Consider the following 57,671-nt stretch of genomic DNA (forward strand, 5'->3'; position numbering starts at 1 on the left):
ATCATGCGGCAGATGCAGGGCTGCGCACGCCGCGCAGGCCTGCCGGAAGGACATCAGAAGGAGGAGTCATGCGAAGCGCCACCGCGCCCCGTTCCAAACTGCCCGACGTCGGAACGACGATCTTCACGGTGATCGGCCAGCTGGCTGCCCAGCACGATGCGTTGAACCTGTCGCAGGGCGCGCCGAATTTCGCGCCCGATCCGGCGCTCGTCGAAGGCGTCGCGCGTGCGATGCGCGACGGCCACAACCAGTACGCGCCGATGGCCGGCGTGATGGCGCTGCGCGAGCGGCTCGCCGAGAAGACGGAAGCGCTGTACGGCGCGCGCTACGACCCGGAGACCGAGATCACGGTGATCGCGAGCGCGAGCGAAGGGCTCTATGCGGCGATCAGCGCGCTCGTGCATCCGGGCGACGAAGTGATCTATTTCGAGCCGTCGTTCGACAGCTATGCGCCGATCGTGCGGCTGCAGGGCGCGACGCCGGTCGCGATCAAGCTGTCGCCCGAGCATTTCCGCGTGAACTGGGATGAAGTGGCGGCCGCGATCACGCCGCGCACGCGGATGATCATCGTCAACACGCCGCACAACCCGACCGCGACCGTGTTCTCGGCCGACGATCTCGAGCGGCTCGCGCAGCTCACGCGCGACACGGGCATCGTCGTGCTGTCCGACGAAGTCTACGAGCACGTCGTGTTCGACGGCGCGCAGCACCAGAGCGTCGCGCGCCACCGCGAGCTGGCCGAGCGCAGCGTGATCGTGTCGTCGTTCGGCAAGTCGTTTCACGTGACCGGCTGGCGGGTCGGTCATTGCCTCGCGCCGGCCGAATTGATGGACGAGATCCGCAAGGTGCACCAGTTCATGGTGTTCTCGGCCGATACGCCGATGCAGTTTGCGTTCGCGGAGATCCTCGCGCGGCCGGACAGCTATCTCGGCCTGTCGGCGTTCTACCAGGCCAAGCGCGACCTGCTCGCGCGCGAGCTGGCCGACGCGCGTTTCGAGCTGCTGCCGAGCGAAGGCTCGTTCTTCATGCTCGCGCGCTTCCGGCACTTCTCGGACGAAAGCGACAGCGATTTCGTGCTGCGCGTGATCCGCGACGCGCGGGTCGCGACGATCCCGCTGTCGGCGTTCTATACCGACGGCACCGATGCCGGCGTGATCCGGCTCAGTTTTTCGAAGGACGACGCGACGCTGGTCGAAGGCGCGCGGCGGCTGCGTTCGCTTTAAGAAACCAGCGACGGGCACGTCGCATCGACCAGTCACAGGAGATCACGATGAAGCACACGGCTACCCTGAAACTCGCGTTTGCGCTCGCATGCGCAATCGGCTCCGGCGCGGCGCTCGCCGACGCGCAGACGCTGCGTTTCGGCCTCGAAGCGCAATACCCGCCGTTCGAATCGAAAGCGCCGAACGGCGACCTGCAGGGCTTCGACATCGACGTCGGCAATGCCGTCTGCCAGACGGCGAAGCTGTCGTGCAAATGGGTCGAGACGTCGTTCGACGGGCTGATTCCGGCGCTGAAGGGCCGCAAGTTCGACGCGATCAATTCGGCGATGAACGCGACCGAGCAGCGCCGCCAGGCGATCGACTTCACGACGATCATCTACCGCGTGCCGACCCAGCTGATCGCGCGCACCGGCAGCGGGCTGCTGCCGACGCCCGAATCGCTGAAGGGCAAGCGCGTCGGCGTGCTGCAGGCGTCGATCCAGGAAACCTTCGCGAAGGCGCACTGGGAACCGGCGGGCGTCGCGGTCGTCGCGTACCAGGACCAGAACCAGGCGTATGCGGACCTCGTCGCGGGCCGCCTCGACGCGACGCTCGTGCTCGCGCCGTCGGGCCAGCGCGGCTTCCTGTCGCGCCCGGACGGCAAGGGCTTCTCGTTCGTCGGCCAGCCCGTGCACGACGACAAGATCCTCGGCAGCGGCATCGCATTCGGCCTGCGCAAGGGCGACGACGCGCTGAAGGCGAAGCTCGACGCGGCGATCGACAAGCTGAAGGCGGACGGCACGGTGAAGACGCTCGGCCTGAAGTATTTCGGCGATATCGACATCTCGACCAAGTAAGCGGAACCGCGCGATGCAGAACCGGGATACGGCGGCCGCGGGCGGAGAACCGCGCGACGTGCCGCTGTCGGGCGAGGCGCTCGACGCCGTGCTCGTCGCCGAACTGGGCGACGTGCTCGTCACGCGTTCCGCCGACATCGATCCGCGTTACTTCACCGCGTACAACGAGCCGGCCGGCGTGCGGCCGCGCGCGCTGGTGCGCCCGCGCAGCGTCGACGACGTGTCGCGCACGCTCGCGCTGTGCGCGCGGCTCGGGCAGCCGGTCGTGCCGCAGGGCGGGCTGACCGGGCTCGCGCGCGGCGCGGTCGCGCTCGGCGGCGAGGTCGTGCTGTCGATGGAGCGCTTTGCGGGTATCGAGGCGATCGATGCGGCGGCAGGCACGATGACCGTGCGGGCGGGGACGCCGCTGCAGACGGTGCAGGAAGCCGCGGAAGCGGCGGGCTTCACGTTCGGCGTCGACCTCGGGGCGCGCGGCTCGTGCCAGATCGGCGGCATGCTCGCGACCAATGCGGGCGGCACGCGCGCGATCCGCTACGGGATGATGCGCGAGCAGGTGCTCGGGCTCGAAGCGGTGCTCGCGGACGGCACGGTCGTATCGTCGATGAACCGGATGCTGAAGAACAACGCGGGCTACGACCTGAAGCAGCTGTTCATCGGCAGCGAGGGGACGCTCGGCGTCGTCACGCGCGCGGTGTTGCGGCTGCATCCGCTGCTCGCCGCGCCGGCCACGGCGCTTTGCCGCGTGCGCGATTACGACGCGGCGGTCGCGCTGTGGAACCGCGTGCGCACGTTGCCGGAAGTCGTCAGCTTCGAAGCGATGTGGCCGGCGTTCTACGACTACGTCGCGCGTCATACGCCGGGCGTCACGGCGCCGTTCGTCGGCGACGACGGCTTCGCGGTGCTGATCGAATGCGCGACGAGCGCGCCGGGCGGCGATGCGCACCAGGCGCTGGAAACGGGCCTCGCGGCGGGGTTCGACGCAGGGCTGGTGGACGACGCGGTGCTCGCGACGTCGGAGCGGCAGGCGCGCGATCTTTGGACGCTGCGCGAAGGCCTCGCGATCGATGCATTGCCGCACCTCGTCAACTTCGACGTGAGTTTGCCGACGGGTGAACTCGGCGCGTTCGCCGAACGTTGCGAAGCAGCACTGCGGGCGCGCTGGCCGGACGTCATGTGCCTGTTCTTCGGCCACGTGGGCGACGGCAACGTGCATATCGGCGTGTCGCTGGCCGCGATGGCCGATGCGGACCTCGATACGCTCGATCACCGCGTGTACGCAGTGGTGCGCGACATGGGCGGCTCGGTGTCGGCCGAGCACGGGATCGGCGCGCTCAAGCGTCCTTATCTCGCGCACACGCGCAGCGACGCGGAAATCGGGCTGATGCGGCGCCTGAAGGCCGCGCTGGACCCGCACGGCATCCTCAATCCCGGCAAGGTACTTTGACGGCAGCGACTCCCGTCACGGACGGGAATCGGCCTGCGTGACACGTCAGCCGTCCACCCAGCGCAGCGCGCCGATCTTCAGGTGTTCGACGACGCTGCGTGCCCAATCGAGCTCCGCATTGAGCAGCACCAGCGCATGTTCGTTCTGCAGCAGGAACAGGCGCGGCACCTGGTCGGCCTGCGCGGTGGCGCGCAGCGCTTCCAGCCGTTCGCGTTCGGCGTCGAGCCGCGCGATCCGCAGTTCGAGCTGGCGGCGCGCATCTTCGGCGTCGAGCAGCGGCAGGAAGGCGAGGCCGGCGCCGAACACCGGGAATTCACGCGCGGGCTCCGCGAGCAGCGCGTGCAGCCACGCCTGCCCCGCCGTGTGCCCGGCTTCGGTCAGCGCATACAGCGTGCGTTCCGGAAACGCGCCGTCGCGCTCGGTGTCGTGCACGGCGATCAGCCCGTCGCGCAGCAGCCGGTCGATCGTCTGGTAGAGGCTCGTGCGCTGTCGCACGTTGACGACTTCGTCGTATCCGCGGGCCTTCAGTTGCTGCAGCATCCCGTACGGATGCATTGGCGTTTCGGTGAGCGTCGCGAGGACGGCCAGCGCAAGCGGGGACGGGCGACTCATAGGCATGAATAGTTATTGAATATCTAGTAAGAATATAACTATTCTCAATCAGACTATCTTGTTCCGCAAGGGTTTCAGCCGAGGTGCGAGCGCTTCGCGGCCGGCGCGACGGTTTCCATCGTCGCGAGACCATGCACGATCCCGCAATCCTCGACCGAATGTTCGCCGACGCACTGGCGGCGCAATTCGGAGAGCTGGTCGCGCAGATGCGTGAGTTCCGCGAGGCGCGCATCGACGTGCCCGATGTGGTCGTCGAGCAGCGAATTGATCGAATCGCAGCGGTCGGCCGGCGTGTCGGTGAGCCGCAGCAGCGCGCGGATTTCGTCGTGCGCCATGTCGAGCGCGCGGCAGTTGCGGATGAAGCGCAGCCGTTCGACGTGCACGTCGGTGTAGTTGCGGTAGTTCGAATCGGTGCGCTCCGCATCCGGCATCAGACCCTCTTTCTCGTAGAAACGGATCGTCTCGGGCGTGCAGCGGGCCGCTTTGGCCAGTTCGCCAATCTTCATGCCTTTCTCCCGTGTAAGGGTTGACCTTGTAGTGGCTTCAGGGTGTTAACTCTACACCGTCAAGCCACAAAAGGAGGTTGTCATGACCGACGCCCAGCGTCTCCACGACCCACGACACCGTCATGCCGGCGGCGCCGATACGTGCTGCGCCGACCCGCGCGACACGCAGACGGCGACCGTTGCCGACGCGGTGCCGGCGGCCGGCGAGCGCGCGCACGGCGAGGCTGCATCGCGCAGCCACGATCATTCGCACGGCGACGCGCATCGGCGCGGTGCCGCAGGCTCGCACGATCTTGCCGCGCACGACGAAGCCGGTCATGGCCACGACCACGATCATTCTCACGGCGATGCGCATGTGCACGGCGCCGCGTGCTCGCACGACCACGCGGCGCATGATCACGCGGCGCACGACCATGCCGGTCACGACCACGACCACGACCACGACCACGACCACGACCACGCGGCCGGCGACTGCTGCGCGCCTGCGGCGCTGACGCTCGCGCCGCTGCCGGTCGCGCAGGCGACCGCATCGGGTCACGTGCGCTCGGCGTTCCGGATCATGCAGATGGACTGCCCGACCGAGGAAACGCTGATCCGCAAGAAGCTCGGCGGGATGAACGAAGTGTCGGCGCTCGAATTCAACCTGATGCAGCGGATGCTGACCGTCGACCACGTGCCCGGCGCGCAGCCGGCAATCGAAAGCGCGATCCGCACGCTCGGGATGACGCCCGAAGCCGCGGCGGCCGGCGCGCCGGCGGCGCGCGCCGCCGACGCGCCCGCGAAGCCGTGGTGGCCGCTGGCGCTGGCCGGCGTCGCCGCGATCGCGTCCGAGGGCGCGACGTGGGCCGGGCTGCCGGTGTGGCTGTCGGCGGCGCTCGCGCTCGCCGCGGTGCTCGCATGCGGGCTCACCACGTACAAGAAGGGCTGGATCGCGATCCGCAACGGCAACCTGAACATCAACGCGCTGATGAGCATCGCGGTGACGGGCGCGATGGCGATCGGCCAGTGGCCGGAAGCCGCGATGGTGATGGTGCTGTTCACGATCGCCGAGCTGATCGAGGCAAAGTCGCTCGACCGCGCGCGCAATGCGATCCAGGGCCTGATGCAGCTCGCGCCGGATACCGCGACCGTGCGGCAGGCCGACGGCTCGTGGCGCACGATCGAGGCCGCGCAGGTTGCGCTCGGCGCGGTCGTCCGCGTGAAGCCGGGTGAGCGGATCGGGCTCGATGGTGACGTCGTCGCGGGCCGCTCGACGGTCAACCAGGCGCCGATCACCGGCGAGAGCCTGCCCGTCGAAAAGACGACCGGCGACGCCGTGTACGCGGGCACGATCAACGAATCGGGCTCGTTCGAATACCGCGTGACGGCCGTCGCGGCCAACTCGACGCTCGCGCGGATCATTCACGCGGTCGAGGAGGCACAGGGCGCGAAGGCGCCGACGCAACGCTTCGTCGACCAGTTCGCGCGCGTCTACACGCCGATCGTGTTCGCGGTCGCGTTGCTGGTCGCGGTGGTGCCGCCGATCGCGATGGGCGGCGCGTGGCACGACTGGATCTACCGCGCGCTCGTGCTGCTCGTGATCGCGTGCCCGTGCGCGCTGGTGATCTCGACGCCGGTGACGATCGTGTCGGGTCTCGCGGCTGCCGCGCGGCGCGGGATTCTCGTGAAGGGCGGCGTCTACCTGGAAGAAGGGCGCAAGCTCGCGTGGCTCGCGCTCGACAAGACCGGCACGATCACGCACGGCAAGCCGGTGCAGACCGATTTCGACGTGCATGCGGACGACGCCGATGCGGCGCGCGTGCGGCATCTCGGCGCGAGCCTCGCGGCTCGCTCCGATCACCCGGTGTCGCAGGCGATCGCTGCCGCGGCACGCGACGCCGGCACGACGGCATTCGCCGATGTACAGGACTTCGAAGCGATCGTCGGGCGCGGCGTGCGCGGCACGATCGACGGCACGCGCTACTGGCTCGGCAACCACCGGCTCGTCGAGGAGCTCGAGCGCTGCTCGACGGCGCTCGAAGCGAAGCTCGACGCGCTGGAGCGGCAGGGCAAGAGCGTCGTGGTGCTGGTCGGCGAAGCGCGCGTGCTCGGCATCTTTGCGGTGGCCGACACGATCAAGGACACGAGCCGTGAGGCGATCGCCGATCTGCACGCGCTCGGCATCCGCACGGCGATGCTGACGGGCGACAACCCGCATACCGCGCAGGCGATCGCGCAGCAGGCCGGCATCGACGACGCACGCGGCAACCAGTTGCCGGAAGACAAGCTCGCGGCGGTCGAGGAGCTGTCGGCCGGCGGTGCGGGCGCGGTCGGGATGGTCGGCGACGGGATCAACGATGCACCGGCGCTGGCCCGATCCGACATCGGTTTCGCGATGGGCGCGATGGGCACCGACACGGCGATCGAGACGGCCGACGTCGCGCTGATGGACGACGACCTGCGCAAGATCCCCGCGTTCGTGCGGCTGTCGCGCGCGACGCACCGCGTGCTGGTGCAGAACATCGGCTTCGCGCTCGGCGTGAAGGTCGTGTTCCTCGGCCTCACGGTCGCGGGGCTCGGCACGATGTGGATGGCGGTCTTCGCCGACGCGGGCGCGAGCCTGATCGTCGTGGCCAACGGCTTGCGGCTGCTGTCGTCCTCCGGGGCGTTCGGCGGCACGCGGGCCGCGCGTTGAGGAGCGGGCGATGAGCTTTCTGAAACGGATCCTGGGCGGCCATGGCGGTGGCCATGGCAACGGGCACGGCAGCAGCGGGAACGGCGGGCACGGCGGCGGAGGCGGGCATCACGGCGGGCAGCGCGGAGACGGGCTCGGCGGTCACGATGCGCGCGGCCGCGATCGCCACGGCTGGGGCTGGCAGGCGCCGGCCGATGCGGCCAACGGCGGGCAGGGCGGCAACGTGCCGCTGAGCCAGCTTGCGTGTGCGGGCTGCGGCGCGCTCAATGCCGCCGATGCGCGGTTCTGCGCGCAGTGCGGTGCGGCGCAACGCAGCCGGGCCTGCAGCCGCTGCCACACGGCGCTGGCGGCCGACGCACGCTTCTGTCCCGGGTGCGGGACGCAGGCGACGTAACAAGCATGGCGCTCATTCGCGCCGGCTGCGCATGGGCGCAAGCCGGCGCGTTTCGTTTCAGGGCGGCCGCAGCGGCCCTTCGCTCAGCGCAACGGCAGGTGAATTTCGGTGAGCAGGTCCGCTGGCGCCGTGTCCATCGGCGTATTGAGGTACAGCTCGAACGGCGGCGCGTCGGCGGCCTCGCGGCCCGAGTGACGCAGCCAGTCGCCGTAGAGCCACTGGTAGGCCGTCTTCAGGTCCGCGTACGGCCCCGTATGCAGCAGCACCGCGTATTCGCCGCCTGCGATCGTCGCACGCTCCACCGGCGGCACGGGCTCGACGTCCGGCGCGCCGTCGGCCGGCATGAAGCAGGCCTTCGCGCGCAACTGCGCTTCGGGCGTCGTGTCCGGATCGTCGTAGAAAATGCCGATCATCTTCGCGCCCGGCCCGATCAGCCCGTGCTGCGCGACCCACGCGCCGATCCGCCCGAACGCATCGCCCACCTTCATGTACGCGCCGGTGTGCGCCACCGCGTAGCCGTGCAGTTCCGGCAGGCGCCGGATTTCGACTTCATGCTTGAACATGTCTTCCTCTCCTCGCTGTAGTGGATAAATCGGCCGGTGGGTGCCCGTGCGGCGATGCTCCGCAGGCAGCACGCCGTACGCGTCGCGAAACGCCCGCGCGAACGCGTGCGTCGAACCGTAGCCCGCGCGCCGCGCGATCTCGTCGAGCGGCCGCGCGGTGCAGACCAGATCCTCGGATGCCCGCACGATCCGCATCCGCCGCACCGTCAGCACGATCGACTCGCCGTACAGCGCGCGGTAGACGCGCTGCCAGTGATACGGCGACAGGCATGCGACTTCGGCAAGCCGGTTCAGGTCGAGCGGGCCGTCGAGATGCGCGCTGATATACGCGTGGACGCGCGCCACGCTCGCCGCGTAGCGGACCCACGCGGGCGGGTCGGTTTTCGTTTCGGCTGGGGTCATCGACGTGTCCGGGCTGGAACCGACGTCACGGTAGCACGGGCCGAATGGACAAATCTTGCGGAAATGCCGCGCCGCGAATGAATCCGCCCCTTTTAAAAATTTCACGAAATGGGGTCTTGCCCCTCCGCGATCAACGACTAAAGTTAAAGACGGTGAAATCGGGTGATCGCGTCATTTTTCTCGGGTAAGTTGCTCGAACCGGTCACCCAAGCCGGGCAGCACGCTTTTCGAAGTACGCAGGTAGTTCGTCGATGTCCAATCGCAACACCACGTTTTTCGGGAGAAGAAGAAATGGATGCTTCCAGCTTCATCACGTCGCTGCAGACCACGCTAGGCGGATACCTGCCCAAGATCGCCGGCGCGATCGGCATCCTGGTGATCGGCTGGCTGATCGCCGTGGTGGTGCGGGCCGGCGCGCTGCGCCTGCTCAACGCGCTGAAGGTCGACAAGCGGATCACCGACAGCACCGGCCAGGGCGCGTGCGTCGAGCGCATCATCGCCGGCGGGCTGTTCTGGCTCGTGCTGCTCGTCACCGCGGTGGGCATCTTCAACGTGCTCAACCTGTACGCGGTGTCCAATCCGTTCTCGCTGCTCGTCACGCACATCGTCAACTACCTGCCGAACCTGATCGGCGGCGCGGCGCTGACGCTGATCGCGTGGCTGATCGCGTCGCTGCTGCGCAGCCTCGCGAACCGCGCGCTGAAGGCCAGCAAGATCGACGACAAGCTGTCCGAAGGTGCCGGCATGCAGCCGATGAGCGGCTATCTCGGCGACGTGCTGTTCTGGCTCGTGATCCTGATGTTCCTGCCGGCGATCCTCGCGTCGTTCGCGCTGTCGGGCCTGCTGTCGCCGGTGCAGGGGATGGTCGACAAGCTGCTCGCGATCGTGCCGAACCTGTTCGCGGCCGCGGTGATCGGCTTCGTCGGCTGGATCGTCGCGCGCGTGCTGCGCGGCCTCGTGACGAACCTGCTCGTCGCCGCCGGTGCCGACCGCCTCACACAGCGTCTCGACAGCCCGACGCCCGTGCGCGTGTCGAGCCTGATCGGCACGATCGTCTACGTGTTCGTGTTCGTGCCGACGCTGATCTCCGCGCTCGACGCGCTGAAGATCGAGGCGATCTCGATTCCCGCGACCAACATGCTGAACCAGTTCCTCGGCGCGGTGCCGGACATCGTCGCGGCGATCGTGATCGTGCTCGTCACGTTCTACTTCGCGCGCTTCGTCGCATCGCTCGCGCAGAAGCTGCTCGAAGCGGCCGGTGTCGACGGGCTGCCGGCCGTGCTCGGCGTCGAGCGCGTGTTCTCGGGGATCCTGCAGCCGTCGGTGCTGGTCGCACGGTTGATCGTGTTCTTCGCGATGCTGTTCGCGTCGGTCGAAGCCGCGAACCGGCTCGGCTTCTCGCAGGTGCGTGACGTCGTCACGCTGTTCATCGAATTCGGCGGCCACGTGCTGATGGGCGGCGTGATCCTCGTGATCGGCGTGTGGCTCGCGGGCCTCGCGCGCCGCGTGATCGAGCAGGCCGACCGCGAGCACAGCGTGCTGTTCGCGCGCATCGCGCAATTCGCGATCCTCGGCCTCGTGTTCGCGATGGGGCTGCGGGCGATGGGGATTGCCAACGAAATCGTCCAGCTCGCGTTTGGCCTCGTGCTCGGCGCGATCGCGGTGGCGGTGGCGTTGTCGTTCGGCCTCGGCGGCCGCGAGGCGGCCGGCAAGCTGCTCGACCGCTGGTTCAACCAGCGCGGCGGCGGCCAGTAAGCACGGGCGATCCGGCCTGCGTCGCGCGGCCGGATCGCCGTCGCAACGAGCTCGGCGGGCGTTTCTGCAAGCGAAACGTCAGCCGCGATCTTTGCCGAATTTCGATAACACGTCGTTTAATGACTCTCTAGCATCGATTCTCAGTCGCGCGGGCCGGCAGCCCGGCGCCTTTGAGGAGAGTCCGATGAAAGCAGAGTCGAATGGCCGGCCCGCCGCCGGCGCAAAGTCCGGCCAGCCCGCGCTGCAGCAGACGCTCGGGACCTGGCAACTGTGGGGCATCGCGGTCGGCCTCGTGATTTCCGGCGAATACTTCGGCTGGAGTTACGGCTGGGCGAGCGCAGGCACGCTGGGTTTCGTCATCACCGCGCTGTTCGTCGCGGCGATGTACACGACCTTCATCTTCAGTTTCACCGAGCTGACGACGTCGATCCCGCACGCGGGCGGCCCGTTTGCATATGCGCGCCGCGCGTTCGGCCCGACCGGCGGCTATCTCGCCGGCGCCGCGACGCTCGTCGAGTTCGTGTTCGCGCCGCCCGCGATCGCGCTCGCGATCGGCGCCTACCTGCACGTGCAGTTCCCGGGCCTCGAGCCGAAGCATGCGGCGATGGGCGCGTATCTCGTGTTCATGGCGCTGAACATCGTCGGCGTGCAGATCGCGGCGACCTTCGAGCTCGTCGTCACGCTGTTCGCGATCTTCGAGCTGCTGGTGTTCATGGGCGTCGTGTCGCCGGGCTTCGCGTGGAGCAACTTCATGAAGGGCGGCTGGTCGGGCGCCGATCATTTCAGCATGGGCGCGTTCCACGGGATGTTCGCGGCGATCCCGTTCGCGATCTGGTTCTTCCTCGCGATCGAAGGCGTCGCGATGGCCGCCGAGGAAGCGAAGAACCCGAAGCGCTCGATCCCGATCGCCTACGTGGCCGGGATCCTGACCCTCGTCGCGCTCGCGATCGGCGTGATGGTGTTCGCCGGCGGCGCGGGCGACTGGACCAAGCTCGCGAACATCAACGATCCGCTGCCGCAGGCGATGAAGTACATCGTCGGCGCGAACAGCGGCTGGATGCACATGCTCGTGTGGCTCGGGCTGTTCGGGCTCGTCGCGTCGTTCCACGGGATCATCCTCGGTTATTCGCGCCAGATCTTCGCGCTGGCCCGCGAAGGCTACCTGCCCGAATGGCTCGGCAAGGTGCATCCGCGCTTCAAGACGCCGCATCGCGCGATCCTCGCGGGCGGCGTGGTCGGCATCGCGGCGATCTACAGCGACGAGCTGATCCAGTTCGGCGGGCAGACGCTCACCGCGAATATCGTGACGATGTCGGTATTCGGTGCGATCGTGATGTATATCGTGAGCATGGCGTCGCTGTTCAAGCTGCGCCGCTCGCAGCCGAACATGGCGCGGCCGTTCCGCGCGCCGCTGTACCCGATTTTCCCGGCCTTCGCGATCCTGGCGGCACTCGTCTGTCTCGCGACCATGGTGTACTTCAACGGGCTGGTCGCGCTGGTGTTCGTCGGCTTCCTCGCGGTCGGCTACGCGTACTTCCTCGCGACGCGTTCGCAGCGGGCGAGTGCGCCGGGCGACGCGCTGCTGGAGGAGTGAGCAGGTGAAGGCGAAAGTGGCAGGCCGTTTCTGACGGTATCCGGCGCGCCCTGTCGAACGGGCGCGCCGTCGGCTTTTGGCAAGGAGATTCGAACGATGTCCTACACGGAGACGATCGGTCCGCGCACGTACCGCTTCGCGGACCTGAAGACGCTGCTCGCGAAGGCGAGCCCGCTGCGTTCCGGCGACCAGCTCGCCGGTGTCGCGGCGGCGAGCGAGGAGGAGCGCGTGGCCGCGAAGATCGCGCTCGCGGGCGTGCCGCTGAAGGCGTTCCTGAACGAAGCGGTGATTCCGTACGAAAACGACGAGGTCACGCGCCTGATCATCGACGATCACGACGCGCACGCGTTCGCGGAAATCTCGCACCTCACCGTCGGCGATTTCCGCAACTGGCTGCTGTCGCCCGCCGCCGACGGCGCGGCGCTCGAACGGATCGCGCCGGGCCTCACGCCCGAGATGGTCGCGGCCGTGTCGAAGCTGATGCGCAACCAGGACCTGATCGCGGCCGCGCGCAAGCGCCGCGTGGTCACGCGTTTTCGCAACACGGTCGGGCTCGCCGGCCGAATGTCGGTCCGGCTGCAGCCGAACCACCCGACCGACGACGTGAAAGGCATCGCCGCATCGATGCTCGACGGGCTGATGTACGGCTGCGGCGACGCGATGATCGGCATCAACCCGGCGACCGACAGCCTCGCGGCGATCATGAAGCTGCTCGCGATGATCGACGGGTTCCGCGAACGCTACGGCGTGCCGACGCAGTCGTGCGTGCTCACGCACGTGACCAACACGATCGGCGCGATCGAGAAGGGCGCGCCGGTCGACCTCGTGTTCCAGTCGATCGCGGGCACCGAGAAGGCGAACGCGAGCTTCGGCATCTCGCTCGCGCTGCTCGGCGAAGCGCACGAGGCCGCGTTGTCGCTCAAGCGCGGCACCGTCGGCAACAATCTCATGTACTTCGAGACGGGCCAGGGCAGCGCGCTGTCGGCGAACGCGCATTTCGGCGTCGACCAGCAGACCTGCGAAGTGCGCGCGTATGCGGTCGCGCGCAAGTTCAACCCGTTCCTCGTGAACACGGTGGTCGGCTTCATCGGCCCCGAGTACCTGTACGACGGCAAGCAGATCATCCGCGCGGGGCTCGAGGATCACTTCTGCGGGAAGCTGCTCGGCGTGCCGATGGGCTGCGACATCTGCTACACGAACCATGCGGAAGCCGACCAGGACGACATGGACACGCTGCTGACGCTGCTCGGTGCGGCCGGCATCAACTTCATCATGGGGATTCCGGGCGCGGACGACGTGATGCTGAACTACCAGAGCACGTCGTTCCACGACCAGCTCTATGTGCGCGAGGTGCTCGGGCTGCGCCGTGCACCGGAATTCGAGGAGTGGCTGGAGACGATGGAGATCGCCGACGCGCACGGCGCGCTGCGCGCCGCGTCGGCCCGCGTGCCGCTTCTGGCCGGTGCGAACGACTGGATGGGGTTGTCAGCATGAGCGATGCCGTCGAAAAGAATCCGTGGGGCCAGTTGAAGTCGTTCACGAACGCGCGGATCGCGCTCGGCCGCGCGGGCAACAGCCTGCCGACCGCGCCGCTGCTGGCCTTCAACCTGTCGCACGCGCAGGCGCGCGACGCCGTGCACCAGCCGCTCGACGCGGACGCGCTGCGGCGCGAGATCGAGGCGGCCGGCCTGCTGCCGACGCTGCGCGTGCAGAGCGCCGCGCCGGACCGCGACCACTACCTGCGCCGGCCCGATCTCGGCCGCAAGCTGTCGGACGAGAGCTGCGGGCTGCTCGCCGGTTACGGCGCGGCGCTCGACGATGCGCCCGATGTCGTGTTCGTGGTCGGCGACGGGCTGTCGGCGTTCGCGGCCGCGAAGCAGGCGCTGCCGCTGCTGCAGGCCGTGCGGCCGCGGCTCGAGGCGGACGGCTGGCGGATCGGCCCGGTGGTGGTCGCGACGCAGGCGCGCGTCGCGCTCGGCGACGAGATCGGCGAGCTGCTGCGCGCGAAGGTCGTCGCGATGCTGATCGGCGAACGGCCGGGGCTCAGCTCGCCGGACAGCCTCGGCGTGTACCTGACGTGGGCGCCGAAAGTCGGCTGTCACGATGCGCTACGCAACTGCATCTCGAACGTGCGGCCCGAAGGGCTGTCGCACGCGGCCGCCGCGCACAAGCTGCATTACCTGATGACGCATGCGCGCAGGCTCCAGCTGACGGGCGTCGGGCTGAAGGACGACAGCGACGCGCTGCTGCCGCCGGTGGAAGCGGAGCGGATCGGGGCGGCGTGACAGTGGGACGGTGCCGAGCCGGGGTGGGATCGGAAGGGAGGCGAGAGTTCAATCGTAGACGACCGGGAGAACGTATGAGGCGGACAAGCATCGACCTCGTGAATTTACTCGCGCTAACGACGCACCGCGAGTTTGGATGTCACGCGGGTGTTGCCTCCCTGGAATTAAATTCCTGACCAAGTCTCGACATAGGGCCGAATCGGCTAGGTAGAAGGTTTTGATAAGTGATATCTACGTTAAATTCGGTGCAAATTTTTAGCTGCTCGGTTAGCTGCGGACGTTGAGCGCCAGGGAGGTAGAGATGAATTACTTTGCGTCGATCCGGGTAGTAATTTGAGTATGCGAGGACTTGCCCGAGCGCGTGCTTCCACTTGACGAAGCTTTTTACCTCTATGACCGCAGTAGGAAGTAGCAGATCGACGTAACCGACCAGGGTATGGACTTCGGCTTGCCCGGCAGGATTTCGCACGGATAAGACGTCTCGTACGGCGCATTCGAGCCCGCGATCTCGCGGGACATACTCGCGGTATCGCTCGGCAATCTCCGGTGTAGCGAAGTAGTAACCATGCTTATGGCGTACTTTGCTGTCCAACCCCGCGTCACGAAGTTGACTGAAGTGTTGAATGAGCTGATCACCAATTCGAATTTCTTGTTTTCCCTGAGAGAGAAATTCGAACACGCCACCTCGCCCTAGCTGGCGGCCGGTGTATAGCCATCGAGATGGATGAATTGTCAGAAGACCTTCGCGAGCTTTTTGCTCGTGTATGGCATACAGATCGATCATATTCACAACGCTAATCCTTCTCGCTTTGCTGACTCAATAGTCCAACTTGCTTACCAGCTGACTACCTGAACAGCCGCTCGCACAGGAAATCGACGAACACGCGCAGCTTCGGCGACAACTGCCGGCTCGACGGCCACACGATCGAGAACTGGCCCGGCGCGATCCGGTAGTCGTCGAGCACGGTGACGAGCGCACCCTGTTCGAGCGCGTCGCGCGCGAGGAAGTCGGGCATGTAGCCGATGCCGAGCCCCGCGAGCACGGTGCCGCGCAGCGCCTCCATGTTGTTGCAGGTCATCGCGGTGCGCAGCTTCAGCGGCGTGCCGTCGTCGGCGGCGAACGCCCAGTCCTGCAGCTTGCCGGTGGTCGGGAAGCAGTAGCGCACGCAGTCGTGCGCTTCGAGGTCGCGCGGCGTGCGCGGCGTGCCGGCCTGCGCGAGATACGCGGGCGTCGCGCACAGCACGAACGCGAACGGGCCGAGCCGCCGCGACATCAGGCTCGAATCCGACAGCGGCCCGCTGCGGATCACCGCGTCGAACCCGCCTTCGACGACGTCGACCATCCGGTCGTTGAAATCGAGATCGAGCTCGACGTCCGGATAGCGCTGCCGGAATTCGGGCAGCACGGGCAGCAGGAAGCGGTAGCCGATCACCGGCAGGCTCACGCGCAGCTTGCCGCGCGGGCGCTGCGCCGACGCCGTCACGGTCGCCTCCGCGTCGCGGAAATCCTCGAGGATCCGCTGGCAGCGTTCGTAGAAGTGCCGCCCCTCTTCGGTCAACGTGACGCGGCGCGTCGTGCGGTTGAACAGGCGCACGCCGAGCGACTGTTCGAGTTTCGCGATCGTCTTGCCGACCGCCGATGCCGAGATGCCGAGCGTGCGGCCGGCCGCGACGAAGCTCAGCGCTTCGGCCGTGCGGACGAACGCGACGATGCCGGTGAGGTTTTCCATCTTTCCATCGAATCGAAGGGCGTACGACGATGCCCGCGGCCAGGGTAATTGCGGAATTTTAGTCCGTTATATATGGAACTTCGCGTGGTTTTTCGCAGATTAAATCGGATTTATCTTCTGTCGCTCTGACGGCGCATCCGCGCCGGCTTTTCGAGGAGCGATGATGGATCACCCTGTTTCAGCCGTTTCGGCCCAGTCGGCGCGCCGGCGCGCATGGGTGCTGGCCGCCGTCTGCATGGCCGCTGTCGCGCTGCCGCTGTCGTTTTCGGGCGGCGCGGTCGCGACGCCGGCGATCGGCCGCGACCTGCACGGCAGCCCGGTCGCGATGAACTGGATCACCAACGCGTTCATGCTCGCGTTCGGCAGCTTCCTGATGGCATCGGGCGCACTCGCCGATCAGTTCGGCCGCAAGCGCCTGTTCGCGATCGGCGTCGGCGGCTTCACGCTGATGTCGGTCGCGCTCGCGTTCGCGCCGTCGATGCTCGCGGTCGACCTGCTGCGCGCCGCGCAAGGGCTCGCGGCGGCCGCGGCGCTCGCGGGCGGCACGGCCGCGCTCGCGCAGGAATTCGACGGCGCGGCGCGCACGCGCGCGTTCAGCCTGCTCGGCACGACCTTCGGCATCGGGCTCGCGTTCGGGCCCGTGCTGGCCGGCGGCCTGATCGGGCATTACGGCTGGCGCGCGATCTTCGTGACGAGCGCGGTGGCCGGCGTGCTGTCGCTGGTGTTCGGGCTGCCGCGCATGCACGAGTCACGCGACCCGCACGCAACGGGGCTCGACTGGCCCGGCACGGCCGCGTTCACGGCCGCGCTGACGCTGTTCACGTTCGGCGTGATCGAGGCGCCCGCGCGCGGCTGGTCGAGTACGCTCGTGATCGCGCTGCTGGCCGGCGCGGCGCTCGGCGCGGGCGCGTTCGTGATGATCGAGACACGCGTCGCGCGGCCGATGCTCGACCTGTCGCTGTTTCGCATCGGGCGCTTCGTCGGCGTGCAGGTGTTGCCGGTGTCGACGTGCTGCTGCTACATCGTGCTGCTCGTCGTGCTGCCGCTGCGCTTCATCGGCATCGACGGCTTCAGCGAAATCGACGCCGGCTGGCTGATGCTCGCGATCTCCGCGCCGATGCTCGTCGTGCCGTTCGTCGCGGCGACGCTCACGCGCTGGCTGTCGGCTGGCGTGATCTCGGGGCTGGGGCTCCTCGTCGCGGCGGCGGGGCTCGTGTGGCTCGGCATCGCGCTGCGCGGCGGCGCGGGGGCCGCGGCGATCGCGCCGATGCTCGCGATCGGCGTCGGCGCCGGCATGCCTTGGGGGCTGATGGACGGGCTGTCGGTGAGCGTCGTGCCGAAGGAGCGGGCCGGGATGGCGACGGGCATTTTCAGCACGACGCGCGTGGCCGGCGAGGGGATCGCGCTGGCGATCGTCGGCGCGGTGCTGGCCGGGCTGGCGCGGACGGGGCTGACGCAGGCGGCAGGTGCCGCCGGCACGCCGGACGCGACGCTGCGGGGCGCCGCACGGCTCGCGACCGGCGATCTCGCGGGCGCGGCGGCCGCGTTGCCGGGTGTCGGGCACGCGGCGTTGATCGCGAGCTACACGCATGCGTTCGACCGGCTGTTGACGGGGCTGGCCGTCGTCACCGTGCTGTGTGCCGGCGTGGTGTTCGTGTTTCTCGGCGGGCGTCCGGCTCACGACGAAACGAGCGACGAAACGGACGGCCGGGCGCATGCCGATGCGTCGGCGCGCAGCCGGGTCGAACCGGCCTGTGCGGAGACGCACGGGCGTTGAGCGTTGCGTCGCGGCACATCGGCACATCTGTGCTTCTGCACATCGGTCAATGCCGCCGCCGTGCCCGCATGGTCCGCTGTTCTGCGCGGTACCCGCCGGGGCCGTGCATCACGCCAGCACGAGCGACGGCAGCGCCGCATCTGTCCGCGCCTGTGCCCGTTCCACGTCGATCACCACATGGCGCAGCGCATCGGGCCACAGGTGCGCGCGGCTTCCCGCCTCCTCGTCGAGCGTCGCGCGGCCCTGCACGAGCCAGGTCGTCTGGCGCACGAAATCGACGAACAGCAGCGCGATCGCCGGATTCACGAGCAGGTTGCCGATCGTGTTGAACAGGTTGTTGCCCGCGAAGTCGGGCAGCACCAGCGTGCGGCGGTCCGGGATATCGACGAGCGGCTCGAACGAGCCGTCGCCGCGCGGCTGGCGGCCGCGGTACGAGCAGTCGCTGTTGCCGGCCGCGTCGGCGGTCGCGACGATCAGGAAGGCCTGCTCGCGGATGAACGCGATGGCGTCGTCGGTCAGGGGGCCGCGATCGTTCATGGTGTCGGTCGGCAGGTGCGCCGTGGCGTATGGATCCCCGATCCGCACGCAAGCGACATGCCACGCGCCAAGGTGCGCGTCCGCGGGCAGCGCACCGCCGCGCACTGTGGAAATTCCGAACACCGGCCGCATCGCTGCGCAACCGCGGTGTTCAGAATCGGTACACCGGCCATGCCGCGCGCGCGAACGCCGCACGGTGCGCACGCGGGCCGGCCGTGATCGACGTGCTCCCATCCTGTTTGGCACGCATGTTGCGTAAACGAGTGCAGCGCATTCCAACCGGCGCTGTACTCACACAAGCACGATGAACAGGAGACATGTATGAACCCGTTTGACCTGAAGCAACTGGGCCTCGACGTCGAATATCCGTACCGTCAGCAGTACGACAACTTCATCGGCGGCAAGTGGGTGGCGCCGGTGAAGGGCGAGTATTTCGAGAACGTGTCGCCGATCAACGGCCAGCCGTTCTGCCGCATCCCGCGCTCGGGCGCCGACGACATCGAGCTGGCGCTCGACGCCGCGCATGCCGCGCGCCGCAAGTGGGGCAAGACGTCGGTGGCCGAGCGTGCGAACCTGCTGCTCGCCGCCGCCGACCGGATGGAAAAGAACCTCAAGCTGCTGGCCGTGGCCGAGACGATCGACAACGGCAAGCCGCTGCGCGAGACGATGGCAGCCGACCTGCCGCTCGCGATCGACCACTTCCGCTACTTCGCGGGCTGCATCCGCGCGCAAGAGGGCGGCATCTCCGAAATCGACGACAACACCGTCGCGTACCACTTCCACGAGCCGCTCGGCGTCGTCGGCCAGATCATCCCGTGGAACTTCCCGCTGCTGATGGCCGCATGGAAGCTCGCGCCGGCGCTCGCGGCCGGCTGCTGCGTGGTGATGAAGCCGGCCGAGCAGACGCCCGCGTCGGTGCTGGTGCTGATGGAGCTGATCGGCGACCTGTTCCCGGCCGGCACGATCAACATCGTAAACGGCTTCGGCAAGGAAGCGGGCGAAGCGCTCGCGACCAGCAAGCGGATCGCGAAGATCGCGTTCACGGGCTCGACGCCGGTCGGCAAGCATATCCTGCGTGCGGCGGCCGACAGCCTGATCCCGTCGACGGTCGAACTGGGCGGCAAGAGCCCGAACATCTTCTTCGCCGACGTGCTCGACCAGGACGACGCGTTCCTCGACAAGGCGCTCGAAGGGCTCGCGATGTTCGCGCTGAACCAGGGCGAAGTGTGCACGTGCCCGTCGCGGATCCTGATCCAGGAATCGATCTACGAACGCTTCATCGAGAAGGCCGTCGCGCGCGTCGAGCGCATCAAGTCCGGCCACCCGCTCGACCTGCAGACGATGATCGGCGCGCAGGCGTCGCAGCAGCAGCTCGACAAGATCCTGTCGTACATCGACATCGGCCGCGGCGAAGGCGCGCAATGCCTGACGGGCGGCGAGCGCACGGCACCGGCCGCCGAACTCGGCACGGGCTACTACGTGAAGCCGACGATGCTGCTCGGCAACAACAAGATGCGCGTGTTCCAGGAAGAGATCTTCGGGCCGGTCGCGTCGGTGATGACGTTCAAGGACGAGCAGGAAGCGATCGAACTCGCGAACGACACGTTCTACGGGCTCGGCGCGGGCGTGTGGACGCGCAACGGCACGCGTGCGTACCGCATGGGCCGCGAGGTCGAGGCCGGCCGCGTGTGGACCAACTGCTACCACCTGTACCCCGCGCACGCGGCGTTCGGCGGCTACAAGCAGTCGGGGATCGGCCGCGAGACGCACAAGATGGCGCTGTCGAACTATCAGCAGACGAAATGCCTGCTGGTCAGCTACCAGGCCGAGGCGCTCGGGTTCTTCTGATCGCCGAAGCGGTGGCGGAGCGCCGGGGCCGGTCGGTCCCGGTGCCTCCGCCCCGTTCGATTCCGGAATTCGGCCCCCGGCGCGGGCCGCGTTGTCTTGCGGCCGGCGCCGGAAACGATGCCGGCAGCCGCGGGCGCGCGGCGGCACGGCGCATCGATGCGCGCGACGACGACAACCAGCATGGCAGAGCCGCCCCGATCCTTTCCGCGTCACCCGGTATTCCATGCGGGTGAGCTCGATGCGCAGCACCGCTTCGGCGTCGCCGACGAAGCCGAGCGGATGAGCGACGTCGTGACCACGCGCCTGAGCCTCGGCGTGCGGCAGTTCGTCGAGTCGCAGCCGTTCATGTTCGTCGGCATTGCAAGCGGCACGCCCGCCGTCGTGTCCTGCGACATCGTGCAGAGCCTGCGCGACGCGAACGGCGATCTGCTGCCCGTCGCGCGCGTGATCGACACGAAGACGCTGCGGTTCGCGTTGCCCGTACCGGACGGCGGCGGCGGGCGGATCGACGCGGCGGCGTGCGACGGCAGCGGCGTCGGGTTGCTGTTCGTCGATTTCGTGCGCGGGATCCGCTACCGGATCAACGGTCGTGCGACGTTGCGGGCCGATCTGCCGGAAGCGGATGCGGCGCCGTGGGCGGCCGGCAGCGCGATCGTCGAGCTGGCGGTCGCGCAGGCGTACGGCAACTGCGGCACGCGGGTCGTGCGGCTGAAGCCGGCCGGATAACCGGTAGCCGGGAGGCGATCACGGCGCGGATGCGCAGTCGTCGCGCGTGCCGCACCGGCGGCGTGCGCGGTACGCCGTCTTCGGGTGCGCCCGCATGGCGCGCGCCGGCCGGACTGTGTGGAATGGCGGGTCGTGCGCCGGGCCGGGCGGTTCGGCACGGGACTTGCGTGATACGCGCAGTTCCGGGCAGGAGAGGGAGGACACGATGGATCAACACGTGGCGTGTAGCGAAGAACCGACCGCCGAAGACACGCGGCGCAACGCGCAGGGCGACGACGCGCTGGCCGGGCAGGCGGTCGTCAGCGTCGCGCACGATGCGGACGAGCAGGCGCGCAACCTGATCGGCTGGCGGCAGACCTACGACCAGCTCGCGGCGGGCCGCTTCGTCGGCACGCTGACCGAACTGCCGCTCGACACGATGAAGCTGTTTCGCGAATCGACGAGCCATCTGCTGCGCCAGGCCTGCGAAGTGCGCGGCGACGCGTACTGGTTCGGCATCCCGCTCGTGTGCGACGGCACTGCGCGCGTCGATGCGTGCCGGATCGGGCCCGGCGCGCTTGCGTTCCGGCCCGGGAACGTCGAATTCGAACTGGTGACGCCCGCGCAGTTCTCGATCTACGGCGTCGTCGTGCGCGGCGACGTGCTGCGCCGTTATGCGGAGGAAGTCGAGCGTCGCGCGCTCGACGAGCGGCTGTTCACGCAGCGCGTGATGCAGGTCGGCGATGCGCGGCTCGCGCGCCTGTGCGCGCTGCTCGGCAGCCGTCTCGACGGCGCGGTGGCGATGGACGGGCCGCTGCCCGATGCGCAGCGCGACGACCTGCAGGCCGACGTGCTGGCCGCGCTGTTCGATGTGTGCGCGCAACCGGCCGACGACGGCAGCGGCGCCGCGCCGTCGACGCGGCGCTGGATCGTCGAACAGGCGCGCGACTACGTGCTCGCCCATCGCACGCGCCCGGTCGGCGTGCCGGAATTGTGCGAGCAGCTGCACGTGAGCCGGCGCACGCTGCAGTACTGTTTCCAGGACGTGCTCGGGATGGCGCCCGCGACCTATCTGCGCACGCTGCGGCTGAACGGCGCGCGGCGCGACCTGTGCGGCCGCGCGGCCGGCTCGGTGCAGGATGTCGCGGAGGCGTGGGGTTTCTGGCACCTGAGCCAGTTCGCGACCGATTACCGGCGGCTGTTCGGCAAGCGGCCGTCGGAGACGCTGCGCGATCGCGCGGTGACGGTCGCGGCGGGGTGAGCCGCGCAGCCGGGGCGGCGCCGCGTCGGCACAGGGGGCGTGCGTGCACGGCTACTTGTTCGTTTGTCCTGCCGAAGGCCGCGTCGGGTTTGCTCAGTTGACCGCCGGTGCCACTTCGCGCGGTGCGGGCCACGCCAGCGCATCCCAGTCGATGGCGCGGTAAGCCGCTTCGACTGCGGCCAGATCGTCCGGCTGCTCGCTGCGATGCAACCCGTGCAATTCGACGGGCAGCTCGAGCGCGACCGGCACGCAATGCGGATAGTCGCGCACGCGCAGCGCCGGCCCGATCGTCGTGAAGCACGCGAGCGTCGGCACGTCGAACCCGTCGGCGAGATGCAGCGCGGCCGTGTCGGGCGTGAACAGCACGCTGGCGCCCTTGACCCAGGCGATGAAGCGCGCGGTGTCGGTGGCGTCGCTGCTCACGTCGACGTAAGCGGGATGCGCGACCGCGCCGAAGCCGGCCACCGGCAGCCCGTAGCGCCGCACGAGCCGATCCACGAACGCCGCGCGCAGCGCCGGCGGCACGCTGCGCACGGCCGTGCTCGCATTCGGGCAGAACAGCACGTACGGCCGCTGCCAGGCGGCCGGCAGCGCAGGCAGCGGCAACCGTGCGAGCCAGCGGTTGCGCTTCGCGGCGGCCGGCACGGCGGCCGGGTCGGCGCCGAGCGCATCCAGGAAGAAATCGATCATCGGCAGCCGCGCGAACGCGGGCCAGTACAGGTGATTGCCGACGTCGATGCACGGTGCATCGGCGGGCAGTGCTTCGACCGGGCACGGCAGCGTGCGCGACGGCGCGACGACGTCGGCCGCGAGCGCATACAGCGCATCGACGTAGCGCGGTGCGCGGGCCGGCCGGTACAGCGTGACACGCAGGCCCGGGTGGGCCGCACGCAGCGCGGCGACGGCCGTCAGCCCGATCACCGAATCGCCGAGCGTGACGCCCATGCCGTTGATCACGTGCACGTGCCGCGTGCCGTCATGGTCGAGCCGGAACGGCCGGTGCGCGGCGTGCAGCAGGCCGAGCGCGGGCGCGGCCGGCACGTGGCCGTCGGCACGTCCGCCGCCGTGCTCGACGTCGTACGGCGCGACGAGCGTGCCATCGGGTGCGAGCAGCGTGCCGGGACAGGCCAGCGCGTCCTCGTGCGACAGCGCGCCGCCCGGCGGCGCGGTGGGCGTATCCACCGTCATCCGCCGCGCGCGCGGCGGCCTTGCTCGCGGATCTGCTCGAGCGTCGCGGCCGGCGTGCTGGCGTCCTGCGGAATGCGGATCTCGATCACCGCGGGCAGCCCGCAGGTCAGCGCGCGTTCGAGCGCGGGCGCGAAATCGGCGGTGCGCTCGACCGTCTCGCCATGCGCGCCGAACGCACGCGCATAGGCGGCGAAATCGGGGTTCGTGAGCCCCGTGCCGTGCACACGGCCCGGGTAGTTGCGCTCCTGATGCATGCGGATCGTGCCGAAATGCCCGTTGTTGACGACGATCGCGACGATGTTCAGCCCGTACTGCATCGCGGTCGCGAGCTCGTTGCCGGCCATCATGAAGCAGCCGTCGCCCGCGAGCGCGACGACCGCGCGCTGCGGATACAGCGATTTCGCGGCGAGCGCGGCCGGCAGCCCGTAGCCCATCGCGCCGCTGGTCGGCGCGAGCTGCGAACGGAAATGCCGGTACGCAAAGTGGCGATGCAGCCAGATTGCATAGTTGCCGGCGCCGTTGGTGAGGATCGCGTCGTGCGGCAGGCGCTCGCGCAACTGCACCATCACGTCGCCGAGCTGCACGTCGCCGGGCATCGGCAGCGGCGCATGCCATTCGCGATACGCGCGATGCGCGTCGGCAGCCGTGCCGGCCCACGCGGGGCGTTCGGGCGCCTCGAGCGCGGCGAGCGGCGCGGCGATCTCCGGCATCCCCGACACGATCGGCAGGTCGGCCGCGTAGACGCGGCCGAGCTCGTCCGCGCCCTGGTGCACGTGGATCAGCGTCTGGCGCGTCTTCGGGATCTCGAGCAGCGTGTAGCCGCCGGTCGTCGCTTCGCCGAGGCGTGGCCCGATGACGAGCAGCAGGTCGGCGTCGCGGATGCGTTTCGCGAGCGCGGGATTGATCCCGAGCCCGACGTCGCCCGCGTAGTTCGGGTGCGCGTTGTCGATCGTGTCCTGGAAGCGGAACGCGCAGGCGACCGGCAACTGCCAGCGTTCGACGAAGGTGCGCAGGTTCGCGCACGCGTCGGGCGTCCAGCCGCTGCCGCCGACGATCGCGACCGGCCGTTCCGCGCGCGCGAGCCGCTCGCGCAACTCATCGACCTGCGCGGCCGACGGTGCGGCCGCGATGCGTTTCGCGGCCGGCACGACGGGCTGCGACGCGCACGCTTCGGACAGCACGTCCTCGGGCAGCGCAAGCACGACCGGGCCGGGGCGGCCCGATGTCGCGACGTGGAACGCATGGCTCAGGTATTCGGGGATGCGGCGCGGGTCGTCGATCTGCGCGACCCATTTCGCCATCTGGCCGAACATCCGGCGGTAGTCGATTTCCTGGAAGGCTTCGCGGTCGAGGTGCTCGCGTGCGCACTGGCCGACGAACAGGATCATCGGCGTCGAATCCTGGAACGCGGTGTGCACGCCGATCGACGCGTGGGTTGCGCCGGGCCCGCGCGTGACGAAGGCGATGCCGGGGCGGCCGGTCAGCTTGCCGATCGCTTCGGCCATGTTCGCGGCGGCCGCCTCGTGGCGGCAGACGACCGTCTGGATGCGCGCGGTGTCGTCCGCCAGCGCATCGAGTACCGCGAGGAAACTCTCGCCCGGCACGCAGAACACGCGTTCGACGTGATTGGCGAGCAACGCATCGACGAGCAGTCGCGCACCGGTGGTGGCGCGCGGCTCGAGATCCTTGGAATGCGACATGGGCTGCCGTCTCCCTGGGTAGCGGGACGTACAGCTTACGCCGGTACGCCGGTCGCTGAAAAGTGTCGGAACGCTGGGTGGTGCGGCGGGTGCGTCAGGACTTCGGTGGCCGAATGGCCAGCTTGTGCGGATGCGCGCGACGGTGAAAAGTGGATGCTGTTGGGACCGAGCCGGATGTCTGTCGTGGCCACGGGAACTAGGTCTCCCAAACAATAATAAAATGGCATCTCATTTAACAGTAAAATTTCCAACGAACCCACAGCTGGATCGAGGAACACCATGGCAACCGAAACAATCGATCAGAAGACGCTGACTGAGCTGGTCGAGGCCGGCGCCGTAAGTGCGGCCCGCGTGGTGGGCTGCCGCAACGGCTGGGCGATCTCGGCACGTTGCGGCGCGAATGACCGATTCCTGTCGGCCAAGCGCGGCGACGTGCGGGTGTTTCGCCGTTTCGAAACGCTGGTTGGCTTTCTGCGCGACATCGGCATCAGCCGGTTCGATGTGGATGCGTCGACGTTCGATCCGGATGCGGCCGGTCGGGCGGCCCGGCCCGATCGCTCAGCCGCGTTGAAGGCGGCGCACGAGGCAGCAGCCCACGACCGCTGGTTTCGCGAACAGGTGCAGCAGGCGCTGGACGATCCGCGTGCGTCGATTCCCGACGCCGAAGTCAGCGCCGACTTCGCATCGCGCCGCGCGGCGCTACGCCGGCGAATATCGGACAAGCGAGGGAATGTTTCTTGACCCTCGAGTTGCACTGGAATCCCAAGGCGTACGAGGATCGCGTCGCGATCATGGACTACATCAGCGAGGACGACCCGGCGGCCGCGCTCGAACTCGACGAGCTGCTGGAAGAAAGGGCCGCGGCGTTGACGACCCATGCCGAGCTTTATCGGCATGGGCGTGTGGCAGGTACGCGAGAACTGGTGGTCGCGCCGAACTATGTGCTCGTGTATCGCATCCGGCCGGCCGCGCGCATCGTGGAGATCCTTCGCGTGTTGCATGCGCGACGGCAGTGGCCGTGATGCGCGTATTCATTGCCGGCTCGTCAGCCAAGGAAAGACTGCCATGTACACACATGGATTTACATTTCGACCTGCATCGGATAATGTACATACAATGTACATCCGACCGGAGATCGACATGCATACCACGAGGGTATTCAGGAACGGCAACTCGCAGGCCGTGCGAATTCCTGCGGACCTTGCTTATGAGCGCAGCGATATCGAACTGGAAATCGAGCGCGTCGGTGACGAAATCCGCATTCGGCCGATGCGGCGGCCTTTGACGCACGTACTTGAGAAGTTCGCGAAATTCGGGCCCGACTTCATGACCGAAGGGCGGGGCGACCAGGAGCAGGCCGAACGCGAGGGCTTGTGATGCCGCGATTCATGCTCGACACCAACATGTGCATCTATCTGATGAAAAATCAGCCGGAGCAGGTCGCGAGACGGTTTGCGCAGTGCTACACGGGCGACGTCGTCATGTCGGCGATCACCTATGCGGAGCTCGAGTACGGCGTGACCGCATGCACGAGCCCCGCGCGAGAGCGCCGCAATCTCGCCGCATTGATCGAGGATATTCCCGTCGCGCCTTTCGACGCCGCGGCAGCGCAAGCGTATGGTCCGGTCCGCGACGCGACCCGCGAGCGAAAGAAGGATCACCTCGACAAATTGATCGCCGCTCATGCGGTGTCGCTCGATGTCGTCCTCGTTACCAACAACGAGCGGGATTTCGTCAGCTATCCGGGGTTGCGACTGGAGAACTGGCTGAACGACTAGCGTCGGGCGCCATGCCCGGCGGCAACGCAGGGTGTCGATCCACCGCGCGCCATCGCCGGATCCGGCATCAGCACTCGACGATATTCACCGCCAGCCCGCCGCGCGACGTTTCCTTGTACTTCGTCTTCATGTCGGCGCCCGTCTCGCGCATCGTCTTGATCACGGAGTCGAGCGACACATAGTGCGAGCCGTCGCCGCGCAGCGCCATGCGCGCCGCGTTGACGGCCTTCACCGACGCCATCGCGTTGCGCTCGATGCACGGAATCTGCACCATCCCGCCGACCGGGTCGCAGGTGAGGCCGAGGTTGTGTTCCATCCCGATTTCGGCCGCGTTCTCGACCTGCTGCGGCGTGCCGCCGAGCACGGCCGCGAGCGCGCCGGCCGCCATCGAGCACGCGACCCCCACTTCACCCTGGCAGCCGACTTCCGCGCCCGAGATCGACGCGTTGAGCTTGTAAAGAATGCCGATCGCGGCGGCCGTCAGCAGGAAGTCGATCACGCCTTGCTCGTTCGCGCCGGGCGTGAAGCGCGTGTAGTAGTGCAGTACGGCCGGGATGATGCCGGCGGCGCCGTTGGTCGGCGCGGTGACGACACGGCCGCCGGCCGCGTTTTCCTCGTTGACCGCGATCGCGTACAGGTTGATCCAGTCGATCATCGACAGCGGATCCTGCAGCGCGCGCTCCGGGCTGCCCGTCAGCGTGCGGTACAGCTGCGGCGCGCGGCGCTTGACCTGGAACGGGCCGGGCAGGTTGCCGTCGGCATCGGGGTTGCCGATCCCGCAGCCGCGCGACACGCACGACTGCATCACCGACCAGATCTTCAGCAGCCCGTCGCGCGTTTCTTCCTCGGTGTGCCACGCGCGCTCGTTGTCCCACATCAGCTGAGCGATCGACTTGCCGGTCGACTCGGTCAGCGCGAGCAGCTCGGCGCCGGTGCGGAACGGGTGCGTCATCTGCTCGGCCGCGCTCAGCACCTTCGTGTTCGGCGCGCCGGCCGTCACGACGAAGCCGCCGCCAACCGACAGGTAGGTGCGCTCGACCAGCACCGTGCCGTTCGCGTCGGATGCGCGCAGCTTCATCCCGTTCGGATGCTCGGGCAGCGCCTGGCGGTAGAACGCGATGTTCTCCTTCAGCACGAACGGCACCGGATGCGTGCCGAGCAGCGCGAGCTGCTTCGACTTGCGCACGTCTTCCAGCCGCGCGTCGATCGTGTCGGGATCGACGGTGTCGGGCGCGTCGCCGAGCAGGCCGAGCATCACGCCGCGGTCGGTGCCGTGGCCCTTGCCAGTGGCGCCGAGCGAGCCGTACAGCTCGACCTTCACGTGGGCCGTCGCGTCGAGCTGCCCGTCGCGCTCGAGGCCCTGGACGAACATCAGCGCCGCGCGCATCGGTCCGACCGTGTGCGAACTGGACGGACCGATGCCGATCTTGAAGAGGTCAAACACGCTGACTGCCATTTCGATACCTGCCTTGCTATAAGAATAATTGCTAGCGCGCCTGCAATGGCAGGCACGCGGCGAGCCATGCGGGCGGCGTTGGGGAAAGCTGCTGCGCGACGCGGGCATAGCGCCCGTCGAGCCGCGCGGCCAGATGAAAGAGTTCGGTGGCGTTTTTCGGGTCCCACTGCCCCGTGTAACCCGGCAGGCCGGCCTCGCGGCGCTTCGCGTCGAACGGCACCGGCGAATTCACGAATTCCTCATGGGTTTTCTCGCCGAGCGCGTACGGCACGAGCCAGTCGAGCGCCGCCGCGAGCGTTGCGCCGTTCGCGCCGCGTTCGCGCAGCCAGTTGCGGTTGAAGCGGCGCGCGGCGAGCGCGGCCGTCACCAGCGGCTGCAGATCGTAGACCGCGTAATGCAGCGCATCGCGTTCCTCGAAGTCCCAGGTCTTGCCGTCCGGGCCGATGTTGTCGGCGAGATGTTCGACGAACAGCCGCTGCGCGGCGTTCATCATCTTGCGGTCGCCGAGCGTGAACGCGGACAGCGCGATCAGCTTGATCCGGTGGCTCTGCCAGTTGTTGCGCCAGGTGCCGGTGAGCGGGCGCTTCTGCGCGTCGATCTGCGCGACATAGCCGGCGCCGAGCTTCGCGATGAACGCGGCCGTCGCGTTGCGTGTTTTTACCGGCAGCGCGCTCGCGGTCATGTCGTACGCGACGATCAGGCTCTCGAAGCGCGTTTCGTCGATCGGATTGAAGCTCGGCTGGTAGGTCGAGACCCACGCCGACAGGAAGCGGTCGACGAGCTGCAGGTAGCGCGGCGCGTTCGTCACGCGCCACGCGAGCGCCGCGTCGCGCATCAGGTCCATGTCCTTCAGCGCGGCCGCACTCTGGTCGTAGATGCCTTCGTGCGGCAGCGTGCCTTCGGTATGCACGCGCGCCATTGCCTTCGGCTGCTCGCCGATGCGCGCGTCGACGCTGCGGATCAGCGCCTGCACGCCCGGTTCGGCCTGCGTCGTCTCGCTCGCCTGCAGGGCCGGCGCCGCGCAGAAATTCATCGCCGCGCGCGCGCTGCCGGACGCGCCGAGGCCGGCAGCGGCCAGCGACAGCGAGGCGACGAGCATCGGCACGAACCGGCCTGCGCGCATGCACGGCCGCTTCTTGGTTGCACCATGGCCCGGAAACATCGGACGCACCATGCGGAACTCCTTCATTGGCTGGATCGCGTGTGATGTTAGCCGGATTGGCAGGTGAACGTGAAACGGTTGGCCGGGCGGCGAACGTAAAAACCGCACGCAACCGGTGGCTGCGTGCGGTGGAGTCACGGTCGGACGCTCCGGTGCGAGACGGGCGTTATGCGTATTCCGACATCGGCACGCACGAGCAGAACAGGTTGCGGTCGCCGTACGCGTTGTCCGCGCGGCCGACCGGCGGCCAGTACTTGTTCGTGCCGAGCGATGCGACCGGGTACGCAGCCTGCTCGCGCGAGTACGCGTGCGGCCATTCGTTCGCGGTGACGACGGCTGCCGTGTGCGGTGCGTGACGCAGCGGGTTGTCCTCGCGATCGGCGCGGCCTTCCTCGACCGCGCGGATTTCCTCGCGGATCGCGATCATCGCGGCGATGAAGCGGTCGAGTTCTTCCTGCGATTCGGATTCGGTCGGCTCGACCATCAGCGTGCCCGGCACCGGGAAGCTCATCGTCGGCGCGTGGAAGCCGTAGTCCATCAGGCGCTTCGCGACGTCGTCGACGCTGATGCCGCTCGATTCCTTGATCGGACGCAGGTCGAGAATGCACTCGTGCGCGACCAGCCCGCCCGGGCCCGAATACAGCACCGGGTAGTGCGGCGCGAGGCGCTTCGCGATGTAGTTCGCGTTGAGGATCGCGGTTTCCGTCGCGGCGGTCAGGTTCTTCGCGCCCATCATCGCGATGTACATCCACGAGATCGGCAGGATCGACGCCGAGCCGTACGGCGCGGCCGATACCGCGCCGATGCCGTCTTCGGCACGGGCGTAGCCGGTCGAACGCTGGTTCGGCAGGAACTTCGCGAGGTGCGCGCCGACCGCGACCGGGCCGACGCCCGGGCCGCCGCCGCCGTGCGGGATGCAGAACGTCTTGTGCAGGTTCAGGTGCGACACGTCGCCACCGAACTGGCCCGGCGCGGTCAGGCCGACCATCGCGTTCATGTTCGCGCCGTCGACGTACACCTGGCCGCCGTGCGTGTGGACGATCTCGCAGATCTCGCGGACGTTCTGCTCGAACACGCCGTGCGTCGACGGATACGTGATCATGATCGCCGCGAGGTCCTTCGAATGTTCTTCGGCCTTCGCCTTCAGGTCGGCGATGTCGACGTTGCCCTGTGCATCGCAGGCCACGACCACGACCTTCATGCCGGCCATGTGCGCCGACGCCGGGTTCGTGCCGTGCGCGGATGCGGGGATCAGGCACACGTCGCGATGCGCTTCGCCGCGCGATGCGTGGTACGCGTGGATGATCAGGAGGCCCGCGTACTCGCCCTGCGAGCCGGCGTTCGGCTGCAGCGACACGGCTGCGTAGCCGGTGGCCGCGACGAGCATCTGCTCGAGCTGGTCGATCATCTCGCGGTAGCCGACGGTCTGCTCGGCCGGGGCGAACGGGTGGATGCCGCCGAATTCGGGCCACGTGACCGGCAGCATTTCCGACGTCGCGTTCAGCTTCATCGTGCACGAGCCGAGCGGGATCATCGAGCGGTCGAGCGCGAGATCCTTGTCCGACAGGCTGCGCAGGTAGCGCAGCATTTCGGTTTCGGAATGGTGGCGGTTGAACACGTGGTGCGTCAGGTACGCGCTCGTGCGCTCGAGGCCGGCCGGCAGCGCGGCGACGCCGGCGAGGCCCGCATCCAGCGCGTCGACGGCCGGTGCGGTGCCGCCCGCGGCCTGCGCGAACACGTCGAGCAGGTCGGCGAGGTCGTCGCGCGTCGTGGTTTCGTCGACCGATACGCCGACTTGCGTGTCGCTCACGCGGCGCAGGTTGATGCGCTTCGCCTTCGCGAATTCGTGGACCTGCGCGGTGCGCGCGCCGGTGTCGATCGTCAGCGTGTCGAAGAACGTGTCGTTGACGGTCGCGAAGCCGAGCTGCTTCACGCCGGCGGCGAGCAGCGCCGCGATGCGGTTCACGCGCAGCGCGATCGTCTTCAGGCCGTGCGGGCCGTGGTAGACCGCGTACATGCTGGCCATGATCGCGAGCAGCGCCTGCGCGGTACACACGTTCGACGTCGCTTTCTCGCGGCGGATGTGCTGTTCGCGCGTCTGCAGCGCGAGGCGCAGCGCGGGCTTGCCCTGCGCGTCGACCGTCACGCCGACGAGGCGGCCCGGCATCTGGCGCTTGAATTCGTCACGCACCGCGAGGTACGCGGCGTGCGGGCCGCCGAAGCCCATCGGCACGCCGAAGCGCTGCGTGTTGCCGATCGCGACGTCCGCGCCCCATTCGCCGGGCGGCGTCAGCACGGTGAGCGCGAGCAGGTCGGCCGCGACGACCACGTGGCCGCCGGCCGCGTGGATCGCGTCGGTGAGCGCGCGGTAGTCGCGCACGTCGCCGTTCACGCCCGGGTATTGCAGCAGCACGCCGAATGCGTTTGCCTGCGCGGCGTCGGCGGCCGGGCCCGTCTTGACCTCGATGCCGACCGGCAGCGCGCGCGTGCGGATCACTTCCAGCGTTTGCGGCAGCACGTCGTCGGCGACGTAGAACACGTTCGACGCCGGCTTGCCGGTGCGCTGCAGCAGCGTCATCGCTTCGGCCGCGGCAGTGGCCTCGTCGAGCAGCGACGCGTTCGAGATCGCGAGGCCCGTCAGGTCGGCGACCATCTGCTGGAAGTTCAGGAGCGCCTCGAGGCGACCCTGGGAAATTTCGGGCTGGTACGGCGTGTAGGCCGTGTACCACGCCGGGTTTTCGAGCACGTTGCGCAGGATCACGGCCGGCGTGTGCGTGTCGTTGTAACCCTGACCGATATACGAGCGGAACACCTGGTTCTTGTCCGCGAGAACCCGCAGTGCGGCGAGCGCTTCGGCCTCGCTCTTCGGCTGCGCGAACGGGCCGAGCGGCAGCGTTTCGGCGCGGCGGATCGAGGCCGGGATCACGGCGTCGATCAGGGCGGCGCGCGACGCAAAGCCGAGCGTGTCGAGCATGGCCTGCTGGCTGGCGGCATCGGGGCCGATGTGGCGTTCGGCGAACGCGTCGTGCGTTTCGAGCGCGGCGAGCGAGAGGGGCGTGCGGTTCATCAGGCGGTCCGGGTGTTCGAGCTTCATGGCGTGACTCTGGTCCCGCGCGCGCCGAGGCCGGCGCCGCGCGGTTCGGGTAGGGGAATTAGTCGATCAGCTTGCTGTAGGCGGCAGCGTCAAGCAGGTTGTCGGTCGATGCGCCGGCCGCGAGCTTGATCTTGAACAGCCACGTGCCGTATGCGTCGCTGTTCACTTCTTCCGGTGCGTCGGTGGCGTCCGCGTTGATGGCGACCACTTCGCCGGTGACGGGCGCGTAGATGTCGGATGCGGCTTTCACCGATTCGACGACGCCGATCGCGTCACCCGCCTTCACTTGCTTGCCGACTGCCGGCAGCTCGAGGAAAACGATGTCGCCGAGCGTGTTCTGCGCATGATCGGTGATGCCGATCGTCAGCGTGCCGTCGGCTTCGGCGTGGATCCACTCGTGTTCGTCGGTGTATTTCAGATCGGCCGGGACGTTGCTCATCGGATGCTCCTGGATAAAAGGGTGTAATTCGTTCTGCTGGCGCGCCGCGATGGCGCGCCGGGTAGGGTTGCGCCGGGCGCCATTTCCCGGCTTACCGGGAGGCGGCCCCCCGGCCGTTACGCAGCGAGGACCTTGCCGTTGCGCACGAACGGCAGTTTTACCACGCGCGCGGGAAGATTCTTGTCTCGAATTTGCACCTGGACCAGGTCGCCGATCTGGACGGCGGCCGGCACGCGGGCGAACGCGATCGATTCCTGCATCGACGGCGAGAACGTGCCGCTCGTGATCTCGCCTTCGCCGTGCGGCGTGACGACCTTCTGGTGCGCGCGCAGCACGCCGCCTGCCTTGCCGTTTTCCTTCTGCAGGATCAGGCCGACGAACGCGGTGCGCGTGCCGTTGGCTTCCAGTGCGGCGCGGCCGACGAAGTCGCGCGGCGCGGTGAGGTCGACCGTCCACGCGAGGCCCGCGTCGAGCGGGGAGACGGTGTCGTCCATGTCCTGGCCGTACAGGTTCATGCCGGCCTCGAGGCGCAGCGTGTCGCGCGCACCGAGCCCGCACGGGCGCACGCCGTTTTGCTGCAGTGCGGCCCACAGCGCTTCGACGTGCACGGCCGGGACGATCACTTCGAAACCGTCTTCACCGGTATAGCCGGTGCGGGCGATGGTGAGATCGCCGAACGGCGTGGCGGCGACCTGCGCGGCGTTGAACGGCTTCAGCTCGCTGGTCGCGGCACGGGCGGAAGGCACCGTCGTCCAGACCTTTTCGCGGGCGTTCGGGCCCTGTACGGCGACGATCGCGAAATCGCGGCGCGGTGCGATCGTGAGACCGTAGCCGCCTTGCTCGTTCAGCTGGTTGAACCACGCGATGTCTTTCTCGGCCGTGCCGGCGTTGACGACCACGCGGAAGAATTCTTCGGTGAAGTAATAGACGATCAGGTCGTCGATGACGCCGCCCTGCGGGTTGAGCAGGCACGAGTAGAGGGCCTTGCCGGGCGTCTTGAGCTTGCCGACGTTGTTCGCGATCGCGTGCTCGAAGAACGCGCGCACGCGGCTGCCGGTGAAGTCGACCACGCACATGTGCGACACGTCGAACATGCCGGCGTCGGTGCGCACGGCTTCGTGTTCTTCGATCTGCGAGCCGTAGTTGACGGGCATGTCCCAGCCGCCGAAGTCGACCATGCGGGCATTGAGCGCGCGGTGCGCGGCGTTGAGCGGGGTGTGATTCAGTGCAGTCATCGAGGCCTCAGGCAAGGCGCTTGCGCGCGGATCAGAACGGCCATGTGCCGACCGCCGCGGCCGATGGCCTCGAGCGATCCGGTACATGCCCCTCTGTCCTCGATACCTGAGAGATTGCGCGGCGGGCAAAGCCCGGCCGGCGCGCGCCCCTTCGGTGGGCAGCCTGCCCGCGCAACCAGTGCGCTGCGGGCTACTGCCGCTCTCCAGAGTGCGGGGAGAGTGTGGCCCGCGCAGTGCGCGGACGCGATTCCCCGACGCGGTCGGTCCTTTTGCCTGAGAGTTTGCGGGTGTGCCCCTTCGGCGGCGCAACCGGTGTCGAAACGACCCGGTTACACGCTCTCCCGACGCGTGCGGGCGACTGTACGCGAGCGGGTGGGCATTGTCAATTTGGGCAAAAGAATGTCGCTTCGCGACAAGCGGCGGCGTGGGGTGCCGCCGCTTTTGCCGACGCCGGCAGGTGTCGGCGTTGCCGGGATTACTCGCCGATCGCGCGCGCGGCCGTGTCGAGTTCCTGGTTCAGCACGCGCTGCTCGTCACCGGACAGGCCGCCGCTGTGCTGGGCCGCCATGTCGTTCGATTCCTGGCGGATCACGTCGAGGCGGTGATGCAGCTGCGCGCCGTACGGCGGCGGATAGTAGCCGCCGTTCACGCGTGCGTCGATGCGGCGGTGCAGGTTGTCGATCCGGCCCTGGACCTCCTGCATGCGGTCGTTCGCGACGACCTGCGGATTCGGACGCGGCGGGGGCGGAGGCGCCTGCCGGACCGGCCGCTGCGGCTGCACGATACACGCAGCGAGCGAGGAAACCAGGACGCAGCATGCTGCTGCGCGAATCAACCGTTGCATCACATTCTCCTGACGGATTGGTGTCGGATCGACTTTTTGAGAAACGCGTCAGACCGGACGACCGCTGACTTTCGTTCCCGCACCATTTGTAACGGAATGTTCGGGACGGGGCCGGCGCGGCGGCTGACGCAGGGCCGCTGCCCCGCGAGCGGTGCGGGAGGGCGGCCGCGGCCGGGCAGGCATCGACCCGGCCGGCGCCATCATACGATGCGTCGCACGAACGGTACCCGGCGGCCGTCGTGCTCGCTCTGCGCGGCGAGTTCGATGATGGTCATCACGTCGACGGCGTCCTGCGCGGTGACGGGGAACGGTGCGCCGTCGCGGATCGACGCGGCGAGCGCACGGTAGAACTCCGCGTACTGGCCGTCGAGCGTCGGAACCGGGCGCTCGACCTCGACGTCGCCGTCGAGCACGCGCAGCAGGCCGGGCGGGTTGCCGCCGCCGAATTCGACGTCGTCCGCGGTGAGGCCGGCCTTGAGCTGGTCTTCCTGCGTGTCGAGCCCGAATTTTTCGTAGCTGCCGCGCGTGCCGTGCAGCGTGAAGCGCGCGGGTTCGATCGCCGACAGCGCGCTCGCATGCAGCGCGACGTCCTTGTCCGGATAGCCGAGCAGCAGGTGGACGAAATCGGGCGCCGTGCCGTTGTCGCGACGAGTCTTGATGGTCGCGCTCACCGTTTCCGGCGTGCCGAACAGCGCGAGCGCCTGGTCGATCAGGTGCGGGCCGAGGTCGAGCAGCAGGCCGCCGCCGCGGGCCGGCTCTTCGCGCCAGCGCGTGCGCGGCGTCGGCCGGAAGCGGTCGAAATGCGATGCGAAATAGGTGAGGCGGCCGAGCTCGCCCGACTTGACGATGTCGCGCACGGTGAGGAAATCGCCGTCCCAGCGGCGGTTGTGGAACGGCGCGAACAGCCGGCTGCGCGCGTTCGCGAGCCGTGCGAGCGCAAGCGCCTCGTCGGCGGTGAGCGTGACGGGCTTGTCGACGACCACGTGGCGGCCGGCTTCGAGCACCTGGCGCGCGAGCGTGAAGTGCGTGTCGTTCGGCGTGGCGATCACCACGCACTCGATGTCGTCGAGGCCGAGCAGCGTGTCGAGGTCGGGGACGACGCGCGCGCCCGGATACGCTGCCTGCGCGCGATCGGGCTGCCCCGTTGCGATCGCGGCGACTTCAGTGCGGCCGCTCGTGGCGATCACCGGCGCGTGAAACGTCGCGCCGGCGAAACCGAAACCCATCAAACCAATCCTGAGCAATGACGACATGGCAATCCCTGGCTGCGAAGGAAACTAAAGGATGGCGCGCCGAAGCGGCGCGAAGACGACCGGCTATTTTGGCATGGCGCCGCCGCTTGCACAGGGGCGGCGGGCGAAACGCGCGACGCGATGCGGCGCTTGCACAAGGAAGCGCGGCATTTTGCGCGGGGCCGCGCACTGCGCGCGGCATGGCCGGCTGCCCGGCTGCATGGTGAACGACCGGCGCGCTGCCGCCCGCCACGCCATCGCGCGGGACGGCCGCCTCGGGCAACCGCGGCGTGACGCGGCGCACGTAGCGGCCTTGCGCGAACAGCAGCGGGCCGAGGGCGGCGGTGGCGAACAGGTAACCCACGAGGTCGATCCGGTAGTGGTTCAGGCGAATGAAATCGGGCCGGAGCGGGCGGCGCCGGGGGAGACATATTCTGGCCGATCGGTGCGCGAACGGGGACGGATTGGCCGGACGGACAGGGCGCGCCCGGCCGGTCGGCCTGCGCGGCCCCGTCCGGCGGCGCTCCCGAAATGCACGCCGCCGACGTGTTAACATGCGCGTCCTGCCCGCGTGTCCGCCTGCTTCGCCAGCCCGCCGCGCACGGCATCCTCCCGGCGTTCCGCCTTCAACCGCAACACCATCCGCCATCATGTCAGCAGGCCTCAATCCCGCTCAGAACGAAGCGGTGCGCTACCTCGACGGTCCCTGTCTCGTGCTCGCCGGCGCGGGCAGCGGCAAGACTCGCGTGATCACGCAGAAGATCGCGCACCTGATCGAAGCGAAAGGCTTCGAGCCGCGCCATATCGCCGCCGTCACGTTCACGAACAAGGCGGCCGCCGAAATGCGCGAGCGCGTGTCTAAGCTGCTCGAGGGCAAGACGCTCACCACGCCCGGCAAGGAAGGCCGCAAGGTGCCCGTCAACCAGCTCACCGTCTGCACGTTCCATTCGCTGGGCGTGCAGATCCTGCGGCAGGAGGCCGAGCATGTCGGCCTGAAGCCGCAGTTCTCGATCATGGATTCGGACGACTGCTTCGGGATGATCCAGGAACAGCTCGGCACGACCGACAAGGGGCTGATCCGCAAGATCCAGAGCATCATCTCGCTGTGGAAGAACGGCCTGATCATGCCCGACGAGGCGATGGCGATCGCGGCGAACGAGGACGAGCACCAGGCCGCGCTCGTCTACCGCAACTACGTCGCGACGCTGCATGCGTACCAGGCGGTCGATTTCGACGACCTGATTCGCCTGCCGGCCGAGCTGTTCGCGAAGAACGAGCAGGTGCGCGACCGCTGGCAGAACAAGCTGCGCTACCTGCTGATCGACGAGTACCAGGACACCAACGCGTGCCAGTACGAGCTGGTGAAGCTGCTCGCAGGCCCGCGTGCCGCGTTCACGGCGGTCGGCGACGACGACCAGGCGATCTACGGCTGGCGTGGCGCGACGCTCGAGAACCTCGCGCAGCTCGGGAAGGATTTCCCGAAGCTGCACCTGATCAAGCTCGAGCAGAACTACCGGTCGACGGTGCGGATCCTGACCGCCGCGAACAACGTGATCGCGAACAACCCGAAGCTGTTCGAGAAGAAGCTGTGGTCCGAGCACGGGATGGGCGATTCGATCACCGTCACGGCGTGCAACGACGAGGAACACGAGGCCGAATCGGTCGTGTTCCGGCTGTCCGCGCACAAGTTCGAGCGGCGCGCGCAGTTCCGCGACTACGCGATCCTGTACCGCGGCAACTTCCAGGCGCGCATCTTCGAACAGGTGCTGCGGCGCGAGCGGATCCCGTACGTGCTGTCCGGCGGCCAGTCGTTCTTCGACAAGGCCGAGATCAAGGATTTGTGCGCGTACCTGCGGCTGATCGCGAACGCCGACGACGATCCCGCGTTCATCCGCGCGATCACGACGCCGCGCCGCGGCATCGGCAACACGACGCTCGAGGCGCTCGGCTCGTTTGCGGGGCAGGCGAAGGTGTCGCTGTTCGAGGCCGTGTACATGGGTGGGATCGAGGCGCGGCTGTCGGCGCGCCAGGTCGAGCCGCTGCGGATGTTCTGCGACTTCATCCAGCGCCTGACCGAGCGCGCGGACAAGGAGCCCGCGACCGTCGTGCTCGACGACATGATGGAAGCGATCCACTACGAGGCGTACCTGTACGACGCGTTCGACGAGCGGCAGGCGCAGTCGAAGTGGCAGAACGTGCTCGAATTCCTCGAATGGCTGAAGCGCAAGGGCACCAAGCCCGAGACGGAGGCCGTCGACGGCGAGGCCGAAGGCTTCCACAACGCGGACGGGCTTGCCGATACGGGCAAGAACCTGCTCGGCCTGATCCAGACCGTCGCGCTGATGTCGATGCTCGAGGGCAAGGAAGATGATCCGGACGCCGTGCGGCTGTCGACCGTCCATGCGTCGAAGGGGCTCGAGTATCCGCACGTGTTCCTGGTGGGCGTCGAGGAGGGCATCATGCCGCACCGCGGCGGCAGCGAGGACGACGGCCCGATCGACAGCGAGCGGATCGAGGAGGAGCGCCGGCTGATGTACGTCGCGATCACGCGCGCGCAGCGCAGCCTGCATCTGAACTGGTGCAAGAAGCGCAAGCGGGCGCGCGAGACGGTCGTGTGCGAGCCGTCGCGTTTCATCCCGGAGATGGGGCTCGACGAAGCGCCGCCGCCGACGCCGGAAGAAGCGCCGATGTCACCGAAGGACCGGCTCGCGAGTTTGAAGGCGTTGCTGCAGAAGTGAGGCGGCGGGCCGGCGGACCGCCGCACCGGAAAGAGAAAACCCCCGCGATGCGCATGCGTCGCGGGGGTTTTTTACGAATGGCCCGGCGCGGTTACTTCGACGCGTTGACCATGTAGTCGACGGCCGCCTTCACGTCGGCGTCCGACGCGTTCGACCCGCCCTTCGGCGGCATCGCGCCCTTGCCGTGCAGCGCGTAGTTGTAGACCGTATCCATCGAGTCCTTCAGGCGCGGCGCCCAGTCTTCCTTGCTGCCGAACTTCGGCGCGCCGAGTACGCCGGCCCCGTGGCAGGCCACGCAGGTCGACGAGTACAGCGCCTTGCCGGCGTCGGCGCTGGCCGGGGCGGCCGCTGCTGCAGGCGCTTCACCGGCCTTCGGGATCGCGGCGATCGCAGCCTGTGCCGCGGCGACTTGCGCGCTCGCGGCGTCGGCCGCGCCCGATGCGGCTGCAGCGCCGCTGGCGGCCGGTGCCGCATTGGCTGCCGGCGCTGCCGGTTCGGGGAAGTTCGCGCCGTCGTTGTTCGCCATGTAGACGATCGCTCGGGCGATTTCATAGTCGCTGACGTCGTCGGGGCTCGTGCCGCCGCGCGGCGGCATCGCGCCCTTGCCGGCGAGGGCCGTCTTCAGCAGCGTGTCGAAGCCTTGCGAGATGCGCGGCGCCCAGTCGTCCTTGTTGCCGAACTTCGGTGCGCCGGCGGCGCCCGTGCCGTGACAGGTCACGCAGACGGCCTTGTAGACTTCCTCGCCGGTCTTGTACGTGCGGGGCGCGTTGGCGTCCTTCACGTCGACCTTGGCGAGCGGCGCGATACGCGCGGCGACCTGTTCGTCGGATAGCGCATCGGTGCCGGCGCCGGAACGGAACGCATGGTTCGCATAGTTGGCGAACAGGACGATCAGGATGATCGGAATCGCGAACGACGCGATGATGACGGCAATCAGCTGCCCGGGTGTCTTGACGGGAGATTCGTGGGGTGCTTCGCTCATGCTTGCCTCGTCTCCATGAATAGGAATTGTGAGCGCGGTGCAACGGCAAAATGGCAGTCCAATGAAGCACGGACGATTATAGACGGAACGTTTACATCACGGCGAGCGGTGCGGTGGCGCGTGTTTACCCGCACGCAGCCCGGCCCGGCGGCCATTCGGCGGGCAAGGTGGACGCGTCATGGGAAACCGGGTATCCTTGCCGTCTTGCCAAATGTGGGCGGCCTGTATATTGGGGTCGCTTCACTGTCTCACGCGCCCGTAGCTCAATGGATAGAGTACTGCCCTCCGAAGGCAGGGGTTGCTGGTTCGATCCCAGCCGGGCGCGCCAAAATTCGAAGTGATGCTAGGTCGATAAAAATCTAGAGAAATCAAGGCCCTGAGGCGAACGCCAAGGGCCTTTTTTCATTTCGGATGCCGCCGGAAACCCCACCTTATGCGCCATTTGGCGGAAAAGTGGCGGAGTTGAGAATTGTCCAGACGCAACAAGAATTACTTAACGTCTGGAGCAGAGATGGCAGGAATCTGGAAACGGGGCAACTACTGGCGAGCCGAGATTCGTCGCGTGGGCTTTCCGTCCCAATGGAGTACGTTCGACACGAAGGCCGAGGCGGAGGCATGGGCTCGCCGTATCGAATCGGAAATGGATCGGGGAGTCTTCGTCGATCGCACTGAAGCCGAGCGCAATACATTTGAAGACCTGCTGCGGCGCTATGCGCAAGAGATCTCGCCTCTGAAGAAGGGCGACGCCGACGAAATTTTGCGGATTAGTAAGGTCTGTCGCGATCCGATCGCTCAATACAAGGTGGCTGCGCTTAGCGGCAAGATTTTTGCCGACTACCGAGATCGGCGGCTCAAGGGTGATGCGAAGCATCGTCCGGTTACAGGATCCACGGTTAACCGGGAACTGGCGTTACTGAGTCACGTGTTGAATGTGGCCCGGAAAGAATGGGGTGTGCACCTCGACGTCAACCCGGTTTCCGTCATTCGTCGCCCACGTGAAAACCGCGCCCGTACCCGCCGGCTGTTGGCCGGGGAGGAGCAACGCATCCTTGCAGCGCTGGAAACGCTGGAATCTATTCAGCGCGACGGCCATGGCCGATTCGCAGATGGATGTCGCAATGCATTGGTCAGACCGATCGTCATACTTGCAATTGAGACAGCGATGCGTCGAGGGGAGATCCTCTCACTTTGCTGGGCCGACGTCTTTCTTGACGAGCGTTTCGTACGTCTTCATGACACCAAAAATGGCGAAACGCGAGATGTGCCACTTTCGACCCGCGCGGTCGAAATCCTCAAGAATCTGCCCCGACACGAGAGCGGGCGTGTAACCGTGTGACGCCGTTCGGCCGCGCGATGTACGAGCTGAACATCGACACGTTCTGCGCGAACAGCAGCTCGGCCAAGGGGCGCGTCGAGCGCGCACATCTGACGTTGCAGGACCGGTTGGTCAAGGAGATGCGATTGCGCGGGATCAACACGGTGGCCGACGCCAACGCTTACGCGCCCTCCTTCATGGCCGCCTACAACGCACGCTTCGCGAAGCCGCCGAAGAGTGACTTCAATGCGCACCGGCCGCTGCGGGCCGACGAGAGTCTGGACTTGGCGCTGACGTGGCGCGAGCCGCGGAAGTAACGAAGTCGGTGACAGTGCAGTACGACCGGGTGCTGTACTTGTTGGACGATACGCTGGAGAACCGGAAGTTGATCGACCGGCAGATCGAGGTGTGGGAGTACCCGGATGGGCGGATCGAACTCCGGGCTGACGATCGTGTGTTGGACTGCAGACAGTACGACCGACTAGCCGAAATCGACCAAGGTGCAGTTGTTGAGCACAAGCGCTTGAGTCATGTGCTGCAGGTCGCGCAAGCGCTTCAGGCGCAACGCGATAACAGCCGAATCGGTAAAGCGCCGTCTCGAACGCATCGCGGTGACTCGACCCGGACCAATCGAAACGACCCGCAAGCGGGAAAGAAGAAGCAACGCGAGATCACACAGGCCGACGTAGAGCATGTGATCGTGGAGCTGGCGCAACGTCGGCAAACCGCCAAGCCAGCAGACAAACCTCGCCGTCGGTCTGCAAAAGCTGAGGAAGCGAACGTGAGCGCCCTGCCCGTTCAGGCGCCGACCTTCGACACTGCGTAACGGTTAAAGCTAGGAAAGAGACGCAGTAAAACCAACCTTAAAACCGGACATTTTTAAATAGCTGGAAGGTGGACATCTGAATCTGGGTATGACAAACAAACAACGAAAGAGCGCGTGATCTACGTCAGTGGACGAACGATCTCCGTCGGTCAGTCAGTTACGTCGGACACCCCGGCGGGCAAGCGGGCCATGGGTACGTGTTGTTGCCTGCTCGGGTCGATTTTAGCTGACCACCCAAACTTGAACGCATCGACCGACGTGATGTTGGAGTTCCTCAAAATTCGAGAGACGCTTGCAAGGACCAGAGCACGCATTATACTTGCCCCAACCAAAGAGAACGCCGGAACGTGCCGGCAGAACACAAAAGCAACTAGGGGAACGTTGATGGGACGCAACGGCAAAAAGAATTCTCCCAAGCCGCTCGACAGGGCCGAGCTTGAGACCTTACTTCAAGCACTCACGGGTCAAACGATTCCTTTGGCGGAAAATACCCGGATGCTAGAGGATGTGGCAACTTCTATAACACAAGGCCACAAACTGGGTTATTCGCAATTCAACGAGCTATTGCTAAGTATCGGTTACGACAGGGTCGATATTGAGTTTTTCCGCTTTCTTTGCGATCCGGAGACCACGTTTCGGGAGCAGAGAAAACCTCCGGAGATTTCGTCGGCGGATAGTTTGCGCAGCGGAATCAATTCGTTTCGAGAGCTTTCGCTGCTTCTATTTGGAAATGTTAAATATGGATTTAAGGCGCTCTCGGGAGACCCCGACTCCTTGATCGCATGGGTCCATGAGTTTCGCACCGAGGAGCCGGTTGAGCGATATAGTTTGAGGCACAATCAACTGTTCCCTTTGCAGGATATAAAAAGCGACGATTGCTATCTGCTCGGATATATTTCCGGTGATGAAATAGAGCGCGAGCTACGAGCCAATCCGAATAATCCCGAGGCAATTAGACGAAAAGAGCATAGAGACAGCGTGGTCGAAAAGGGAAGGTGGAATCACAACGTTTATCTTACCTCCGATCATCTGGATGTCTATGTTGCAACGTCAATGCGCCTGCGACACGAATTTGTATTTGTAAATGAATTCCTGGCGAGAATTAATGAAAAGCCAGCGGTGTCGCAGCTTAATCTGCGCTTCTTTGATCCGACACAGGCATATTGCCACGATCGACTCGACAAGGGTTTGGCGGAGGCTCTTATGCTGAAGAGAGCTCAGTGTACGGTCTACTTGGCACAAGAATCGGACACCCTGGGAAAAGATTCTGAATTGGCATCGACGCTCGCGCAAGGAAAGCCAGTTATTGCGTTCATTCCAAAAATGAGCGATAAGTTTTGGAAGTATCTTTATCAGACGTTTATAACTATATATCCGGATCAAAGCGAGGAGCGGACTCTTTTGCAACTCCTTCAGATATACAAGCCGGATGCGGCCTGGCAGGATGATGAGATTAAGCAGCATCTGTCCGGGAATCGCCTTTTGCCTATGAAATCCCTGAGGCAAAGGGCGCGGGCTGCAGTGGAGGCACATTATAACAAACGTGCCTCGATTTTGAAGGACGCGCACCCGCTCGGATTGCAAACAAATTTGGGTACTGGTGTGGCTAATGGGGTATTGGTTTGCAGGGAAGTAAGTGTTTGCGCGGAGCTTATTAGGCGTATTGTTCTGAACAAGATGCAGTTTTATATAGAAGATAGGGATGGTTACGTGCTGCTTCGAGAAAAACTAACTGATAGCATTTTCCGCGTAATGACGAATGATCGTCTTCTCACCAATAGTTTTTGGAACTTTTATAACGCTGCCTGACCTACTGCATGTATACTTGCTGAGTGTAAGGAGGGAAAGATGTCACAAAAGTCCAGTCGATCAAAAGGATCTATCTACGATACGCTGTTCGTGAAGGAAGTTATCCGCGCGGCCAAGAGTGAGTTGCCGCCCGCTCAGGGGAGGTTGAACGTCCTCGACGCGTCCCAGCAACGCCGCGGCGGATCGCTTGCGAGTCTTATGTTGTCTGAGCATGCCACCGGTATGTTAAGAAAAGGACGTAAATAAGGGGGCGAAGGCTCGGTCGAAAGCCGCTGCTCATTGATTGCCCCCTTTTTTTGAAGACGTGACGGCCATGGATTAGGTCCGATGGAGCGTTTTCCGCAATAGTAGCCGATCTGCCCATTTTGGCGGAATTTTAGTAGCGGGTAGTGCAGTATTTCCGCTGCCAGTATTAGAGTATACGCACTAAGTGAGACACTGAGCATCGCGCACATAAATTTGAATGTGCCACATTGCGAACATAATGCCTATGATGAGGGCATTGTGTTTCAGTGAAAAGCCGGAAATTCATGGTCCGAGTGTAGGGTCTTGCGCTGCGCCAATTCGAGACGGTAAGCGGCAGAATATCATGTCGAAATGATTGGATGCAGAGGCCGCGTTTTGAATGCGATGCGAGCCGTATGTCGTATATCTTGCCGACATCTTTGACCGAATTATAGCGACCATTTTATGACATCTGTGGATAGCGTTCCATCTGAACAAGGCCGGGCCCCCCTTAGATTGGCGGTATTCGAAGTGTCAGGCGAAGGTAGGAAGGCGATTGCCCGGATTGAAATTACGCCAAAACTGGACGGAACTTGCAATCTCGCAATTTCGAGCGAAGTGGCCGATGCTGCAACGCATCTCCGTCAAATAATTGAGCACACGCCGCCAGAAGAATCGGCACAGAATTTGACTGATGATTCGCCAGAAGAGATGGCGGTTGAGAGGGCTCACGCCAAACTCGAAAAAATTCTTTCCAACGCTGGCTATCAAGTGGAAGTGCTACCCGCGGGGGATCAACGACTTTCGTTCGTGATCGACATGCGAACAGGGAATGTGGTCGGAACAAACGAACCACTACACGATGCGGTGTCCTCCGACAGTGATTCCATAGGCCGCCGTATATTCGAGTCGATATCCGCAAAGTTTAGAGATGGCCAAAATGAGCTTGCGGAGAAGACCTTCGCCGCCACGTCAGTTGGGGCTCATACAGATGCAATAAAACTCGTTTGCGAGGCATACGAATCCGGAAATGCCGGACTGCCTCCAACGGAAAAATTGCTGAATGGGCTGATGTCGATAGATTTGGCTTTTGCCAGCAAGGATCAAAGGCGGTTAGTGCAAGAATGGCGAATTCACGCCGGAACGGCGCTTGGACTGTGCGAGGTGATAGCGGGAGATGCAGAAGAATTCCTCGCCGAACACGAAAGCACACTGACCGCTGAGCAAATTTGCGACCTTCGCATGGTTATAGCGACGGGCGCCATGCAGCGAGGCAACAAGGAAACGGCCATCATGATGTGGCGGGAGCTACTCAGTGAACCCAGAAAATTGGGGGCTGGTAATCGTGGTTGGGCATGGCGGAACATATCGTATGCATTGCCTGTTGACGACCCGGAAGCGCTAGAGGCCGCTCGGTATTCGTCCGATGCATTTCTCGAAGCCGGGGACAAAACCGAAGCATGCAAAAGCCTGATGCAAGCCGCGAATTGCTTGTTGCACGTTGAACCGGCGAAAGCGTTGCTCGTTATTGACGAAATTCTGCCGCTAGTAAGTGGAGATCTCCTCACGCACCGTCCCGTTAAAGCTGCCACATTGCACGCTCGCGCGAATCGACTGATGAAACTGGGGCGCAATAGAGAAGCACTGATCGACGCACAAGCGGCTGTACGCACATGGCAGGGAATCATGGGCGTCGAAATGCATCTCGTCACCTCTTTGTACCTGGCAGCTTCCGCGGCACAGGCCGTCGGAGATGATTCTTCACATCAGCGGTTCACTGAGGAGGCCAACGAGCTTGCGCGCACGATCGATATTCCTCGTTTCTCACTTCAGCGTCGACTTGAGGGTTTGCAGGACGCCTTCAACGAAGCCGACGCGTTGCAGTTGGCTAGTGATGCAGAGCGTGAAGGCGAACACGAGATCGTCGCGTTGGTGCGGTACTTATGCGCAACGTATGACGAAACACTTAGCGACACGCGTCGGTTGATGTTACTCGAAGATGCGCTTCGTACGTTGGAGGATGCTCGTAGCGATAGCTCGACGGTTGTGTCGTTGCAATGCGCAATCGCGAATCAATTAATGGCGATGTCGCAGCCAAAGCGAGCACGCACGTGGTACGAGAAGGCGCTCAAGTCGGATCCCCTAGATAGGGCTGCGCGCGACGGATTGGTGAACTGTCTATGGAAATCGGAGGCGTGGGGCGACGCTGCTGTATTTCTCAAGTCGGAGCTAACTCGGCGCGGCGACATGCCGGGGCTCCTGTATGCATATGGCCGATCTTTGTTTGAGGCGGGGGACTTAGCGGGGGCGTTTCGCGCACTGAAAAAATCAGAGGAGCTTGCGGATCCCACTTCAAATACGAAGTCACTCTCAAGATCCCTTGCTGAGCGAGCGTTCGCTTTGGCGGGAACGATAGAGCCGGTGAAGCATGAAGACGAACTCATACCAGCTCGAGTGACAATTGAGGAGCTCCGGGCCGCTCTAAAGCATTTCGCGTCATTCGTGGCAAGCGTAAAACGAATGGAGTTTTGGACGAGAGACGATCGTTCAAGGTATGACTGGATCGAGAAGCCGGAGAGATTCGCGCAAACGATGTTGCATACCTTTCTCAAAGCACGGTTCCTTGAGCGAATTGATGTGTTCGAAGAAATAGCTGCGGGTGCCGGCCGTCTCGATATATACGTGCAGCTATATGGTGGACTCGGCTCGGTCGTCGAGCTCAAGATGTGTGGTTTTAGGTATAGCAGTTCCTATGCTTCTGCGGGTGAGGAGCAAATCGCGCACTACATGGGAAACCGCCGCTCATCGATCGGGTACTTGGTTGTATTTGATGCTCGATTGGAAAATTTCGCGGAACCCTTGTCTGCCGAGCCGCGTCAAGACAGCCTCACGATCGAAACCGTCTTCGTTGATGTGAGACCGCGTGTGACCAAGAGGCGAAAGATGTAAGTCGGTGCGGGAGCGCCGTACGATACATGTGGCTATCCAGGCTGCAAAGCGGTCAGCGAATGCGTCGAAATCGACGCAGGTTCGACGCATCCTCCACCGACCAAGCGCCTGCCAATGCTCGATGGGCGGAAAACAACGCAGGACCGACGCATGAGTGACGCATCCAGTACAGGAGATAAGAACCTCACTCCGCTTTATGCTCGCGCCGCTTCGCGCTCGCCATTTTGAATCGGGCGAGGCGATCAACCTTCGGTGAATGCTTGATCGGACGCGCACTGGTTACATAGGGAACTTTGATCCGCCCGCCTCGGCCTCTCCGGCCGTGAACTGCGTGCCCATAAGCACCTATCGAGTAGTCGCTGAGGTGGCCCATAACCTTAGCTGCTTGCTCGAGAGTTATTTCGCGCTCGGAGGTGGCAGCTTTCAAGTCAGACGCTACTTGGTGGCGGAAACAATACGGGCTGATTCTCGTCCGCAACTTTGGGAATGCGCTTCTGCCGAGGGCCACAATGCTGTTGTACAGGTAATCTCTATTGTGGGCGATCGTGTATTTGCCGATCCCGTCGACGGCGTTCTGGCCGGCCAAGGTGTGAAGAAAGCGCAATGCAGGATTGGCGTTGGCATCCACGCTGAACCCGATGTGTCGCGTCGGTTGGGCGCTCTCGCTCCATCACGAATTCCAGCTCCTGCCATACTTCGGCGAGAACTTCGGGAAGCCGTTGAATACGGTGGCAGTTGCGGCCACGATGACGTCCTTCTTTGTCGTGATGCTGGTGCTCGCGCTGCGTCGCACGCCGACGCTCACCAGCTCACAATGGGTCTGGTTCGGCGCGGTCAGCTATCCGCTGTACTTGGTCCACCAAAACGTCGGCTACATGCTGTTCAATGAAGCCGGCTCGGCCGTCGACCAGGTCGTGTTGTTTTGGGGCGTTGTCGCCGCGGCGATCGGGGCTGCGCTGCTGCTGCATGTGGCGGTTGAGAAACCCGTCGCGGGGCCGTTGAAGCGGGGAGTATTGCATGCGCTCGACGCGCTGCAGCGCTACGTTCCTGCTCGCGTTATGCGCTGGCGGCAGGACAAAATTCGGCGCAGCGGTATGGCTGGTCGTGCGCAGCGCCTGTAGAAAGATGTGCAGCTAGATTGCAGCTTGGACGAACTGAGTTGGCCCTGATTGACCTTGTGCAGCCTTGATTTTGCAGTTTGGGAGTTGCGTAAGGCTTTGATTTAGCAGGAAGCGTTGCGTGCCGGTAAAGCGCCGAAGGCAGTGTCTGGCGCGAACGACGCTCGCGCCTAGACGGCTACGCATCCTTACGGAGTTTGGGCGTTTTGTGCAGCTCCACCCAGTAGGCATTGAGCTGGTCATTCGACACATCAAAGCGGCGCAGCCATCCTTCGGTCGCGACGACCGTATTGAGCAGCGGCGCAGTGCTATCGAGCGTCCCGTCCTGCAGGGTATCGACCGAATCCGCAATGATCGGCTTCAGCGCGCGATTCAGAATGACGTACGCGGCCGGCGGCGAGACGGGAATTCCCGGTCCGTTGGACACGCCGGACTCCGGCGCGACGCCGGCCTTGATCAGTAGTCCGCCGTCACCGAATGGCTGGCTGGAGAACCAGTCAGGCGGAAGCATGAGCGAGGATGCGCCGCCAGCAGCGCGAACGAGATCCCCGTCGAGCGCGTTCAGCCAGTCGACGGTCTTGATCTTCGTGTAGAGCTTGCGGACAGTCGATCGCATCGGATCGCCGACGTCGATGCCAGGCCCGAAGCGGCGCGCGTAGAAATACTCGCTGGCTTCGTTCGGCCGTCGCCCCATCGGGGGCACGTTCACGGCCAGGCCGCCGTGCCCGTGGACGGTCGGTAGATCCTTGGCGAATGCATTGAACAGCGTTTCGAATACGCCCGGCCGCTGGACGAGAAACGCGCGCGGCACTGTGAAGGCCAGGCCGTCGAGACCGCGCTTGCGCGCTGCTTTCCCTTCGCTCAGCGCGAACACGGTAAATTCGTAGAACCCGGTGGCGAGCTTGTGCTCGGCGCTCGTCATCGCGACCGCGAGCGTTTCGTCGGCGGGCACGCGCGCCGCGATGCTCTCGAATCCAGGGGCCTTGTCGTATTGCACCGGCTCTTCGCCCTCGGCGTACAGCCAGCGCAGCGGCCCGGATTTCGATGGCTGCTCGCCGGCTGCCACCTCGAGCGCGTGGTGATATTCCTCGATCGCCGCGTTGTATTGCGTGAAGCAGCGCACCAGGGCTTGGCGGACGGCGGGTGTGAAGCCGTCGCGGAAGTAGAGCACGCCCCGCACAACCAAGGCGGCACCTGTGATGCCCTTCTGGTGCGCGGGCTCGTACAGGCCGAAGGGCATCGTGTCCGCTCGGCGCGGATCCTTGGCCCAGGCAGCGATTTCGTCGTTTGTCATGGCGTCAGATTACAAAGCAGGGAGCGGCTGGACCTGCGGCGGCGGGAGCGGCGGGGCTCCGGGCGCGCTGGGGCTGATCCCGTACAGTTCGTCCAGATCAGATTGTGAGGCGGTTTGCCTCGAGCGCGAAGTCTTCTTCTGCCCGTCGTCGTCGCCGCATCCGCAGTCAGCTGCGCCGAGGTGGACGAACTTCGATGGGCCGCCGGCGATCTCGATATAGTCGTCTTCCTGGTCGGGACCGTACGTGTCCCCGGGGAACTTCATCTCCACGACTGTCTTGATGTTCGACTGCACGGGCGGCTGTGCCGGGTCGTTCACGATGACGACGTCGGGGCGGCGCACGTCGCCCTTCTCGTACTTCTTGCCCTTGCTCGGCCACTTGTCCTTGATCCACTGCCGAATCCCGGTATTGGGTTCGAGAGGGTCGTCGTAGTCCATGATCGGCTCAGGCGGATCAGTTGTCATATCGTACGGCTGTTCCGGGCGGTATTCGGTCGGAACGCCCGTCTGCATCTTCGACACTTCGTTCGGCAGCCCAAGTCGCATCTCAACGCACCGCTGCCGCTGGATGGTCCCGGCTTTCGTCGCGACGCCGATGCGGCGGCACTCGCAGAACGTGTGACATAGAACCTTGCGGTCTTTCGGTGAGAGCTTGGCGGCACTTACCCCGACCTGAGTCGTCTGGCCGCTTGGGCTCATGCTCCCAGGTGACGAGCCTGGGGAGTAGCCGCCACTCATTCGCTACTCCCGGGTTGCTGGAAAGACAGGGAAGAGGCCTGGTGGCTGCTGAGCCAGTCAGTGTGGCCGCTCGCATCGGTCGTGCCTTGGACCGTCTTGCCGTCCGCGGACGTCACCGTGTACGGGTGGTTCGCGATCGGTTCGCGCGTCCTGTCGTCGACGAGCTGGAAGCGTCCCCGATACGCGCCATCGTCCTGTGCGACGTTCTGCGCCAGAACGCTTTTACCCGCTCCGATCGAGCCGCCCGCGCCGGACGTCGGCTCTACCGTCGCCTGGCCTTGAGACGCGATCAGCGTTGCGCCGCACGCCGTCTTGTCCCCGTCAATTGCCACGGCCCGCCCACCGAACGTCATGCTGCGCACCCGGACGCCAATGATCGGATAGACGCCGCCGCACTTCGGGCACGACACCATGTCGCCTTCGAGCGCCAGCGGCTTCCCGAATACGATGTTGGTCGACGTACACGCGAGAACGCGGCCGCCGTGGTCGGTCGTGTCGCCTTCGCGGATGAATGCTGAACTCATGCCCAATCCTCACAGGAAATCTGCGCGGAAATGTAGCACGCAAGGGTAGGTGAAAACCCTGTAGGAATTACCGGGCGACTGTATGTGCGCGGGATCCGTTTCGAAGAGCGCCCCGGTAAAGCTCCGAATGCAGTCTCCGCTACTCGGGCCAGCGATACGGGAAGACCCGATGATTCTCGAAGTCCGGAATTTGGTCGAAGACGCCAACTCCCGAAATGTCGCCGAACACGGTGCCAATCATTGCGACGGCATCGTTAAACTGGACGGCAAAAAGTGCCGACGGCGGATCCGCGTCGATCAGAGTGTAGGCGCACGCAAACTGGTCGTTCAGCATGCTGTTACCGCGTTGAATCGGAGGGAACTGCGCAAGCAACGGACTCAAATTTTCGGAGCTCAAAAGTTGGTCCATCCCGTGCGCGTTTGTCGTCCACAGGACGACTATCCCGCCGCGAGACGTTAGCGGACGCCCGGTGCGCATGTAGTAAAGAGCGCAAAACAGCTTGCGAGCCACAGTTTTGGAGGCTTCATAAAATTCAGGATGATCGATCGACAGGATAGGTAGGTCCCGGAATGTCTCGCCGGGGCCGGGCTGGATGCCGAGCGCGCGGGCTTGGCTTCTCTTTTCCGTGACAGACATCAGCATTGAACGGTAGGTTTCGGGCAGAACGTGCGCAACGCCTCGGGCGTTCTTCGCCCACTCCCGTTGTGCATTTTCTTCGCTAACACCTACCCGCGCGGGACTGAAGCGAATTCGACAGATCATCGCAAACAGCATCTCGTGCACGCGGCTTGCGTTGTTGCATTGTCCACACGCGGGGAAGACATGCTCCTCTGGCCAGATCCGACCGACAAAAAAGCTGCGAGGTGGCCAATGATCCTGTGTGGTCGCCAGAGCCTCTCCGCCGCAAAAGCAGCATCGCGGATGCTGCGCAAAGAATCGCTTTTTTCTCTCGGCAGCCTGTCCCATTGATCGTCTTTCCCCGTGATGCTGCATTTCCCCAATAGGGTTGCACTATGATGGTTCGGAAGCACCATTCAAAGCAAGGTATCAACGCGGAAGCGGGAGACCATGACAGATCGTGACGAAGATGGAGGGTCGCTGATCGACCCGGCCCTATGGAAGGACTGGCGACTTCAGACTACGGCGGAACTCGCGGAGCCGTTCACGCCCCCGTGGAGCCCGGAAGTGACGTATGCGAAAGGGTCGCTGATAAAGCTAGCCGGACAGTTCCCAGTGCACGACGGGCGTCAACTGACGCTCAACATTCCGAACGCGACCGCGTTGTTCTTGAGCATTTCACATCGAAACTACGTCGAGGCTCGCGCCGTCCTGGATCGCAGCGGCATCCGAAAAGGGATGCGCAAAAACGTCACGTTTGCTGTCGATGCCGATGCCTTTCACTATCTCGAGTGCTTCATGACGAGCGTGGTTGGCGCTTATACGGCAGTCGAAGCGTTTGCGAACGAGACAATCCCAGACAGCTACATCCACGTACAGAAGTACAAGGACACGGAAGAGCGGTTGGTTAAGGCAGACATCGAGCGTCGACTAACGCTATCGAAAAAGATGATGGAAATTCTGCCTGCAGCCCTGAGCATCCAGACGCCGAAGGGGAAGAAGTGTTGGGACGAATTTCATCGGCTTGAGCTCATGCGGGAGCGGATCATTCACATGAAGTCTGCCGATCGCAACATGAACGGCCCGGTTCGCGGAACTGTTTGGGAGGATTTATTCAAGTTTCCAGAGCCGGTTTCGCTGGCGTTGCCGATCCTGGAGTTCTTCGCCCGCCAGATGGATGTGAAGCGTCTGTGGGTCACTGATCGTCCGTTTTGAACACGAATCATCGGCGCTCTTCGTGCGCTGTACGTACCGCTGCTATTTCGCGCTTTCAATTTGCCGCGGAGCACTCTTGAGTGCAGCTAAATTGCAGCTGGTGTGAGCTGGATTGGCCTTGATTGACCTTGAGTAGCCTTGGTTATGCAGTTTGAGAGTTGCGTAAGGCCTTGATTTAACAGGAAGTGCTCCGCGCCGGTAAAGCTCCGAACGCAAGGGTTGCTGGTTCGATCCCAGCCGGGCGCGCCAAAACATGCCTGTTCAGGCTTTCAGCGGTTTCTCCGCATCATTGTTTTCCCGTTTGCAGTAACATCCCGGCCGATTGCCGTCATGGCGGTTATCGATCGCGTGCGCATCCGGCACGGCGAAACCCTTCGCTGATCCGGTTCGACGTGCCCGAAGCCCGCCCGAAGACGCCGCTCGAGCCTATCGACCGAAACCAGGAGCAGCCGCATCGCATCGCGATCGGCCATCGCCGGATGAGCAAATCACTTTCCGTTCAGATCATCAACGGGCCGGACGGCGCGCCGGCCTTCGTCGTGATTCCGTACGCGGAATACATGGCGCAGCGCGACCAAGAGCGCGACCTGATTCCGCACGAAGTCGTGACGCGCGCCGTGTTCGACGGCGGCTCGCCGGCACGTGCATGGCGCGAGTATCTCGGGCTGACGCGCGCCGAAGTCGCGCGGCGGATCGGCATCGGCCGGGCGGACTATGCGAAACGGGAAAAGCGCCCGAAGCTGCGCAAGCCGATGCGCAGGAAGATTGCCACCGCACTCGGCATCACGCTCGCGCAGCTCGATTTCTGACGGCCTGACGCGCAGCGCGGCGAACCGCGAGGGCCGCACACGCATCGGTGCCGTGCCACCTCGCCGTTGTGCGAGAATCGCCGGCAACGACAACTCAAGCGTCGATCGCGGCGGCCGTCCGCGCATCGCGCCGACTCCCGATGGCTGCCACCCCGTCTCCCTCGACCGCAGTCGATGCCCGCGCGCTGACCGATGCGCAGCAGGCGCTGCTCGCGCGTCTGAACGCCTATTCCCCCGATGATCCCGACGCGCCGCAGCCATACAGCCGCCGCCTCGCCGAAGCCGAAGGCTGGTCGCATGCTCATGCGCTGGCCGTGATCAAAGAGTACAAGCGCTTCGCGTTTCTCGCGCAGGCGGCCGGGCATCCGGTCACGCCGTCGGTCGCGGTCGATGCCGCGTGGCATTTCCACCTGCAGTACACGCTCGAATACTGGGACGTCTTCTGCGCCGACGTGCTGCGCGCGCGACTGCATCACATGCCGGGCACGGGCGCGCCGGACGAGGGCGCGGTGTACGCGCAGCGCTATCGCGACACGCTCGACAGCTACCGCCGGCTGTTCGGCCATGAGCCGCCGGAATCGATCTGGCCGCGCCCCGTCGACCGGCCGGCCGAAGCGGCGCCGCCGCAGGCAGACGAGCCGGCCTTCACGCCGACGCGCCGCACCTGGCGCAGCCGGCTGCCGAAACTCGCGTGGCCGGCGGCCGCCGCGAGCGTCGCCGCGACCTGCGCATCGGCGCAGGACTTCAACGTGCTGGACTACACGGGGCCGCAGTTTCTCGCGTTCTACATCCCGGCCTGCATGGCCGCGCTGCTGTTGATCGGGCTGGCGCAACAGATCGAATACCGGTGCCGGCGCAGGCGCGCATTCTCGTCGGACCTGACGGTCGAGCAGGCCGCGTACCTCGCCGGCGACGAGTCGCGGGTCGTGCAGGTCGCGACGCTGTCGCTCGTTCACGCGGGCGCGATCGAGCTGGCGATGGCCGGGCGGCTGGGTGGGCGCGTGCGGCTTGTCGATGCGACACGGGCCGGCGAATACGGGGACGAATGCGAATGGCTGGCCGGTCAGCCTGACGGGGAGGCCAGCTTCGGCGCATTCCGTCAGCTGCTGGCGCGTCGCGCTGCCGAGCAGGCGAAATCGTTGCGCGCGCGGGGCTGTTTCTGGGCGCCGGGCGACATGTGGACGGCGCGCGTGGCCGCCCGCGCGATCGCGCTGGGGGTGCTCGGCACGGGCGCGGCGAAACTGGCGGTCGGGCTGAGTCGCGGCCGGCCGGTCCTGTTGCTCGTGATCTGCATGGCGGCGTTCGCGATTGCATACGGCATCGTCGTGGGGCGGCTGACCGGGTTCGGGCGGCCCGGCCTGACGGTGGGCGGGCAGGCGTCGCTCGCGGCCCGGCGAACCGTGCGCAGCGGCGAACACGACCGGCCGGACGCGTTGCTGTGGACCGCCGCGCTGTTCGGCGCGGGCGCGCTGGCCGGCACCGCGTGGGCCGCGCATTCGATGGTGCTGATGGAACCGCCGCCGTTGACGCCGACCGCCGCGCGGGCGGGCGGATCGACCGGTTCGTCCTGCAGTTCGAGCGACTCGTCGTCGAGCTGCAGCTCGTCGAGCTCGTGCAGCTCCAGCAGTTGCGGCGGCTGTTCGAGCAGCTGAGCACAGGGCGCGCTGCCGGGATAGCGCGCCGGGCCGCCAGCGTCAGGCAAGCGGCACGGCGCGCGCCGAACTACGCGATCGCGGCATCGGCGGGCGTTCGTGCCTGCGCAGCACGCCCGTCGCCCGCCTCGACGATCAGCGTCCAGTCGAACGCCGGCAGTGCGCAGAGCTGCTCGACGGTGGCCGTGTACTCGTGCGCGGGCGCGTGCAGGTAGCGCACCTTGTCGGTCCATTCGGGCAGCGGCGCCTGCGACGTGGTCACCACGACCGCCAGCAGATCCTGTTCCGGCCGCCTTGCGATTTCCTGCAGGCTCAGCCGGACCTTGTCGAGGTCGCCCTCGGCGTCGAGGATCAGCGCGCCGGGGATCGGCGCATCCGGCCGGCCGGGCGGGTTGCCGACAGCGCCTTTGTCGATGCACTGCTGATACACATGGCGATAGCGCGGCAGCGCCTGCTGCAGCGCGTGATGCTTGCGGACCTTCGCCTGCGCCGTGCGCGCGAGCCCGCGGCGCAGCGCCGGGTTCGCGATCAGCCGGTCGAGCGCGTCGACCCAGGCCTGCGGCGCATCCGGGACCAGCAGGCCGTCGCAGCCGTCGTGCAGCGCGAGGCGATAGGCTGGCCGGTCGCTGACGATCGAAGCGATGCCGGCCGCCGCGTATTCCTGCCACTGGATCGTGCTCGTGCCGGCGTTGTAGTCGTGGTCGGCGAGCGGCAGCAGCGCGATGTCCCAGCACCGTTCCGGCAGGCGTTGTGCGTGCGCGTCGTAGTCGTGAAGCTCGGGCTCGCACGCGGCGTCCGGGTGGCCGGCCCAGCCTGGCGGGACGTCTGCGCCGACGAAACTCACCTTGACCTTGCCCGGATGGCGCGCGCAGATCGCCTGCAGCGCCGCGTCGACGAGCGCAAAGTTGTCGTCGCGCAGCGACGCGCCGGCGATGCCGATCGTCACGCAGTCGTCGCCGCGCGCCGTCACGGGGCGGTAGAACCGGTCGAAGTCCACGCTGTCGGGCAGCACGTGAACGCGCGGGTGCGACAGCCGGTAGCGGCTGGCGATGAACGGCGTGGATACGATCACGGCGTCCGCGTTGCGCAGCACGAGCTCGATCCCCGCGCGGGCCATCCCGCCTTGCGCGGCGAGCGGGTGCGCGGCCGGCAGGTCGGTCAGCAGGTCGTCGGTCTCGTAGATCACCGGCTTTTCATGCCTGAAGATCGTATACAGGTCGTTGCCCGTCAGGATGCCGGGCGTCAGCCGGTGCAGCAGGATGGCGTCGGCCGTGGCCAGCACGCTGCTGTCGATCTGGCCGTCCCGGATGCCCGGGACGAGTTCCCATTCGTCGTTCAGCAGACCGAACGGAAGCGTGAGGCGAATGCGCGACGACGCGCACGCGTCCGGATCGGTCGAATACACGATCAGGCGCTTGCGGCGCGGTGTGGCGTCCGCAGTCGCGGCGACGGGCGCCATCGTTCGGTTCTCCGCGAGCAGCCGCGCGTACAGCGCGCCGTGGCGCGCGGCGTTGCGGCCGATGTCGTGCTGCGCACGGATCTCATCCTGCGCGGCCGCGGCGAGTTGCGCGCGGGTTTGCGGATGTTCGATCAGGTGCGCGATCGCGTCGACCCACGCATCGGCGGTGTCGGCGACGAGCCAGCCCGTGCGGCCGTGGACAACCGGGCAGCCGTCCGCCGGCGTGGCGACGAGCACCGTGGCCGCGCCGGCCGCCGAGCATTCGAGCCATGCGCGCGGCGGCGCATCGTCGCGCAACGTGACCGGCGCCGCGACCAGCGCGATGTCGAGGTCCGCGCGCTTCAGCGCGTCGGCGTAGCTGTCGTAAGGGGCAGGCTCCGCGATCAGCGTGACGTCCGGTTCGCGGTCCCAGCCGGCCGGCAGCGCCGCGCCGATGAACGACACCCGGAGCTTCCCCGGAAACCGGCGGCGGAGCTCGGCCAGCGCCTGGCGGACCTGCTCGAGACGCACGCCGTCGAGACCGGTGCCGGAAACCGCGAGGTTCACGTGGTCGCGCACGCCGGGCGCCGCGCGGTGCAGACGCTCGAGATCGACGCCGGTCGGCAGCACGTGGACCGATGCGTTGACATGACGGTACTCCCGCACCAGCGCTTCCGACGGCACGACGAGCGCATGCGCGCGCTGCACGGCGCTGCGGATGCCCGCCTTGCGGCGCGCGTTGTCGGCCGCGCCGGGGATGTCGGCGAGCAGCGTGTCGAGCGGCGCGTCGATCTCGAGGGCGACCGGCTTGCCGAGCGAGAACAGGTGTTCCAGCGTGGCGGGGGACAGCAGGCCCGGCGTGTCGCCCTGCAGCACGATCAGGTCGGCGCGCTGCAGTGCGTCGGGATCGATGCCGGCTTGCGTGACAGGGAAAGTCAGTGCCCATTCGCGGTCCAGCCGCGCGAACGGCTGCGTGAAGCGCAGGCTGGTGCGCGCGTGGTCGGCCGGTTCTGCGGTGACGACCGCGATGCACGAGCGCGGCGCGGTCGCGGGTTGTCCCTGGGCGGCGGCGCTCGTCGCGACGGCCTGCGCATCCAGTTTGTCCGCGTGGGCCTGGGTCCGCTCGACGAAGTGCTGCAACTGCTG

47 protein-coding genes, 1 tRNA gene, 2 pseudogenes and 2 riboswitches (1 of these 52 cut by a window edge) are annotated in these 57,671 nt (G+C 66.0%); of the genes and pseudogenes, 27 read left to right on the top strand and 23 right to left on the bottom strand.

Annotation, left to right across the window (positions count from 1 at the left end; all coding sequences use genetic code 11):
* Positions 1-68: 68 nt before the first annotated feature.
* From DIE03_RS23935 to DIE03_RS23945, 3 genes are read left to right on the top strand one after another with little or no spacing between them, the layout of a single operon-like run.
* Positions 69-1,223, top strand: a complete 1,155-nt coding sequence (locus tag DIE03_RS23935) for a pyridoxal phosphate-dependent aminotransferase (protein ID WP_124454653.1) — start codon at positions 69-71, stop codon at positions 1,221-1,223.
* 47 nt (positions 1,224-1,270) lie between these two features.
* On the top strand, positions 1,271-2,059 hold the full coding sequence (locus DIE03_RS23940; protein WP_124454655.1) for an ABC transporter substrate-binding protein: 789 nt from the start codon (positions 1,271-1,273) through the stop codon (positions 2,057-2,059).
* Positions 2,060-2,072: 13 nt separating this feature from the next.
* On the top strand, positions 2,073-3,503 hold the full coding sequence (locus tag DIE03_RS23945) for an FAD-binding oxidoreductase (RefSeq protein ID WP_124454657.1): 1,431 nt from the start codon (positions 2,073-2,075) through the stop codon (positions 3,501-3,503).
* Between the two features lie 45 nt (positions 3,504-3,548).
* On the opposite strand, the gene DIE03_RS23950 is transcribed toward DIE03_RS23945, so the two are convergent.
* Together DIE03_RS23950 and cadR are read right to left on the bottom strand one after the other, a co-directional pair.
* Entirely contained in the window at positions 3,549-4,121 is a 573-nt protein-coding gene (locus DIE03_RS23950) for a PadR family transcriptional regulator (protein ID WP_124454659.1), read from the bottom strand.
* 68 nt (positions 4,122-4,189) lie between these two features.
* Positions 4,190-4,621, bottom strand: a complete 432-nt coding sequence (gene cadR, locus DIE03_RS23955; RefSeq protein WP_124454661.1) for a Cd(II)/Pb(II)-responsive transcriptional regulator — start codon at positions 4,619-4,621, stop codon at positions 4,190-4,192.
* An 82-nt stretch (positions 4,622-4,703) separates the two neighbouring features.
* On the opposite strand from cadR, the gene DIE03_RS23960 reads away from it, so the two are divergent.
* On the top strand, positions 4,704-7,295 hold the full coding sequence (locus DIE03_RS23960) for a heavy metal translocating P-type ATPase (protein ID WP_124454663.1): 2,592 nt from the start codon (positions 4,704-4,706) through the stop codon (positions 7,293-7,295).
* A 10-nt stretch (positions 7,296-7,305) separates the two neighbouring features.
* The gene (locus DIE03_RS23965) at positions 7,306-7,689 is read left to right on the top strand and encodes a zinc ribbon domain-containing protein (RefSeq protein ID WP_124454665.1); all 384 of its coding nucleotides are present in this window, start codon (positions 7,306-7,308) and stop codon (positions 7,687-7,689) included.
* 83 nt (positions 7,690-7,772) lie between these two features.
* Here the strand turns inward: DIE03_RS23965 and DIE03_RS23970 are convergent, their stop codons facing one another.
* Positions 7,773-8,654: a GyrI-like domain-containing protein gene (locus DIE03_RS23970; RefSeq protein ID WP_124454667.1), complete on the bottom strand. Its 882-nt coding sequence runs from the start codon at positions 8,652-8,654 to the stop codon at positions 7,773-7,775.
* A 291-nt stretch (positions 8,655-8,945) separates the two neighbouring features.
* Here DIE03_RS23970 and DIE03_RS23975 point away from each other — a divergent pair, with 291 nt between their 5' ends.
* The 4 genes from DIE03_RS23975 (at position 8,946) to eutC (ending at position 14,288) form a co-directional block, all read left to right on the top strand.
* Positions 8,946-10,409, top strand: a complete 1,464-nt coding sequence (locus DIE03_RS23975; protein ID WP_124454669.1) for a mechanosensitive ion channel — start codon at positions 8,946-8,948, stop codon at positions 10,407-10,409.
* A 184-nt stretch (positions 10,410-10,593) separates the two neighbouring features.
* Positions 10,594-12,003, top strand: coding sequence for an ethanolamine permease (gene eat, locus DIE03_RS23980; RefSeq protein WP_124454671.1), 1,410 nt, complete (start codon positions 10,594-10,596; stop codon positions 12,001-12,003).
* A gap of 96 nt (positions 12,004-12,099) precedes the next feature.
* Entirely contained in the window at positions 12,100-13,497 is a 1,398-nt protein-coding gene (locus DIE03_RS23985; protein WP_124454673.1) for an ethanolamine ammonia-lyase subunit EutB, read from the top strand.
* Positions 13,494-14,288 carry an ethanolamine ammonia-lyase subunit EutC gene (gene eutC, locus DIE03_RS23990; protein WP_124454675.1) on the top strand — a complete coding sequence of 265 codons (795 nt, stop codon included), beginning with the start codon at positions 13,494-13,496 and terminating at the stop codon, positions 14,286-14,288. Before DIE03_RS23985 ends, eutC begins: the two co-directional genes overlap by 4 nt.
* Positions 14,289-14,427: 139 nt before the next feature.
* Here the strand turns inward: eutC and DIE03_RS23995 are convergent, their stop codons facing one another.
* Together DIE03_RS23995 and DIE03_RS24000 are read right to left on the bottom strand one after the other, a co-directional pair.
* Entirely contained in the window at positions 14,428-15,078 is a 651-nt protein-coding gene (locus DIE03_RS23995; RefSeq protein ID WP_124454677.1) for a hypothetical protein, read from the bottom strand.
* Positions 15,079-15,133: 55 nt separating this feature from the next.
* Positions 15,134-16,018, bottom strand: coding sequence for a LysR family transcriptional regulator (locus DIE03_RS24000; RefSeq protein ID WP_124454679.1), 885 nt, complete (start codon positions 16,016-16,018; stop codon positions 15,134-15,136).
* 163 nt (positions 16,019-16,181) lie between these two features.
* Between DIE03_RS24000 and DIE03_RS24005 the strand changes: the two genes are divergently transcribed.
* A complete protein-coding gene (locus DIE03_RS24005) occupies positions 16,182-17,795 on the top strand; it encodes an MFS transporter (protein WP_124454681.1) in 1,614 nt (537 codons plus the stop codon).
* Positions 17,796-17,903: 108 nt separating this feature from the next.
* On the opposite strand, the gene DIE03_RS24010 is transcribed toward DIE03_RS24005, so the two are convergent.
* Entirely contained in the window at positions 17,904-18,332 is a 429-nt protein-coding gene (locus DIE03_RS24010; protein ID WP_124454683.1) for a pyridoxamine 5'-phosphate oxidase family protein, read from the bottom strand.
* A gap of 321 nt (positions 18,333-18,653) precedes the next feature.
* On the opposite strand from DIE03_RS24010, the gene DIE03_RS24015 reads away from it, so the two are divergent.
* The 3 genes from DIE03_RS24015 (at position 18,654) to DIE03_RS24025 (ending at position 22,146) form a co-directional block, all read left to right on the top strand.
* A complete protein-coding gene (locus tag DIE03_RS24015; RefSeq protein ID WP_124454684.1) occupies positions 18,654-20,180 on the top strand; it encodes an aldehyde dehydrogenase family protein in 1,527 nt (508 codons plus the stop codon).
* Between the two features lie 180 nt (positions 20,181-20,360).
* A complete protein-coding gene (locus tag DIE03_RS24020; RefSeq protein WP_124454686.1) occupies positions 20,361-20,906 on the top strand; it encodes a hypothetical protein in 546 nt (181 codons plus the stop codon).
* Positions 20,907-21,111: 205 nt separating this feature from the next.
* Positions 21,112-22,146, top strand: a complete 1,035-nt coding sequence (locus DIE03_RS24025) for a helix-turn-helix domain-containing protein (RefSeq protein WP_124454688.1) — start codon at positions 21,112-21,114, stop codon at positions 22,144-22,146.
* A gap of 93 nt (positions 22,147-22,239) precedes the next feature.
* On the opposite strand, the gene DIE03_RS24030 is transcribed toward DIE03_RS24025, so the two are convergent.
* Entirely contained in the window at positions 22,240-23,334 is a 1,095-nt protein-coding gene (locus DIE03_RS24030; protein ID WP_124454690.1) for an ADP-heptose--LPS heptosyltransferase, read from the bottom strand.
* Entirely contained in the window at positions 23,331-25,034 is a 1,704-nt protein-coding gene (locus DIE03_RS24035; RefSeq protein ID WP_124454692.1) for a thiamine pyrophosphate-binding protein, read from the bottom strand. Before DIE03_RS24035 ends, DIE03_RS24030 begins: the two co-directional genes overlap by 4 nt.
* A 279-nt stretch (positions 25,035-25,313) precedes the next feature.
* Here DIE03_RS24035 and DIE03_RS24045 point away from each other — a divergent pair, with 279 nt between their 5' ends.
* The 4 genes from DIE03_RS24045 (at position 25,314) to DIE03_RS24060 (ending at position 26,812) form a co-directional block, all read left to right on the top strand.
* Positions 25,314-25,775 carry a hypothetical protein gene (locus DIE03_RS24045; RefSeq protein WP_124454696.1) on the top strand — a complete coding sequence of 154 codons (462 nt, stop codon included), beginning with the start codon at positions 25,314-25,316 and terminating at the stop codon, positions 25,773-25,775.
* Positions 25,772-26,056, top strand: a complete 285-nt coding sequence (locus tag DIE03_RS24050; protein ID WP_124454698.1) for a type II toxin-antitoxin system RelE/ParE family toxin — start codon at positions 25,772-25,774, stop codon at positions 26,054-26,056. The genes DIE03_RS24045 and DIE03_RS24050 overlap by 4 nt, the downstream gene beginning before the upstream one ends.
* 118 nt (positions 26,057-26,174) lie before the next feature.
* On the top strand, positions 26,175-26,411 hold the full coding sequence (gene vapB / locus DIE03_RS24055; RefSeq protein ID WP_124454699.1) for a type II toxin-antitoxin system VapB family antitoxin: 237 nt from the start codon (positions 26,175-26,177) through the stop codon (positions 26,409-26,411).
* Positions 26,411-26,812 (top strand): type II toxin-antitoxin system VapC family toxin, encoded by a 402-nt coding sequence (locus DIE03_RS24060; protein ID WP_124454701.1) that lies wholly within the window; start codon positions 26,411-26,413, stop codon positions 26,810-26,812. Before vapB ends, DIE03_RS24060 begins: the two co-directional genes overlap by 1 nt.
* 67 nt (positions 26,813-26,879) lie before the next feature.
* On the opposite strand, the gene DIE03_RS24065 is transcribed toward DIE03_RS24060, so the two are convergent.
* The 8 genes and pseudogenes from DIE03_RS24065 to DIE03_RS24100 form a co-directional block, all read right to left on the bottom strand.
* The gene (locus DIE03_RS24065; RefSeq protein WP_124454703.1) at positions 26,880-28,268 is read right to left on the bottom strand and encodes an L-serine ammonia-lyase; all 1,389 of its coding nucleotides are present in this window, start codon (positions 28,266-28,268) and stop codon (positions 26,880-26,882) included.
* Positions 28,269-28,299: 31 nt separating this feature from the next.
* Complete coding sequence (locus DIE03_RS24070; protein WP_124454705.1) at positions 28,300-29,442, bottom strand: alginate lyase family protein; 1,143 nt, start codon at positions 29,440-29,442, stop codon at positions 28,300-28,302.
* 154 nt (positions 29,443-29,596) lie between these two features.
* A complete protein-coding gene (gcvP, locus tag DIE03_RS24075; protein ID WP_124454707.1) occupies positions 29,597-32,524 on the bottom strand; it encodes an aminomethyl-transferring glycine dehydrogenase in 2,928 nt (975 codons plus the stop codon).
* 58 nt (positions 32,525-32,582) lie between these two features.
* The gene (gene gcvH, locus DIE03_RS24080; RefSeq protein WP_124454709.1) at positions 32,583-32,963 is read right to left on the bottom strand and encodes a glycine cleavage system protein GcvH; all 381 of its coding nucleotides are present in this window, start codon (positions 32,961-32,963) and stop codon (positions 32,583-32,585) included.
* Positions 32,964-33,079: 116 nt separating this feature from the next.
* Positions 33,080-34,198, bottom strand: coding sequence for a glycine cleavage system aminomethyltransferase GcvT (gcvT, locus tag DIE03_RS24085; protein WP_124454711.1), 1,119 nt, complete (start codon positions 34,196-34,198; stop codon positions 33,080-33,082).
* Between the two features lie 83 nt (positions 34,199-34,281).
* Positions 34,282-34,415, bottom strand: a riboswitch (glycine riboswitch).
* A gap of 33 nt (positions 34,416-34,448) precedes the next feature.
* Positions 34,449-34,552, bottom strand: a riboswitch (glycine riboswitch).
* Positions 34,553-34,673: 121 nt separating this feature from the next.
* Complete coding sequence (locus tag DIE03_RS24090; protein ID WP_124454713.1) at positions 34,674-35,042, bottom strand: hypothetical protein; 369 nt, start codon at positions 35,040-35,042, stop codon at positions 34,674-34,676.
* Between the two features lie 200 nt (positions 35,043-35,242).
* Positions 35,243-36,295: an oxidoreductase gene (locus DIE03_RS24095; RefSeq protein WP_124454715.1), complete on the bottom strand. Its 1,053-nt coding sequence runs from the start codon at positions 36,293-36,295 to the stop codon at positions 35,243-35,245.
* A gap of 208 nt (positions 36,296-36,503) precedes the next feature.
* A pseudogene (locus DIE03_RS24100) lies at positions 36,504-36,638 on the bottom strand (SGNH/GDSL hydrolase family protein); the annotation flags it as partial.
* A gap of 286 nt (positions 36,639-36,924) precedes the next feature.
* Between DIE03_RS24100 and DIE03_RS24105 the strand changes: the two are divergent.
* On the top strand, positions 36,925-39,012 hold the full coding sequence (locus DIE03_RS24105; RefSeq protein WP_124454716.1) for a UvrD-helicase domain-containing protein: 2,088 nt from the start codon (positions 36,925-36,927) through the stop codon (positions 39,010-39,012).
* A 91-nt stretch (positions 39,013-39,103) separates the two neighbouring features.
* On the opposite strand, the gene DIE03_RS24110 is transcribed toward DIE03_RS24105, so the two are convergent.
* A complete protein-coding gene (locus tag DIE03_RS24110) occupies positions 39,104-39,994 on the bottom strand; it encodes a cytochrome c5 family protein (RefSeq protein ID WP_124454718.1) in 891 nt (296 codons plus the stop codon).
* A 252-nt stretch (positions 39,995-40,246) separates the two neighbouring features.
* On the opposite strand from DIE03_RS24110, the gene DIE03_RS24115 reads away from it, so the two are divergent.
* The 5 genes and pseudogenes from DIE03_RS24115 to DIE03_RS24135 all read left to right on the top strand — a co-directional run bounded on the left by DIE03_RS24115 (position 40,247) and on the right by DIE03_RS24135 (position 47,118).
* Positions 40,247-40,322, top strand: a tRNA-Arg gene (locus tag DIE03_RS24115).
* Positions 40,323-40,634: 312 nt separating this feature from the next.
* Positions 40,635-41,330 (top strand): integrase, encoded by a 696-nt coding sequence (locus DIE03_RS24120; RefSeq protein ID WP_260434943.1) that lies wholly within the window; start codon positions 40,635-40,637, stop codon positions 41,328-41,330.
* Positions 41,321-42,135, top strand: a pseudogene (locus DIE03_RS24125) (ISNCY family transposase); the annotation flags it as partial. The gene DIE03_RS24120 and the pseudogene DIE03_RS24125, both read left to right, overlap by 10 nt.
* Before the next feature lie 114 nt (positions 42,136-42,249).
* The gene (locus DIE03_RS24130) at positions 42,250-43,944 is read left to right on the top strand and encodes a hypothetical protein (RefSeq protein WP_124454722.1); all 1,695 of its coding nucleotides are present in this window, start codon (positions 42,250-42,252) and stop codon (positions 43,942-43,944) included.
* Positions 43,945-44,700: 756 nt separating this feature from the next.
* Positions 44,701-47,118 (top strand): hypothetical protein, encoded by a 2,418-nt coding sequence (locus DIE03_RS24135; protein ID WP_124454724.1) that lies wholly within the window; start codon positions 44,701-44,703, stop codon positions 47,116-47,118.
* Between the two features lie 184 nt (positions 47,119-47,302).
* On the opposite strand, the gene DIE03_RS24140 is transcribed toward DIE03_RS24135, so the two are convergent.
* Positions 47,303-47,746 (bottom strand): site-specific integrase, encoded by a 444-nt coding sequence (locus DIE03_RS24140; RefSeq protein ID WP_185658211.1) that lies wholly within the window; start codon positions 47,744-47,746, stop codon positions 47,303-47,305.
* On the opposite strand from DIE03_RS24140, the gene DIE03_RS24145 reads away from it, so the two are divergent.
* A complete protein-coding gene (locus DIE03_RS24145) occupies positions 47,736-48,239 on the top strand; it encodes a hypothetical protein (protein ID WP_124454726.1) in 504 nt (167 codons plus the stop codon). The two genes, DIE03_RS24140 and DIE03_RS24145, sit on opposite strands and share 11 nt — an antisense overlap.
* Before the next feature lie 175 nt (positions 48,240-48,414).
* On the opposite strand, the gene DIE03_RS24155 is transcribed toward DIE03_RS24145, so the two are convergent.
* The 4 genes from DIE03_RS24155 to DIE03_RS24170 form a co-directional block, all read right to left on the bottom strand.
* Positions 48,415-49,530: a DUF3396 domain-containing protein gene (locus DIE03_RS24155; protein ID WP_124454728.1), complete on the bottom strand. Its 1,116-nt coding sequence runs from the start codon at positions 49,528-49,530 to the stop codon at positions 48,415-48,417.
* A 9-nt stretch (positions 49,531-49,539) separates the two neighbouring features.
* Positions 49,540-50,268 (bottom strand): VRR-NUC domain-containing protein, encoded by a 729-nt coding sequence (locus DIE03_RS24160; protein WP_124454729.1) that lies wholly within the window; start codon positions 50,266-50,268, stop codon positions 49,540-49,542.
* Entirely contained in the window at positions 50,265-50,792 is a 528-nt protein-coding gene (locus DIE03_RS24165; RefSeq protein WP_124454731.1) for a PAAR domain-containing protein, read from the bottom strand. Before DIE03_RS24165 ends, DIE03_RS24160 begins: the two co-directional genes overlap by 4 nt.
* A gap of 139 nt (positions 50,793-50,931) precedes the next feature.
* Entirely contained in the window at positions 50,932-51,759 is an 828-nt protein-coding gene (locus DIE03_RS24170) for a hypothetical protein (protein WP_124454734.1), read from the bottom strand.
* Positions 51,760-51,861: 102 nt separating this feature from the next.
* On the opposite strand from DIE03_RS24170, the gene DIE03_RS24175 reads away from it, so the two are divergent.
* The 3 genes from DIE03_RS24175 (at position 51,862) to DIE03_RS24185 (ending at position 55,087) form a co-directional block, all read left to right on the top strand.
* Entirely contained in the window at positions 51,862-52,626 is a 765-nt protein-coding gene (locus DIE03_RS24175) for a hypothetical protein (protein WP_124454736.1), read from the top strand.
* A gap of 479 nt (positions 52,627-53,105) precedes the next feature.
* On the top strand, positions 53,106-53,435 hold the full coding sequence (locus tag DIE03_RS24180) for a helix-turn-helix domain-containing protein (protein ID WP_124454772.1): 330 nt from the start codon (positions 53,106-53,108) through the stop codon (positions 53,433-53,435).
* Positions 53,436-53,575: 140 nt separating this feature from the next.
* A complete protein-coding gene (locus DIE03_RS24185) occupies positions 53,576-55,087 on the top strand; it encodes a TIGR04222 domain-containing membrane protein (RefSeq protein WP_124454738.1) in 1,512 nt (503 codons plus the stop codon).
* Positions 55,088-55,157: 70 nt separating this feature from the next.
* Here the strand turns inward: DIE03_RS24185 and DIE03_RS24190 are convergent, their stop codons facing one another.
* Positions 55,158-57,671 carry the 3' portion of a glycosyltransferase gene (locus tag DIE03_RS24190; protein WP_124454740.1) on the bottom strand. The gene runs 855 nt beyond the window's last position, so 2,514 of the gene's 3,369 nt are visible here — the last part of the coding sequence; its start codon lies off the right edge, out of view; the stop codon is at positions 55,158-55,160.

The organism is Burkholderia sp. Bp8992, from assembly GCF_003853705.1.
Taxonomy (GTDB): domain Bacteria; phylum Pseudomonadota; class Gammaproteobacteria; order Burkholderiales; family Burkholderiaceae; genus Burkholderia.

Bases quoted from the DNA above. Each gene is read 5' to 3' on its own strand.
- DIE03_RS24175 (WP_124454736.1), top strand. From the start codon at position 51,862: ATGACAGATCGTGACGAAGATGGAGGGTCGCTGATCGACCCGGCCCTA.
- DIE03_RS24000 (WP_124454679.1), bottom strand. From the start codon at position 16,018: ATGGAAAACCTCACCGGCATCGTCGCGTTCGTCCGCACGGCCGAAGCG.
- eat (WP_124454671.1), top strand. From the start codon at position 10,594: ATGAAAGCAGAGTCGAATGGCCGGCCCGCCGCCGGCGCAAAGTCCGGC.
- gcvT (WP_124454711.1), bottom strand. From the start codon at position 34,198: ATGACTGCACTGAATCACACCCCGCTCAACGCCGCGCACCGCGCGCTC.
- DIE03_RS24065 (WP_124454703.1), bottom strand. From the start codon at position 28,268: ATGGCAGTCAGCGTGTTTGACCTCTTCAAGATCGGCATCGGTCCGTCC.
- DIE03_RS24015 (WP_124454684.1), top strand. From the start codon at position 18,654: ATGAACCCGTTTGACCTGAAGCAACTGGGCCTCGACGTCGAATATCCG.
- DIE03_RS23985 (WP_124454673.1), top strand. From the start codon at position 12,100: ATGTCCTACACGGAGACGATCGGTCCGCGCACGTACCGCTTCGCGGAC.
- DIE03_RS23970 (WP_124454667.1), bottom strand. From the start codon at position 8,654: ATGACCCCAGCCGAAACGAAAACCGACCCGCCCGCGTGGGTCCGCTAC.
- DIE03_RS24155 (WP_124454728.1), bottom strand. From the start codon at position 49,530: ATGACAAACGACGAAATCGCTGCCTGGGCCAAGGATCCGCGCCGAGCG.
- gcvP (WP_124454707.1), bottom strand. From the start codon at position 32,524: ATGAAGCTCGAACACCCGGACCGCCTGATGAACCGCACGCCCCTCTCG.
- DIE03_RS23935 (WP_124454653.1), top strand. From the start codon at position 69: ATGCGAAGCGCCACCGCGCCCCGTTCCAAACTGCCCGACGTCGGAACG.
- DIE03_RS24020 (WP_124454686.1), top strand. From the start codon at position 20,361: ATGGCAGAGCCGCCCCGATCCTTTCCGCGTCACCCGGTATTCCATGCG.
- vapB (WP_124454699.1), top strand. From the start codon at position 26,175: ATGCATACCACGAGGGTATTCAGGAACGGCAACTCGCAGGCCGTGCGA.
- DIE03_RS23965 (WP_124454665.1), top strand. From the start codon at position 7,306: ATGAGCTTTCTGAAACGGATCCTGGGCGGCCATGGCGGTGGCCATGGC.
- DIE03_RS24160 (WP_124454729.1), bottom strand. From the start codon at position 50,268: ATGAGTGGCGGCTACTCCCCAGGCTCGTCACCTGGGAGCATGAGCCCA.
- DIE03_RS24025 (WP_124454688.1), top strand. From the start codon at position 21,112: ATGGATCAACACGTGGCGTGTAGCGAAGAACCGACCGCCGAAGACACG.
- DIE03_RS24010 (WP_124454683.1), bottom strand. From the start codon at position 18,332: ATGAACGATCGCGGCCCCCTGACCGACGACGCCATCGCGTTCATCCGC.
- DIE03_RS24070 (WP_124454705.1), bottom strand. From the start codon at position 29,442: ATGGTGCGTCCGATGTTTCCGGGCCATGGTGCAACCAAGAAGCGGCCG.
- DIE03_RS23945 (WP_124454657.1), top strand. From the start codon at position 2,073: ATGCAGAACCGGGATACGGCGGCCGCGGGCGGAGAACCGCGCGACGTG.
- eutC (WP_124454675.1), top strand. From the start codon at position 13,494: ATGAGCGATGCCGTCGAAAAGAATCCGTGGGGCCAGTTGAAGTCGTTC.
- DIE03_RS24120 (WP_260434943.1), top strand. From the start codon at position 40,635: ATGGATCGGGGAGTCTTCGTCGATCGCACTGAAGCCGAGCGCAATACA.
- gcvH (WP_124454709.1), bottom strand. From the start codon at position 32,963: ATGAGCAACGTCCCGGCCGATCTGAAATACACCGACGAACACGAGTGG.
- cadR (WP_124454661.1), bottom strand. From the start codon at position 4,621: ATGAAGATTGGCGAACTGGCCAAAGCGGCCCGCTGCACGCCCGAGACG.
- DIE03_RS24165 (WP_124454731.1), bottom strand. From the start codon at position 50,792: ATGAGTTCAGCATTCATCCGCGAAGGCGACACGACCGACCACGGCGGC.
- DIE03_RS23975 (WP_124454669.1), top strand. From the start codon at position 8,946: ATGGATGCTTCCAGCTTCATCACGTCGCTGCAGACCACGCTAGGCGGA.
- DIE03_RS24090 (WP_124454713.1), bottom strand. From the start codon at position 35,042: ATGCAACGGTTGATTCGCGCAGCAGCATGCTGCGTCCTGGTTTCCTCG.
- DIE03_RS23950 (WP_124454659.1), bottom strand. From the start codon at position 4,121: ATGCCTATGAGTCGCCCGTCCCCGCTTGCGCTGGCCGTCCTCGCGACG.
- DIE03_RS23940 (WP_124454655.1), top strand. From the start codon at position 1,271: ATGAAGCACACGGCTACCCTGAAACTCGCGTTTGCGCTCGCATGCGCA.
- DIE03_RS24180 (WP_124454772.1), top strand. From the start codon at position 53,106: ATGAGCAAATCACTTTCCGTTCAGATCATCAACGGGCCGGACGGCGCG.
- DIE03_RS24030 (WP_124454690.1), bottom strand. From the start codon at position 23,334: ATGACGGTGGATACGCCCACCGCGCCGCCGGGCGGCGCGCTGTCGCAC.
- DIE03_RS24060 (WP_124454701.1), top strand. From the start codon at position 26,411: ATGCCGCGATTCATGCTCGACACCAACATGTGCATCTATCTGATGAAA.
- DIE03_RS24105 (WP_124454716.1), top strand. From the start codon at position 36,925: ATGTCAGCAGGCCTCAATCCCGCTCAGAACGAAGCGGTGCGCTACCTC.
- DIE03_RS24170 (WP_124454734.1), bottom strand. From the start codon at position 51,759: ATGGGACAGGCTGCCGAGAGAAAAAAGCGATTCTTTGCGCAGCATCCG.
- DIE03_RS24035 (WP_124454692.1), bottom strand. From the start codon at position 25,034: ATGTCGCATTCCAAGGATCTCGAGCCGCGCGCCACCACCGGTGCGCGA.
- DIE03_RS24095 (WP_124454715.1), bottom strand. From the start codon at position 36,295: ATGTCGTCATTGCTCAGGATTGGTTTGATGGGTTTCGGTTTCGCCGGC.
- DIE03_RS24005 (WP_124454681.1), top strand. From the start codon at position 16,182: ATGGATCACCCTGTTTCAGCCGTTTCGGCCCAGTCGGCGCGCCGGCGC.
- DIE03_RS23960 (WP_124454663.1), top strand. From the start codon at position 4,704: ATGACCGACGCCCAGCGTCTCCACGACCCACGACACCGTCATGCCGGC.
- DIE03_RS24185 (WP_124454738.1), top strand. From the start codon at position 53,576: ATGGCTGCCACCCCGTCTCCCTCGACCGCAGTCGATGCCCGCGCGCTG.
- DIE03_RS24110 (WP_124454718.1), bottom strand. From the start codon at position 39,994: ATGAGCGAAGCACCCCACGAATCTCCCGTCAAGACACCCGGGCAGCTG.
- DIE03_RS24045 (WP_124454696.1), top strand. From the start codon at position 25,314: ATGGCAACCGAAACAATCGATCAGAAGACGCTGACTGAGCTGGTCGAG.